The following is a 57,671-nucleotide window of genomic DNA, read 5'->3' as shown; positions in this document are numbered from 1 at the left end:
AAAAGACCTTTCCGGCCATTTACTTTGTCAGCCTGGGGCTGCCGCGCGAAGGCCTGGTGCCGATGCTGAAGGATGCTAACCGCCTGAACATTCCGGCCACCCTGCGCGGGCTTCGTAACAATGATTTTCGCCAGACCGCGGCGGCCATGTTTGAGCTGGCCAGAGAGGACAAGGACATCGGCGTCCAGATAGACCCGACGCTGTACAGCGACTATCACATCACCGCCGTGCCGGCGCTGGTCGTCACCTGTCCGGGGCATTACGACGTCATTCGCGGCAGTCTCCCGCTGCAGCAGGCCCTGGAGAAGGTGGCGTCTGACGGCGACTGTGCCGCCACGGCACGCCAGCTGCTGGAGGCCGCCCGATGAAACCGGTCATTTTTCTTCTGGCGCTGCTTTCCAGTGGCCTGGTCCGTGCGGATGCGAATCAGGATGCATGGAGTGCCGGGGCCGGCTTTGGTAAGGGACAGGCCTCACAGGGCACCTCGTCCCTGAAAAATCCCGGCACGGTGCAGGGCAGCATTCCGGGCTATACCGCCAGCCCGCCCGAAACGGGCTACTACGGCGGCGTGTCAGGCGGCGACGGTGGCCTGAACAGTAAAGGCCAGCAGGCGCTGCAGAACAGTGGGGCGGGGCAGGCCGTTATCGATGCCGGCACGAAAAACCCGCTGCCGGTGATTGACCCGAAAGCCCCCTTCATCACCGCCGGCAAGAATGCGGAAGGCGCTGCCGACAACATCGTCAACGGCACCGGTAATCCGCAGCAGTGTCAGCCTGGCACGGTCACGAAATCCGTGTTCGACAAATACACCTGCGAGCGGGATGTGTGGGTTAACCAGAGCTGCAAACGCAGCGCGACCGTTGAGGTGGATGGCAGCGGCACCACCTGGGAAACAAAAACGGTGGAGTACGAAATGAGTCAGCAGCCGGTGCAGGAGATCAACGGCATGAACATCGCCACTATTGTGCCGACCGTCAGTGGCGAGATTGTCCGCGCCACATACACCTGGTCAGACCGGTTAGGGAACAAGCCGCGCTTTTACATGACCATTTATGTCCTAGGGGCGGAAATCCCCTGGCACAACAAGGGCAGCGCGCAGGATGTGGCGTTCACCCCGGTTCCTGCCACGCTGACGGCCGGCGTGGCATTCACCTCAAAACATCAGCACAGCATTCACTCCGGGTCAGGCAGCCAGACCTTCAAGAACCGGCATGTGCAGCTCAAAATTTCCCTGGTCATCCGGGTGAAAAAAACCAGCAGCGTACCGAAAGTGGTCTGGCGTGAAACCTGCGGCTTCGACAAGAACGGTGCCGTGCCGGTTTCCAGCGTCTGCACCGTGCCCGGCGGTAACCGCCCCGTGGTAATCGACGGCGAGACGCAGCAGGTTTACAGCGACTGCTGGGAGTATGAAGACCAGTACCTGCAGAAAACCGGCTCGAACGGCACCTGCGCCTCACTGATGAATAACCCCGCCTGCACCGTTACCGGAACGCAGTGCCAGACCGGCACCGGCGCTTACTGTGAGCATGAGGTGGTGAACTACGAGTGCCAGCGCAACTTCTCCTCCACCGGGCTTATCTGCGGCGGGACGTATTTCTGCCAGTCCGGGAACTGCAGTGACACCGATGGCGCGGGTGACAGCGGGTTTGATACCGCCGTGGCGAAACTGGCCGGTCTCGCCTCAGCCGCCGCCGATGTGAAGGACGATCAGATAAATGTCAAAGCTTTCACCGGTAAGGCGATGAGCTGTCGTAAGGCGTTTGCGGGCTTCTCCAACTGCTGTAAGGACAGCGGCTGGGGACAGGATGCCGGGCTGTCCGCCTGTAATGACGATGAGCTGGCGCTGGGCAAAGCAAAAGCGAAGAAAATCACCGTCAGCGTGGGCGAACGCTGTGACCATGAAGTCCTCGGCCAGTGCGTGCAGAAAAGCAAAGTGTACTGCGTGTTTGACGGCAAGCTGGCGCGCATCATTCAGGAGCAGGGACGACGCGATCAGCTGGGTGTCGGTTTCGGCAGCGGCAGCAGCCCCAACTGCGGCGGCATCACCGTTCCCCAGCTGCAGGGCATCGATTTTGACCGTATCAACTTCGCTGACTTCTACGAGGACCTGATGGCTAACCAGAAAGTCCCCAACTCGTCGGTGATGGTGCAGCAGGTGAAAGACCGCATCGCCGCACAGGTGAAACAGACAGGAGGCACAAAATGATGCGCCGTTGTATTTCCCTGTTGCTGATGCTGATGGTACTCCCGGCATTCGCTGAGGAGATTGTCACGCCGGCAGCGCCGTTCACGGGCTGGTCCTGGTACAACGAGCCGAAAAAAGCCCCAGCGCCGCCGCCAGTTCAGCCTCAGCCTCAGAAGCCGCGCGTGCCGGACCTGAGCAAAATGACGGCGCAGGAGCAGGCGAAGGTGCTGCGTCAGTACACAATGGAGGCGCTTAACCGCGCCATCCTGTACCCGACGCGGGAGAACACGGCCACGTACCTCAAGTGGCAGAAGTTCTGGACCGACCGCAGCAGCATGTTCAGTCAGTCGTTTGCCGCCGCGCAGCTGACGCACCCGGAGCTGGACTACAACCTGGAGTACCCGCACTACAACAGCATGGCACCGCTGGTACAGTCCCGCGATCAGGAGCAGCGTCAGGAGGCGATTGCGAAGATGGGGCAGCAGTACGGGCTGTTTTACTTCTACCGGGGCAGTGACCCGATCGATGCCCAGATGGCCGGTGTGGTGGCCGATTTTGCGAAGATTAACCATCTGTCCCTTATTCCGGTCTCGGTTGACGGGCAGGTGGCACCGTCGCTCCCGGACAGTCGCCCGGACAACGGGCAGATACAGGCCATGCGTATCACGCACTTCCCGGCACTGTTTCTGGTTGACCCGCGCAGCCGCAACTTCCAGCCGCTGGTTTACGGCTTCATGACCCAGGATGACCTGGCGAAGCGCTTCCTGAATGTGTCCACCGGTTTTAAACCCAACTTCTGAAATTCAACTTTCAGCTGACACCGCTCTGCATGCACTGTGTGCCGGTCGGTGTGCTGTCTGTTTCTCCTGTTCAACACTCATTTCGTTACCTGCTAAACGAGGCATTTCATGAAACTTCCTCAATGGTTTTCCTGGATACTGGAAAATTCGCTCCTGTTTTTCTTCTTTTATCCTGCCGGACTGATGCTCAGTATCTGGCTGTCTGAATACGTTTCATATGCACTGACCGATACCGCCACTCTCTGGCAAGTGCGTGATGCCTACGCTGAGATGTGCCCTGTCAGCCATTCGGGATGCCTTGCTCCCGAAGTGGTTGTGCCCGTCACCGTGTCAGAAAATATCAGTGCCGTCCTCATTGCAGTGAAAGAACAACGCCTGTGGGTGCCGTTATGCGTCATTGAAACACTGCTGCTTGCCGGCGGCCTCATTCATCTTCTGATGGCAAAGAAGAATAAAAAAACGGCAGAGGTGAAATGATGAAAGCCCTGTCCCTGTCTGAGATTGTCGTCATTTTCTTTGCCGGCATCATGTTCAAGTGCCTCAGCGATATCACCGGGGCATACCCCTGGCTTACCCAGTTAATGTGCCTGTGGGGAGGCTATCTCCTGATGGCGCTCTCCGCGCTGCTTCTGGCCGGTAACCGTTGGTGGCACTGGCGACACCGCCATGATGTTATCCCGGAGGTGCAGGATGAAAAGTAACGCCCTGACCGCGCTTTTACTGCTGTTTCCCCTGCTGGCCAGCGCCGGTGTGCGGGATGAAATTGCCGCCCTCGATGCCGCGAAAATCACACAGCAGCAACCCGCGACGGAGACGCCGGCAAAACCTGCTGACCCGCAGAGCCTGATGCAACTGCCTGACGGTCGTCGCGTCAACATGGCGGATTACGCGGTGGTTGTCTTTATGCAGGCGCACTGCCAGTACAGCGCGAAGTTTGACCCTGACCTGAAGCACTGGGCTGACCAGCACAATATCCGGGTGTATCCCTACACGCTGGATGGCGGTGGCGATGCCTCGTTTCCGGTGCCGCTGATCCCCCGCAAGAGCGATCCGGCATCGCCCCTGGCGGACGAAATCATGACGTTCTTTGGTAACGGGCTGCCCATTGCCACGCCGACCGCGTTCATGGTTAACGTCCACACCCTGCGGGCCTACCCGCTGACGCAGGGGGTAATGGATATCACCTCGCTGGAAAGCCGCTACGCCAGCCTGATTCAGGCTGATATGGACCAGATTGATCCACAGTCACTTCCCCCGCTGCCGGCAAACGCGCAGGTAACACCTCAGTAATACACACGGAAAAAAGAATGACTACAACACCGTATGCTTCACCGCGTACCGGTTTCGCATGCCTGCAGGACAGCAGGGCGTTTCCGGTCGACGATCCACGCGATGCCCGATTTACGGATGCTCAGCAACTGAAGGAGTGCGCGTAATGAACAGGCTCAGAACAGGGTTAATTGCTGTTATGAAGATCATGATGAGCGACGAGCCGGGAAAAGCCGCCACAGAGAAAGCTTTCTGGCGACTGCTGAGTGCGGCGATTTTTCTGCTTGTCGTGCATGTCGTTTACCTGCGATGCACCGGCCTCACACTGGAAACGCTGATGTCACTGCGCCCGGATGTGACGCGCGGCGAGCAGTTTACGCTTTCCATTCTCATTCACTACCCGGACTACATGGTGCTGTCGTTTCTGGTCGGGGTTCTGGTGCTGCTCTGCCTCAGCGTCCTGGTGATGGTGGCCAGAGAATTCGCCGGCGTGCTTCACCGCCGTCTCACACGTCAGCCCGCTGTGCAGGAGAATATCCATGATTAAGCCTCTCCTGACGGCAGCAGCCGTCTTCCTGACCGGCATGGTCATCACACCTGCACAGGCTGACGTGAACGGCGATCTCAACGGTTTCTTTGGCAGTCTCGGCTACAGCGGCAACGTCACCCAGGCACAGGCGTGGCAGGGGCAGGCCGCAGGGTATTTCACCGGCGGGTCGGTTTACCTGCGTAACCCGGTCAAGAACGTCCAGCTTATCTCGATGCAGGTGCCCTCCCTGAACGCCGGCTGCGGCGGTATCGATGCCTATCTCGGCTCCTTCTCCATGATCAGCGGTGAAGAAATTCAGCGCTTCGTGAAGCAAATCATGAGTAACGCCCAGGGCTACGCCTTCGATCTCGCGCTGCAGACGATGGTGCCGGAGCTGAAGCAGGCGAAGGACTTTCTGCAGAAGCTGGCCAACGACGTCAACTCCATGAACATGAGTTCGTGTCAGGCCGCGCAGGGCATTATCGGCGGTCTGTGGCCGGTCACCCAGGTCTCCCAGCAGAAAATCTGTCAGGACATCGCCGGCGAAAGCAACATGTTCGCGGACTGGGCAGCCTCCCGTCAGGGATGCACTGTAGGCGGCAAGAGTGACAGTGTGACAAGCCGTGCCAGCGACAAGGACAAGGATCAGGTCCTGAAAAACAAAAACCTTATCTGGGATGCGCTCAGCCGCAACCGGCTTTTTGACAACAACCGCCAGCTGAAAGAACTGGTCATGAGCGCTGTCGGCTCCATCATCTTCAACAAGGAAGGGCAGGTGACCATCCTGACGCCGCTGGTTGATAACCGCGATCTGGTCAAGGTGTTGATGCGGGGCGGCACCGCGAAGGTGTATGGCTGCGACGAAGAGTCGGTATGCCTGACGCCGGTGGTGGTGAGCATCAACGTTCAGGAGCAGAACGGGCTGGTCACGCTGGTGAAAAACCTGATGCTCTCAATGCAGTCGAAACTGGTCAATGACACCCCGCTGTCGGATCAGGAAAAGGGGTTCGTGAACACCACCTCCGTGCCGGTGCTGAAGTATCTCACCAACGCCCAGAGTATGGGGCAGAGCGCGACGTATCTGCTGCAGGTCAGTGACTTCATTGCCCAGGACCTGATGATTCAGTACCTCCAGGAGCTGGTCAAGCAGGCCTCGCTCTCGATGGCCGGGAAAAACTGGCCGGAAGAAGCGGCCTCAAAACTGCGCGACAACGTCCTCCATGCTCAGGGACTGCTGGCTGACATGAAACTCCAGTCAGCGGCTGACCAGAATGCGCTGGACGGCATCGACCGCAACATGCAGTACCTGCAGCAGCAGGTCTCAACCATCGTTTCCGGCTCATACCAGAGCAACTACAAGTGGGGGAACCCCTGATGCTTGAAATCTATACAATCTACGGTGGCGGGATGTGGAAGTCGGCGTTTGACGCGGTCGTCGGCATCCTCGGCACCGGGACGTGGAGCACCCTGCTGCGTATCGCAGGCACTTTCTCGGTGCTCGGCGTACTGGCAACGTTCACCAAAAGCCGTAACCCGATGGTGTTCGTGCAGTGGCTGGCGATATTCATGCTGATCACCTCCGTGCTGCTTGTGCCGAAACGCTCGGTTCAGATTATTGATATCACCGATCCGGCGGCCGTGTGGGTGACGGATAATGTGCCGGTGGGGCTGGCCGGCATTGCCTCGGTGACAACCGGGATCGGGTATCGGGTTGCGCAGCTTTACGATTACATGATGGCGCGCCCGGACTCGGTGACCTACACCAAAACCGGCATGCTGTTCGGGTCCGGTATCGTGGCGGAAAGCAGTGATATCCAGACGCAGAACCCGGAGCTGGCGCAGATGCTGCCTGACTACGTGGAAAACTGTGTCATCGGCGATATCCTGCTGAACCACAAATACACCGTGAACCAGCTGCTGAACACCACTGACCCGCTGGGGCTTATCACCAGTAACCCCAGCCCGCTGCGGGGGATTTTCAAAACCACCTCCACGAACCGTGAGTTTCTGACCTGTCAGCAGGCCGCCTCGCAGATCCAGACGCTGGCAGGCCAGGACAGTCAGCTGACCAGCCCGACCTTCTCCATGCTCACGCAGCGCATCTTCGGAAACCGGATGAACGGGGCGGTGATGCTGGCCAACGCGATGAATGAAAGTTACGGCTTCTTCTACGCCGGCGGGATGAGTGCGGCGCAGATCATGAAAAACAACGTGACTAACTCTGCCATCCGTCAGGGCATCCGCGGCTTTGCGGCCCGCTCATCGGACACCGCGAACCTGCTGAATCTGGCCACCGAAAGTGCTGCCACCAAGCAGCGCCTCAGCTGGGCGGCAGGCAGCACACTGGCCACACGGCAGTTACCGTTCCTGCAGTCACTCATGATGCTGATCCTGGTCTGCCTGTTCCCGCTGGTCATCGCGCTGGCGGCAGCAAACCACAGTCTCTTCGGGCTGAACACCCTGAAGCTGTATATCGGCGGGTTTCTGTACTTCCAGATGTGGCCGGTGATGTTCGCCATCCTTAACTACGCCGCGACATTCTGGCTGCAGACAAAAACAGGGGGAACCCCCCTGGTGCTGTCCAACCGGGATGCGGTCGCGCTCCAGCACTCCGATGTCGCCAACCTTGCCGGGTACTGCGCGATGTCGATTCCGGTGCTGTCGTTTTTCCTGACCAAAGGGGCGGCGGCAATGGGATCGCAGCTGGCAGGCAGCGTGATGAGCTCGATGGCGTTTGGCTCTGCCGGCGTGGCCTCCACCACGGCAGACGGCAACTGGTCGTTCAATAACATGTCGATGGACAACCTGAACCAGAACAAGATGGACACCAATATGGTGCAGCGTCTGGGACAGCAGACCTGGCAGGCAGATAACGGCTCCAGCCACACCCTGACTTCCAGTGGACAGAATGTCATAGACGGCTCTGGTGCCATGTCCAACCTGCCGGTGAACATGCGTCTCAGCCAGCTGGCCAGCTCCGGCTTCCAGGAGCAGGCGCGCATGTCCCAGGTGCAGGCGCAGACGGCGCTCGACGGCTACAACCACAGCGTCACCAGTGGTTGGTCACAACTGGAGCAGGTGACTAAGCAGTCGGGCAGCACGGAAAGTCTCAGCAATGGCAGCGAAAACAGTCAGGCTGCGAATGTAACGCGTGGCGCGGGCATGATGATGTCAGCAGCGGAGAACTATGCGAAAGCTAAAAATATTTCAACTCAGCAAGCTTATAACGAGTTGATGGATATCAGTAATCAGGGAGTCGTTAATGCCGGTGCGAAAGCTTCAGCTAGCGCAGGATTTAACGTCGGCTTCGCAAAAGCAGGTGGAGAGGTTTACGGTGGGGGTGAATTACGGCACTCCACAGGTAGCTCAAGAGGAATTCAGGATAGCGGCCTGTCTTCTAGCGAACATCGCCATGATGAAAACAGCCAAGCTGTGCGTGACTTTAAGCAGGGCATGGATATGGTGGCCAGCAGCCGTGTTAACGAGTCTGCAAGCCATTCCGAAAGTGCCGGCACCAGTAACGTTCAGCAGCTTGCTGCCACGCTTAATGATGCGCAAAGTCAGTACCATCAGTTCACGACCAGTTCGACAAACAGCAACGAGTTCAGCCGCATGGCCACACTTGCTCAGAACGAGAGTGCATCGCTTGATACCAACTATACGCAGGAATTCGTGGACTGGGCATCGAACCGCTATGGAGACAAGGCGCAGTCCATGCTGACCAGCGCCCCGACTGCGCGAGAGGCCGCGATGGAATTTGTTAACGAACGCCTCAAGCCTGAAATTATGGGCGACTATGGACAGGGGCGCAGCGATCTGCAGAGCGGCAATGAGCACGCCGCTTTCAGCGGAGAGCATATCGTTCGCACTGTCGGTGAACCGCAGCCGCATAATGCCGCAATGTCTTCGCACGGTGGACAGTCTGAAGGCGGTACTTACAGCCCTGCATCCTCCGGCAATCAGCACTTTGCCAGCGAAAGCGGTAATCATTCTGTCAGCGGTAGTAATCATGCGGCAGGTAGCGAAACGGGTGGCCAGCCCCCACAGGGTGGCAGCCAGACCTATCGTAATGAAAGTGGGAGTGCTCCGTTAACAACCGGGTCGCAAACAGCAGGTAATGAAATCAGCGGTTACGGGAATACTGAGCATCGCAGTGTGTCAGGTGTTACCACACCGGGCAGCCATGCACGCGCGAATAGTTCTGAAGAGCCGGTTACGAACAATTCTTCAGGCAGATTCAGTGAGTCAGGCAGTAATGAGATACAACGTGGGGGCGGCAATAATACGCAGCATCATAATACTGAGCAGCAGACGGGTCACAGCCAGTTAGCGTCTCAGAAAACAGGGGGCAATCTTGAAAGCTCAGGCCATCAGGTACGCGGCAGCAAGGTGCCTGGTGAGGATATGCAGACAGCATTCCAGCAAAATCAGTCACGGCTTCAGGAGCAGGCAGGACAGGGATTTGCACCTCAAGAAGAGATGCACCGGCGTGTGGCAGAACAAAGATCTGCTAACGAGCAAAATATCAATAAATCTTCTGGGGAAATAGGCAAAAAACAATCCACTGTTCAGGCATCCAGTGATATGCTTAAAGATGAATCTCATAATGCTCAAGGAAAATTTAACCTCGAGCGGAAAGAGAAAGAATATGATCAATCAAGTAGCTTTAACCCCTTTAACGAACTTGAGCCAGATAAGTTAAAAGAACAAATAGAGACAATGAAGAAAACCGAGGGAAAGAGGTGACTAAATGAGAAAAACAGTTAATGCGGCTTATAGTTTGATACCGATGTTACTGTATTTAACATATATGTTATTTATGAGTTTCCGATTTGGCTTATCTTTTTTCTTTATGGCTTTAATCGTTTCCGTGCTTGCTTCGGCTTTCTATTTAATAGGATTCTATTCTTTAAAAAAGGAAGACGCTGACTGCTCGGTCTTTAAGTTGTTCGTTATGTCAGCAGTTCTTAGCTGTGCGTTAGTTAGTATTGCGCTGTTTGTAGATGATAAAGAAACAGCATTGATTGGCGGTACAGCAGCCCACACCGTGTTGGCCGCAGTATTTCTTTTTGCTTATGCCCTTACAAAGGCAAAAAGAAGGGTTATTTTTGATGAGACATCTGGGAAATATTACCAGATAACTGAAGGAAGGCGTTTCGAACTCACTGCTCAGCAAGTCAAAGACTTCAAGATAGGTGCCTTTGCGACTACCAACATGCATGATACGCATCACAGCTTTACCGATGGGTCATCGCTATCAGGTGGAAGTAGTAACACCGGCAGCGCCACAGAAGTAGGCCACAATTATATCAACCCGTCCTCCGGCCTCCCAATGCACGGTGGTATGTCGGGATTAGACGTTGCGGGAAATAGTTGGGGAACTAATTTTAATGACCCGACGAATCATCAACCTTATGATTCGACTCGTGGATACTAGACGAAGTAAAAGTTTATCCCGTTACACGTATTAGTCGCCCTCAAATTCATACTTTTCTCACTAAGCGCTAACCACTGCCCCGGTGGTTAGCGTTTCTTTTATAAAACACTTCAGGAATAAATATGAAACTGAATAAATTTGCAGTTTGCGGCCTCGCTTTGTCTGTTTTTGCCCTCAGCGGCTGCGGTGCCATGAGCACAGCGGTTAAAAAGCGCAATCTGGACGTCAGAACACAAATGAGTGAAACCATCTGGCTTGAACCTGCCTCTGAAAGAACGGTGTATATTCAGGTGCGAAATACGTCGGACAAAGATATGTCGGGGCTGCAGACAAAAATTGCCTCAGAACTCACCGCAAAAGGTTATCAGGTGTCAGCCTCTCCGGACGCCGCGTATTTCTGGGTACAGGCAAACGTACTCAAGGCCGACAAAATGGATTTACGCCAGTCGCAGGGCTTCCTCAGCTCCGGTTATGAAGGGGCAGTGACGGGCGCTGCCCTGGGTGCGGGCATTACGGGCTATAACACCGGCTCCGCTGGCGCAACACTCGGCGCGGGACTGGCGGCAGGCCTTGTCGGTATGGCGGCTGATGCGCTGGTCGAGGACATCAACTACACGATGGTGACCGATCTGCAAATCTCCGAGCGCAGCAAGGCTGTCGTCACCACAGACAATGTGGCGGCGCTGAAACAGGGCTCCTCCGGTGTGAAATTGCAGACCAGCACAGAGCAGGGCAACCGGGCGAAATACCAGACCCGCGTGGTCTCGAACGCCAACAAGGTTAACCTCAAATTTGACGAGGCAAAACCGGTGCTCGAGGCGCAGCTGGCCAAATCCATCGCCGGCATTATGTAACCCCGCATTCTTCTCCGGGCGTCCTGCCCGACTTCACTGTTAACAGCGCCTTTCCGGTTCCGCTTTCCTGTCGCGCGCAGCGCTGTCGGGTGCATTGCTGTATCCGGAAGGGCGCAACATGATGAGGTGCAATAGTGTCGGTATATATCCCGTATCGCAGGCCGGGTGGCTCAGAAGACCTTCTGGCGCTGATTGCGCTGGAAAGCGATCTGGTTCATGCCCTGGCCATTATCCGCCAGTCCGGAAGCGTTGAAGAGTATGAGCGGCTGGCGCTTGCGCCGTGGTGGGCCGGATACGTCATGACTCTGGAGGGCCTGGACGCCAGTTTGTGGGACTCTGAAGCCTGCGCGGATGTGGCGTTGTCTGTCAGACATCTGGCCACTGAAATGGATGAACAGGCGTGGCGGACCGGCATCAGGGACGCAACGTATGAACTCAAACAGCAGGAGGAAGAACGGGATTACCTTTAACTCACAGTAACCCCTTTCACCCTGTCTTTCAGCCCGGCGCGTATGTGCCTTTCTCACCCACAGTGGATATTTCGCTTCCTCACCGGACAAACGGCTGCGCCGGTGTCCGGATTGCGGCGAGCGCTGCGGGTTTTAACGTCAACTTCCTGGAGAATTCTCCGATGAATAAATCAGCCCTGAATAATGTTATCTCTGCCTGCTTTTTCCTCCTCCTGATTTCCGCATGGACTACGTGGCTCATGCTCCACTACGGCGCAGATGTGCTGCAGTGGATAATGGCAAACTCCACACTGTTCTCCCGCACCCTGGCGCTCAGCACGTCGCAACCCGACTGGGCATGGACAAGCCAGCTGAATCTGGTCTGCTGGCTGCTTATTTTCACGACCGGCGGTCTGCTGGCGTCATTGCTGACCAGTCTTGCGCTCCGCACCATCAGTGATGTGCTGACGCTTCTCGCCCGACCACTTGTGACCTGGTCCCGCAGGGTATAGCCCTGAAACGCCGGAGGATGTCCCGTCATGATTACAGAAAACCGACGACCTGACCTGCCCGGGTTAGAGAGCCTGGTCCATCTTGAAAGCGAGCTGCTGTTAACAGCCACCTGTCTGAATGTATTTGGTTCGCTTCCGGATGAGAAGGACAAAACCCACATTGCGTACTGGGCCGGCTACGCGTTCACCTTCTATGGTCTGGCACCCCGTGCGGGGCATTCACCCGGTTATGCCGATGTGGCCACCGCTGTCCGTTCTGCGGCGGTGAGCATTAACGAACAGGACTGGGAGGACGGATGCCATCAGGCAGAATTTGAGCTGAGCCAGCTGGCATAGAACGACTCTCCCCCGCAGTACCAGGTTAATCACACCTGCTTCAACTTTTCTTCCCTGATAACGCACATCACCACATCGGTGATGCGATAACGGCCGGACAAAATCTATGAGCTTTAAAGGAAAAAACCTCACACAGGGCGGGCAGATGACCGCCTACCGCTGGCGCATGTTTCTGCAGGTGAACAACTGGATCGGCTACTGGGTATTCCTGTTGTTTGGTGCCATCACGGCATGCCTGTTCTTCTGGCTGACGCCCCAGGAAATGCTGGATAACGGCAGCTGGTACTGGTTTGCACGGGTCAACGAAAGTTTCATCGACCTGATGCCGGCCGGTCAGGGGAAGTTTTATGAGATTCATTACTTCTACGCGCCGACCAGCACCACCATGACGCTCAAAATGACCCTCCAGCAGATGCTGAAAGACCCGTATATGCAGTTCATGGGTGACAGGCTGGCGGGGCATCTGCAGACCGCCGCAGCGATCGCCGGTGCTGTCAGCATGGCGGTCTTCGCCGGCGTCGCCTGGTACATCGCGCGGATTGGTAAACAGGAGAGTGAGGACGAATACCTCTCCGGTATGAAACTCACCGAGATCGCCTCGGAGGTCAATGCCCTGCTGCGTAAAAATGGCGAGCTGTCAGATTTGCGTGTCGGCGACCTGCACCTGGTTAAAAACGCCGAAGTGATGAATTTCCTCATACACGGCACCATCGGGGTGGGCAAGTCCACCGCAATCCGCTGGCTGCTGGATATCATCCGCCGGCGCGGCGATCGCGCCATCATTTACGATTCCGGCTGTACCTTCATCGAGACCCACTACAACCCGGACAAGGATTTCATCCTCAACCCGCATGATGAGCGCTGCGCCAACTGGCAGCTGTGGGAAGAGTGCGTGGATGTTATCGACTTTGAAAACTTTGCAACCAGCCTCATCCCCGTGGAGGGTGAGTCCGATCCGTTCTGGGTCTCCAGTTCCCGGACGATTGCCTCGGACCTTGCCATCCGCATGTCCGCAGATCCTGAGCGCAGTATCGAGAAATTCCTCAAAACGCTTCTGTCACTGAGCATGAAAAGCCTGCGTGAATATCTGGCCAACACGCCGGCGGCGAACCTGGTCGAAGAGAAAATCGAAAAAACGGCCATCTCCATCCGCTCGGTCGTCACCAACTACGCCAAGGCGCTGCGGTTTCTCCAGGGGCTGGATAACGGCACCCGGCCTTCATTCACTATCCGTAACTGGATGACCAGCGAGCAGTACAGTGACAGCTGGCTGTTTATCTCCACCCAGGCCCGTCACCGCAAAAGCGTGCGCCCGCTGATTTCGATGTGGATGTCGATGGCCACCCTCTACCTGCAGAGCATGGGGGAGAACGCCGACCGCCGGGTGTGGTTCATCATGGATGAAGCGCCAAGCCTTCAGCGCATCCCCCAGTTTGAGGAGACACTGGCGGAAGGGCGCAAGTTTGGTGGCTGTTTTGTCATCGGTATCCAGAACATGCCGCAGCTTATCAACTCGTATGGCCGGGAAGTGGCCAAAGCGATTTTTGACCTGCTCAACACGCGCATATATGGCCGCTCACCGAGTGCTGAGGTGGCGAAAATGGTCGAGGAGGAGCTGGGTAACCAACGACGCCGGGAGGCGCGCGAGCAGAACTCCTATGGCCTCGATCAGGTGCGTGACGGGATATCCATAGGCAAGGACAAGGTCAGCCAGCCCATCGTTGATTATGAAGAGGTCATGCAGCTGCGTAACCTGAAGTTTTATGTGCGGCTGCCTGGCGAATACCCGGTGGTGAAGCTGGCGCTGAAGTACCGTAAAACCAAAAAAAGAAATATCGGCCTGATTGAGCGCAATATCCGCGATGCCCTCAGCCCCGAGCTGGAAAAGGTCATCAGGGAGAACGAGCGCGATACGGCACTGGCCGGCCTGGTATTCCCGACCGGGGAAGAGCACCTGGAAAAAGCGGCTGCTCAGCAACAGGCACAGCCGTCAGGTCAGCCGGTCAGTCCGGCTCCTGCTGCCACGCCATCGCAGCGGGCACAGCCAGCCCGTAAGGAAGCCGTGCAGCCTCAGGCCTCTGAGCCTGTTGAGTCTGTGCCGGCACCGGCACCCCGCATTACCGCGCCTGAACCACACCGTGACAACGCAGAGACGCAGCGTGACGTTAGGAGTGTGCCGCCGGCACCCGTTTCTGAAACTCCCGTTCCCGTCCGGGTTACTGCCAGACCCACTCCTGAAACTTTGCCGGGCAATGCGCTCAGTGTGCTCGCGCGCGCAACCGGCAGGGAGCGTGATGCCGAGACACCGCCTGGTGGCGCACTTGACCTGCTTAACCGGGCACGCCGTAAGCCTGCAGCAACAGACGGAAATTCCGAAGAAAGCGGCGGTGAGGCACAGGAACTCAGGATGCAGGTCACGCAGCTGGAAAACGGCGGGCTGGAGCTGAAGACCGCCGGCCAGCCCGGAACCGCGTCCGGACACCACAACGAAGACGGGAATACCCGCCAGCGGATGGAGCGCGAGGAGGAAAACATCCTCGTTAACCGCCACCCCGAAGACCCCGGCTTTGATGAAGCCGATTTTGAACGCGATTATGACGGAGAACCCGAACGATGATGTCACCCGCCCCCATCGTGTCTGCCGGTGATGCGGCTGGCTACTACAGCAATAAAGACAACTACTATTTTCTCGGGCAGCTGGAGAGCGAATGGCTGGGTGAGGGGGCCAGCGCGCTGGGGCTGGAGGGGCCGGTGCGCAGCGACCAGCTGACGGCCGTGCTCGAGGGCCGCCTGCCTGACGGCTCACGGCTCGGTAAGGAGGTCAACGGTATCCACTCCCATCGCCCCGGCCATGACCTGACGTTTTCGGCACCGAAAAGTGTCTCCATCCTCGCCCTTGTGGGCGGGGACAAAGCCATGCTGGAAGCGCATCAGTACGCTGTGCGTGTGGCGGCAGGCTACGTTGAAAAACTGATCTCCGCGCGCGAAACCGTGGACGGCAAAACCTCCATCATCCCCACCGGGAAAATGGTGGCCGCGCTCTACACACACGACACGTCCCGTAACCTCGATCCGCAGCTGCACACACACATGCTGGTTGCCAACATGACGGAGCTGAACGGCAAATGGAAGGCGCTGGCCACGGACTACATCCACAACGCCGGTTTTATCGAGACGGTGATGAAAATGCAGGTCACGCTGGGTAAACTTTACCGTACCGCCCTGCGTGATCGCGTGGAAACCCTGGGGCATGAAATTGAGGAAGTCGGGCCACACGGGATGTGGGAAATTAAGGCCGTGCCGGAAGCGGTCCGGGAAGAGTATTCCTCGCGCGGCCGGGAAGTGCGCGGTGCCGTCGGTGCCGAGGCCACGCTGAAAAGCCTCGATATCGCCGCCAAGAACACCCGTAAAGCCAAAGTCGATCCCTCCCGTCTTCGTCTGATGGAGCGCTGGCAAACCCAGATGAAAGAGAAGGGCTGGGATATGAAAGCCTACCAGGACAGCGTGGTGCCGCGCGACGCGCCGGACGCCGGGGCGGTGGCCATCCCTGCGGCGCACCGGCAACCCGTTCGTGACGCCACGCAACCGGACGCAACCAAAGCGCCGTCGCCCGCAGAACAGCCTGCCCGTGATGAGCAGGTGACACGCAGTAACGGGCAGCGCGACGCGGAACAACCGGCACGGTCTGCAGAAGGGCGTGACCCGGCTGAGCCTGTACCGGCACGCAGTGTTCCGGCGCGGGACAGCGCACCGGCGAGCGCAGAGCGTGGCGGGAACGTTAAAACGGCAGATTCGCAGCAGCCCGACGTCCGTCAGGAGGTGACGGATGCCGTGCGCATGGCGGTCTCCCAGCTGAGCGACAGCAAAACCCGGTTCACCTGGGGTGAACTGCTGCTGAGCACCACCGAGTTCAGCGACAAAATACCCGATGTGAAAGAAATCAAACTGGCGCTGGATGAGGCGCTGAAGGAGGGGCTGATTGTGCCGCTTGATGCGGAGAAAGGGGTATTCACTTCCCGCCATCACCTCCTCGATGAGCTCTCCATTCAGGCCTTGGGAAAGGAGCACCTCAGCGAAACGCACGTTGTCAGCTTCACCCGTCCGGCACAGTACGCGCCGCCCGCCCTTGAGCCTGTTGAGAAGGATGCCCTGGTACTGATGAATGCCCCGAAGGGCGTGGCAGGCATCCGCGAACTGACGGAGCAGCTGGCCGGCATCTCTGCCGCGCATGGCCGCGAAGTGAAGGTGCTGGCCAGCTCGGCTGAACGTGCCATTTCACTGGCAAAATCAGACGTGCTGCGGGAACACATCACCGGGCGGCAGCAGCTGCTGAAGGGGGAACTGAGCCTGCGGCCACAGAGCACGCTCATTATTGAAGGCGCAGAGCGTCTGGGGCTGAAGGAAACGCTGATCCTGCTGGGTGAGGCGCGGGAAAAAGACGCCCAGCTGGTCTTCCTCGACAGCGCGGGTCGTCAGGCGAACGGGAATGCCATGTCAGTGCTGGAGTCTGCCGGCGTGAGGCGCAGCCGCCGCACGGAGCCGTCGCCGGGTCTTGAAGCAGAGGTTATCAGTATTGCTGACAAGCGCGATCGGTACAGTGCGCTGGCCACCCGCTTTGCGGAGCTGAATCCCGGCACGGAGCCGGTGACGGCGGTGGTAATCGGGCAGCGCGAGCAGAAGCAGCTGACAGGCCTTATCCGCGATGCCCTGCAGAACGCGGGGCAGCTTGAGCGTGACGGTGTCACCATTGAGGCGCGCACACCGGTGTGGCTGGACAGCAAAACCCGCCGGATGACCGGGTCTTACCGTGCCGGTCAGGTTCTGGAGGACCGCACGGAGCGTGAAGCCCGGCACTTTATTATCGACAGGGTGCATGAGGAGACCCGGATGCTGTCGCTTATCGACAGCGACGGGGTACTGGTCAGACAGAAAATCAGCGACCTGACCGCCGACTGGCGACTCTTCAACAGCGAGCAGCTGCACGTTGCCGGCGGCGACAAACTGATTGCGCTGGCCGCCGACCGCGGTGCAGGCCTGAAGGCAAAAGACAGACTGACCGTAACCGGCGTCAGCCCGCAGGGCATCGGGGTCATGCGGGACGGAAAGGCCGTCACGCTGCCGGCAGACAGGCCGCTGTATGTGACCCACGGCTACGTGGCCGGGCCGGGCAACCGTGACAACGACACCGGCGTGGTACTGGCCGCTCTTAATTCGCGGGATATCTCTGCCCAGACCGTGAACTCCCTGGCGCAGTCCGGGAGCCGCGCGGAGATATTTACGGCCGAGACGCAGGACCGGGCGGAGGCACGGCTGCAGCGAATGCGTGTCGACAATTCGCCGGTGCAGCTTGTGACGAAACTCAGCGGTGAGGCCGACATCAGCAGCGCCGTCCGGACACTTCAGGCCGGTGTGCTGAGTGACGCCGCGCTGGCGGTCCGGCGTGCCATTGCCGATCAGCAGTCCGTCACCCTCAACGAGCTGAAGCTGGCTGAGGCCGCGACGGCGTTTCATCCGGGTCTGACGGAAGTGACGCGTGAAATCAGTGCGATGATCAAAAACGGCGACCTTATCCGCGTCCCGAACAAAACAGAGCCCCTGCTGGTTGCCCGCGCGACCTGGGAGATGGAGAAAACCATCATCAGCGCCATTGTCGCGGGCAAGGACACGCAGGTGCCCCTGATGGAGCAGGTGGATAACGCCCTGCTCGACGGGCTGACGCAGGGACAAAAGGCAGCGGCGCAGCTGGTCCTCAACAGCCGTGACCAGTTTACCGGCATACAGGGGTATGCCGGGGTGGGTAAAACGACCCAGGTGCGCGCGGTGAAAACCGCACTCGACACCCTGCCGGCATCCGCCCGGCCCGCGCTGCATGGCCTTGCACCGACGCACCAGGCGGTGAAGGAGCTGCGGGCGGTGGGGATCGAGGCGCAGACGGTCAAATCCTTCCTCGTCGAATATGACCAGATGAAGGCCGCCGGCGAAAAGCCCGACTTCAGCAACCGCGTCTTCCTTATCGATGAATCCTCGATGCTGGGCAACCAGGACACTGCCGCCGCGTATCTGGCCATTCAGGCCGGCGGGGGGCGGGGCGTGTCGATGGGGGACATCGATCAGTTTGAATCCCCGGAATCAGGGGCACCGTTCAGGCTGGTTCAGGAGCGCAGCCCGATGGATGTGGCCATCATGAAACAGATTGTCCGCCAGAAGGAAGTCAACCTGCGTGACGCGGTACATGACGTCATTGATAACCGCATCGATGCCGCGCTTGAGCGGCTGAAGCATCAGCCTGCGGATCTCGTTGCCCGTCAGGAACCGGACTGGCAGCCCCCTGCTGAGGGACTGGCGGAGTCAGACAACCCGGTCAGTGACTTGGTGGCTGACTGGCTCAGCCGCACGCCGAAGGCACGGGATGAAACGCTCATTATTGCCCAGCTGAACGACGATCGCGCGGCCATTAACCGGGAGATTTTTGACGCACTGGACGCGCGGGAGGAGCTGGGCGAGAAAAAAATCAGCGTGCCGGTGCTGGAAAAAATTAAGCATACCCGGCATGAGTTCAACAAGCTGGCGGCCTGGGAGGCGGGGATGGTGCTGAAGCGCGGCGACACCTATCAGGATGTGGTGGCCGTCGATTATAACGGCTCGCTTGTTACCGTCCGGAACGAGAATGACCGGATCGCGATGGTTTCACCCCGCGAGCTGCTCACCGGCGACGTGGAGCTGTTTAAGCGCAGCGAGAAAATACTCGCAGCGGGTGCCGTGGTGCGCTTCACCGTCACCGACCGTAACCGGGGGCAGGCTGCCAACCAGAAATTTACCGTTGAGAAGGTGACCGACAGCGGGGACATCGTGCTGCAGGGCGCGGACGGCAGGAAAACCATCAATCCCGTGCAGGTCAGGGCCGAACAGCATCTGGATTATGCCTGGGCCATCACAGGCTATGGCGCACAGGGTGCCAGTGAGGGGGCGGTACTGGCGCTGGAAGGGACGGAGGGAAGCCGCCAGGCAATGGCCCACAAACGTGCCTTTTACATTTCGTTATCGCGTGCAAAACAGCATGTGCAGGTCTACACGGACGGGACGGAAAAGTGGGTCAGGAGCATCAAGCGAACCGAGTACGATCTGAAGACGGCGCACGATGCCCTCAGCCCGCAGACAGAGCGCAAACAGGCGAAGGTTATCTGGGCGATGGGACAGCCTGTCGGAAAAACCGCGATAGGGCGCGCGTGGTCGCGGCATGAGGCGATGGGAGAGCATAACCTCACCGCAAGAGTGATCCCGGCCACCCGGCGTTTCCCGGACCCGTCCCTGGCGCTGCCCCTGTATGACAACAACGGTCGCAGCGCCGGGCTGGCGCTCGTCTCACTGGTGGCAAGTGACACCGGTCGCCTGATGCGGGGTGACGTGCGTATGGTGGCCACCCAGGGCGCGACCGGAGCAGTCATGCAGCGCAGCCGCAGCGGAAACACCCATGTGGTACGCACGGCTGACGAGGCATTTAAGGCGGTGAGGGAGCACCCCGGGGACGGTGTGGTATGGCAGACAGGCGACGAGAAGCCTTCACCGTGGATGCTGAAAGTCAGCCAGGGCGCAGCCCTGTCGGAAGAGGCTGCCCGTGCACAGACGATCAGGCTTGCTGAGTCAGAGGCCGTGACGGTGCCGGCAGCCGCACCCGTGCGTGACGATGAATCTGTTCCTGCCCGTGCCATTGAGCAGGCCATTCAGGAACTGCGGGGAAGCGATGAATATGCAATTGCAGAGGCACAGCGTCAGCAGGAGATGCAGGCGTATGAAGAATACCAGAGCCGTATTGTGCTGCCTGAAGAAGAGCGTGTCGCGGATATCCGTCTCAGTTTGAAAGACGACACCACGCCAGAGCGCGTACCTGACGGGAAGGACATCGCGCGCATTGCCGGCGAGGAGCGGGAACTTCAGGCGGATAAAGACCGGCCCGGCCCGCTGCCGGCTCTGTCGCAGGATAAAGCCACCGGCGAGCGTGCCGTTGCCGGGCAGGTGGCCCGTGAGCTTGCTGAGCACCAGCGTGACATGCCGCTGCCGCGCGATATGCCTGAGCGCGGACGCGAGATAGAGCATCAGGAACACGCGCCCCCACGCACCATTCAGAAAGAACGTTAATCAGGAGAGCACACGTGAGCATAAAAAAGACAACACTGTCATTAGTTACAACAGTCATATTATCTGTTTTTACCCCCCTCCATGCAGCACCTGCGCCGGCATTCACGCCAGAGCAGGAAGCCCGCATAGGGGAAATAGCGGCTGACTATCTGCTGGCGCACCCGGACGTTCTGGTGCAGGTCAGCCAGAAGCTGCAGCAACAACAGCATGCGCGTGAGCAGCTGGCCATGAGCCTGAAGGTCATGGATAACCAGGCGGCCCTGCTCAGGGATGCTGACACACCGGTAAGCGGACCGGCCGGCGCGAAGGTCGCCGTGATTGAGTTCTTTGACTACCAGTGTGTGTTCTGCAGCAGACTGGCGCCGGGGATGGAGCAGGTGATGAAAACCCGCCCTGACGTGCGTTACATCTTTAAGGAATGGCCGATATTTGCACCGAAGTGGGAGACGTCGTCCCTGGCGGCGCAGTACGGTATCGGGGTCTGGAAAGCGAAAGGCGCAGCAGGCTACCTGACCTACCACAACGGGATATATCACACCGGGCACATCGAGGGTGACCTGACGACAGAGGATATTAAGGCGGTAGCTCACGCCGCCGGCGTGGATACGCTGAACGCCGTGGACCATGCCCCTGTTCTGGGAAAAAACGATGCGCTCGCGCAGGCGCTGGGGCTCACGGGTACGCCAGGACTGATTGTGATGCCGGTGGAGAACGCCTCACCCGGAACCATCACCGTCTTTGCCGGGCTGGCGTCACCGGAGCAGATTCTGGCGGCGATCGATAAAGCACAGCACTGACGCGCCTAGTTCCCGCCGGGCTTGTCCAACCCGGCAAAAGCATGATCCCCCCCTGCCTTTGCCGGGTTACCGGTTATCTATGATGTCGCTTTTAGGATAATCAGACAAACTGGCGTGGTGCGCTCTGTTTTAAGCGGGATTTATAAATAGTCTGAAATAAATATCAACAGTGTATCTATTTGTTATCTATATTATTTCATTTTTTAAATGCACTGTTGACAGTGAATATGATGGTCGCAATGTCTCGTTTTGGCGCCTCTGTCGAGACGGAGGTGACTTATAAAAAGACAAATAAACCACTGTGCTGAAAACCAGCACTAATTCAAAAATGAAAGAAGGCTTCAGCTAAAAGATTTTATGCTGTCAATAATTCTGTTTAAACAGGATGATGCTGTTAAAGCTCCGTTAAAACTCTGTTAAAACATATTTCTCAATGCTTGATTTTAATTTCACTAAAAACATCAAAATCTACTACGCTTAGGTTGTCCTTGGATAGCCAGCACCAGTAACTAGGGATAATCAGAAAATTGTTCGCTTGTTTCTCTTCCGGGTGGCTCCTGAGATTGATAAGCAGAGCTGTTAGTTGATCTAAACAAAGGCCACGCACATGTGTAGCCTTTTCAGAAGCATCAAATTACCAAACTACGCAGAGGTTATCTATGACAGATCATTCCAGTAACGTTGATTCATTAACAGAAAATAAAAACAGCATGATTCTACCTGTGCATAACAAAAAATCAGTTGCATCGGATGAAGAAAATCCATTTGACAGCATTGAACTTCCTTATCCTTCAGAAGATGAGGTTAAGAAATAAAACTGGTTACAAGATTGCTTAGCTGTTCATCACTCCAGTGAAAATGATAATGTCACAAAAGCTCCATTTTTTTTGATTTTCATTTGCATTTTATTATGATTAATCCCTCCGGCATTGATGAAATGTCGTTGTTAATAAAGATAAACTTTGATTACGAGATTGTTTTGGCAGAAAATCTACTGACTTTTGAAGCTGATTTTTTTAAGCGCCGATAGATGTAAATCAATTTCATCGACTGAACAACTGCTTTCATATTTCTCCAGGTATAAAGCTTTCAGGTAGTCTTCTAACATCTTCCTGCTGAATTTTTCACGCGCGTGTGTACTAAGAAGAGCAATGATGGCTTCGCCAATTATTGCATGTTCGTTTTTCATCATAACTCCTTGGTTAGAAACATTAATGTTTCGGACCTAAGGAGTAATGAATCTTAATCGGTAGGCTTCACAGTACATTAAGGCTAGCATGCCCTGATAAAAAATGAAAAAATTTAGATTCATATAAAGCGCGCATATTTATAGCAGCCCAGAATACGCGTGAACTGTATGCCTGAAACGCGTATTCATGAGGATGTCCTCATGTGGCTTGTGAAGACATTACTGATATCGCGGTGTGTTAATGAACGGGGAGCAGGTCAGGCACATAAGGGCAACGCTGTTATGTCTGGCGATGAACATTTTCGGGAAGATGTTACTGAGGAAGTGATGAGATTCGCATAGTACGGTGTAGGGCGATAAAACTCCGGTTGGCGTAATATGCATTTCGGTTATCAGCTTGTATAAAGTGAAAGTGGAGGTATTGCCACCATGAGAGTCATCAGACCTGAGTCAAAAAATGAAAAATTCGTGTAAGGCTGTAATCAAAACATACGCTGACAAGATATGCTGAATATTATCGTGTTCCACAGAATGATTTTGTTACTCTGTCTTCTCAGCAGTAAATTTTAGTCGCTGCCGCCGGCTTGGGAATATTTATTTATCGCAAAGCGTTACACTGGCGGCAGTCAGCCCTTTTTCTCCGCGCTGGATAGCGAATTCAACTTTTTGTCCTTCAAAAAGTGTCTTAAAGTTATCACCAAGAAGAGCAGAAAAATGTACGGGTATATCCTTCCCGCCATCGAGAGGAGAAATGAAACCAAAGCCTTTTTTTTCGTTAAACCACTTTACCAGGCCTTTACTTCGTGATGACATACTGACTCCTCGTAAATGATATAAAATTGATAGTAAACGAGTACCACTAACCTCAGGATTATCAAAAGATACCAGCAGTTGTCCTTAATAATGTTTGCTGCCCGCTGTTATGTTTGATACTTCGTCTCGATGGAGGTCATTAACACATGGCGCGTAATGATTAGCAATTTCTTTTTTTATAACATAGAAATGCTTGCAGGAATGAATTAAAGGTGGATTTAAGGTTTTTTTCAGCGTATGGTTGTTGCGAATTTAAAAAAAGGAATTAATTTGTCGCGTAAAATGACTGGAATTGTCAAAAGTTTTGATATTCTTAGTGGTAAAGGTCTCATCATCCCATCAGATGGCCGAAAAGATGTTTTGCTTCATGTTTCTGCTGTTAGTTGCGGCGAAACAAATCAGCTCATTCCCGGGCTCCGTATTGAGTTTTGTCGTATCAATTGCCTTAGTGGTCCTGTTGCAGCGAATATTTACTTAGCATGAATATCATACAATTAGAGGGTCTGATTGGTTTCATTCACCCTTTTTCCCCATAAAAGTCGTCTAAAAGTAGCTCCCCTTGTTTTCTCCCTTTTGTAGATTAAAACTGATGAATACAAATTAAGCGTTCAATTTTTAATCAGGCATGATAAGCTGAAGCTCCTTCATTGAAAGGTTAATCAGAATGTCTATTATTGATTACGCAATGAAATTCATCAGTGGTGCATCGATGACCCCTGTCATCTGCCCCGTCTGTGGCTTCCGGTCATCTCAATCTCTCGCGAAAGTTCGCCGTAAGCAAGCAATGCTGTGCCCGGGATGCAAGGCGCTGTTTGTCTCGTCGCCTTAATCCTTGCACTCATTCGACCATTAGCCCGGTGTTCCCGGACTTAAATCATATTCCCGCAGCTGTTGAATCCCTGATGCCTCACGCCCATCCTGAGAGAACGTTTCTGAACTGATTTCGCAACTGCTCCTGCGCGCTAACGTCGCATCAGAGCAACTCTATGAAAATGAATCCCCGGACGTGGTTTAACCGCTCCCAGCTTCCGGTACAGGTCGCCGGATACGTTACCTTTCCGGCGAACTATGCTGACGATGAATCCAGTCAGCGATCAGAGCTTTTTTCGAACGCTCAGATGGAACGCTATGGAAAAATACTGGCACACACACATAAATTATCGCCCGATAAACTTCCATATTACCTTCTGAAACGACTCGCGGACAACGAAGCTGTCATCACACAAAACTGCTACGAGCTTAATGCCGGGATAAAAACGAGCGTCATGCCTGCAGGGGAATGGCTGCTTGACAATTACTACCTGATTGAGGAGCAAATCCGTACTGTCCGCCAGCATTTGCCGAAAAGTTTTGGTAAAGGCCTTCCCTCGCTGATGTCACCCTTCAGTTGCCCACGAGTTTATAATATTGCCTCAGAGGCCATTGCTCACGGTGATGGTCGCTGGGACGTAGCCAGCCTGACCAGTTATCTCACGGCCTATCAGCAGGTGACCCCGTTGACATTAGGCGAGGTCTGGGCATTGCCGGGGATGCTACGACTTGCTTTGATCGAAAATGTTCGGCGTATCAGCATGGATGTGATAAAGGCTCAGCGTGAACGTAATCTTGCAGGTACATGGATTACTAAAATTTTCGAATGTGCCGAAAATAAGCCTGCTGATTTGATTACGGTAATTGCCGATATGGCGCGTTCCCGGCCACCAATGACCAGTGCATTCGTTGCAGAACTTGTGCGGCGCCTGCAGGGACATGGAAACGTGCTGTCCTTACCTCTGACCTGGGTTGACCAGTGCCTTGCGGAACAGGGGATAACAAGTGAGTCGCTCATACAAAGCTTCAGTCAACAACTTGCTGCCAGCCAATTGTCCATCAGTAACAGCATCGCAGGGCTGCGGTTACTGAGCGAAACGGACTGGGCCGATTTTGCGGAAACGATAAGCGTCGTCGAACAGGTACTGCGCAATGATCCTGCCCGTATCTATCCCGGGATGCATTTCGAAACCCGGGACCATTATCGCCATATTATTGAAATTCTTGCGAGACACAGCGACTTCAGTGAGCCTGAGGTCGCTACCATTGTGCTTGCGCTTTCAGCGGAAACAGCGCCGGAAACACTGGAGCATCACATTGGCTTTTTTCTGGCAGGTGAAGGCCGGCAGCAACTGGAACTTCATCTGTTGGCTGAGACCTCGAAGCTCATACGTATTCGGCACAGTTTTAACAGAATCACCCTCCTTTCATGGCTTGGAAGCTTGGCATTGTTAACTACCGCAACCGCAGCGGAAATTTTACACGCAACGTTCCTGCAGGGCGCAGACTGGCTATTGATCGCCATAATATTACCTCTGATTATCGCGCTGACCCAGTTAATGAGTGATTTGTTGAGTGATGCAACCACCCGTTTTCGCCTTCCTCGCCCATTACCCGCAATGGACTTTTCATCCGGTATTCCGGCTGACAGTGCAACCATGATCGTGATGCCATGCATGCTGACGAGTCAGGAAAGTATCACTACGCTCCTCACAAGCCTTGAAGTCTGCTGGCTGGGAAATCAAAACGAATACCTTCGTTTTGCTTTGCTGACCGATTTCGCTGATTCAGCAAATGAACCAACACCTGAAAGTAATGCTCTTCTCAGGCAGGCCATAGACGATACAGCGGCGCTTAACAGGCGTTATCCTTCCAGCCGCCCAAGATTTTATCTGCTACACCGACAGCCTGAATGGAATCCGGTTGAAGGAATATGGATGGGATATGAACGCAAACGGGGAAAACTGGCATTGCTTAACAGGTGGCTGCGCCGTCCCGGGACACAGTTCATCAGTGCCGCAGGCATGCCAGCCCATCTTTTACCAGGCCATATTAAATACGTCATCACACTGGACAGTGATACGGTATTGCCGCGCGATACCGCGCACAAACTGGTTGCCACAATGGCACATCCGCTCAATAAGCCAGAGTACGATCCGGTTCTCCAGAGGGTTGTCAGAGGTTTCGGCATTTTGCAACCCGGCCTCGCGGAAGAGATACCTCGTAACGGGCAGGGGCGTTATGCCGCGATGCGCAGCAGCGTACCTGGCAGTAATCCCTATTCAATGATGTCTTCAGATATTTATCAGGATCTCTTTGGAGAGGGATCGTTCGTGGGCAAGGGTATTTATGATGTCGATATCTTTGTTCAGGCCACCATTAACGCCTGTCCTGAAAATCTGGTTCTCAGTCATGATTTACTGGAAGGATGCTATGCACGCTCTGGACTATTGAGTGAAATCTTGCTTTACGAGCAGTACCCCAATAATTATCTTTCAGATGTCGCACGTCGCTCACGCTGGATACGGGGAGACTGGCAACTGCTTAACTGGCTGAGGCCACGCGTCAGAAAAGCAAATGGAAGCCATGATAAAAACCCGTTGTCCGCACTTTCTTACTGGAAACTTGTCGATAATTTGCGTCGCAGCCTGGTTACTCCTTCTTTACTGTTATTGCTATTTTTCGCCATGCTTTGGGCACCCAATCCGTTTTACTGGCTTGGTACACTATCGCTTATCTGGCTGCTGCCTGCCATGCTCGCCATCATGCATGACCTTCTGCATAAACCGCTTCGTCGCCACTTTAAAAAGCATTTTTTACTGGTAGGGGCAGGGGCATTCAGACGCCTTTCAGGGACAGGGCTCAATTTGGCGATATTACCGCATGAAGCCGGATATTCTTTAAAAGCAATTGTTGTGACCTTGTGGCGTCTGAGCATCAGCAAACGCAACCTGAGCCAGTGGGTTAGCCACAACCCAGATAACAATCAGGGCAGAGCCTCTGTTGCTCGTTTTTATCAGGCAATGTGGCTGAATGTTATATGTGCCCTTGCACTCACACTTCTGACCGCAAAATTTTCACCTCAGCTGCTGCCGGTTGCTTTCCTGATCACCCTTTTATGGTGCCTGGCCCCGCTGTTGATGTACTGGCTGAGCCGACAGCCAGTACATAAGGTATTTTCACCAAATGAAAAACAAAAAAAACTGTTGCGCCAGACGAGTCGTGAAATCTGGGCGTTTTTTGAGACTTTTGCCACTGAGAAAGAGAACTGGCTTCCACCTGACAATTACCAGGAAAAACCGCAACCGACTACTGCTCACCGCACTTCGCCTACCAATATAGGCCTTTCCCTGATGGCTAACCTCACGGCCTGGGACTTTGGTTATCTACCCGGGGGAGAGGTACTTCGGCGCGTATCGCTCACGCTCGATACGCTGGATAAACTGGAACACTACCGTGGCCATCTTTACAACTGGTATGACACCCTGACGCTGACCCCTCTCAGCCCACGTTATATTTCGAGCGTTGACAGCGGTAACATGGCGGGTCACTTGTTGACGCTGCGTGAAGGACTGTCCGCCATGCGTCATCAGCCTGTTTTAAATACCCAACAGATACTTGCCGGGCTGAACGATACACTGGATATTCTCGATAAACAGTGGAGCCAGAGTCCACCCTTGAGTCTTCCGTTGTTACGAAAACACTGCCTGATCGCCGAGTCGCTTCCCGCACATGTGTTTTTCAGCGAGCTGAAAAAGATGCGCATCCATTGCAAGAACCTGGTAACACAAAGTCACCAGGGAACTCCACTCCAGCAGCGCTGGGCAGGACATCTGGAACATCAACTGGTACAGTTTTGCCACGAATGGTCGTTTCTGCTCCGCTGGTTACCAGCCTCCTGGAACGATCAGACACTCCCTACTCTGGGCTGGCTCGCCAACGCGACCTTTAACGGTAAAGGAAGCCCCCCTGCATCAACGACGCTGCTGGCCCGGATGAGACTGAATATTATCACCGAGCTTGAACAGCGACTGGATGACCATTCGCGGATGGATTTCGCCTTTCTGTACAATGAAGCAACCAGCCTGCTCAGGGTCGGTTATAACTGTGATACGAATACACCCGACAAAAGTCATTACGATCTCCTGCCATCTGAAATTCGCCTGACCAGTTTTCTGTCCATCGCAACTAATCAGTTGCCGCTTAAAAGCTGGTACGCTCTGGGGCGGCTGTTTACCACGATTGATAATGAAACTGCCCTGATGTCATGGAGCGGTTCTATGTTTGAATACCTGATGCCAAATCTTGTAATGCCCTCCTGGCCTGGTAGCCTGCTCGATGAGATGAGTCGATCTGCAGTCATGCGCCAGGTTGACTGGGGAAAAGAACGCGGTGTGCCATGGGGCGTATCGGAGTCCGGCTATCATGCTTTTGATGTACAGCATAATTATCAGTACCAGGCATTTGGTGTGCCTGGCCTTGGTCTTCGCCGGGGTCTTGCCGATGATATGGTTGTCGCCCCTTACGCCACTCTGCTTGCATTAATGATCTCGCCTCAGGAAGCCTGTAGAAATTTGTTCAGGCTGGAAAAAAATGGAGCACGTGGCGAATATGGTTTTTATGAAGCACTGGACTATACCCCCTCACGTCTCACAAGCGGGCAATTGTATGCGGTAGTACAGTCATGGATGGCACATCACCAGGGTATGGCGTTTCTGGCACTGGCTAACGTGCTGCTTGACGCTCCCATGACTGAGAGATTTATGTCCAGTAAGGTATTCCGGTCTGCGAGCCTGCTTTTACAGGAGCGAGCACCGGATGCTATCGACCTCTACAGTCCCCGCCGTCATTTTGAATCTCATGAGGGCAGGATCAGCCCCGTTCGCCATGAGCCCCGGATTTTCAATGGTGTGGACTCGCTGGCCCCGGATATTCAGCTACTTTCCAACGGTCATTATCATCTGATGGTGACTGCGGGTGGGGGAGGCTACAGCCGCTGGAATGATATTGCTCTTACGCGCTGGCGCAGTGATACCACCCGCGACAACTGGGGGGCATTCTGTTTTATCCGTGATACGCAGACTGGCGACGTATGGAGCAATACCTGGCAACCCACGGGAAACACTCCAGAACAAATCGAAGAAGTGATATTTACTGACGCAGGCGCTGAATTCAGCCGCACTTTCAGCGGACTTGGTGTTAAAACTCAGATCGTGATTTCGCCGGAGGATGACATTGAACTGCGGCGACTAACACTGACTCATCGTGGCCGTCATCCCCGCACACTTGAGTTGACAACCTATGCTGAAGTAGTACTGGCACCCGATGCAAGCGATCTGGCGCACCCGGCTTTCAGCAACCTGTTTATTCAGACTGAGCTGGAGCCTGAGCGGGATGCCATCCTTTGCCACCGTCGCCCTCGCTCGCCGGATGAACCTATTCCCTGTCTGTTTCACATGATGGTGTTGCGTGGCGATAACCGTAAACCCGTCTCGTTCGAAACGGACAGGGCTAAATTCCTTGGCCGTGGCAGAACCCCTGCAGATGCCCTTGCCATTGAGGAAGGAGGGGAGCTCAGCAACACCTCAGGATCTGTATTGGATCCGGTACTGGCCATACGCCATGCCATTATTCTGCTGCCAGGCCAGCCGGTCACGATCGATATCATTTATGGCATCAGCGAAAGCCGCCAGAAAAGTCTGGCGTTGCTGGAAAAGTATCGTGATTACCATATTGCGGATCGTATGTTTGAGCTGGCCTGGTCTCATAGTCTGGCTGTCCTGCGCCAGATGAACGCCAGTGAAGATGATGCCACTTTGTTTAATCGTCTTGCGAGCGCAGTGCTTTACCCCAGTCCGGAATTGCGTGCCGAAAGCAAGGTCATCAGCCGTAACAGACGCGGTCAGTCCGGCCTGTGGGGCTGGGGAATTTCAGGTGATCTGCCTGTAGTGCTGCTCCGTATTACCAGCGAGGCTGGTATCGGCTCTGTTACCACACTGATTCAGGCACACCGGTACTGGAGACAGAAAGGGCTGAAAGTGGATTTGGTTATCATGAATGACAGTCCCGGGGGCTACCAGCAGGGCTTACAAAATCAGATTATGGATTTAATTTATGCCGGTTCCGAAGCCGGTCTGTTGGATAAAACGGGAGGACTTTTTGTCCGTAATGGTGAGCATCTCTCCGCTGAGGATAAGCAGCTTCTGTTGAGCGTTGCCTGCCTTTATCTTGATGACCGTGCGGGGGATATTAATGAGCAGCTAAACCAGCGTATACAGACCTCAAAACCCCGTACCAGAGCAATCATTCCGTATAGAGAACCGGGAAGTAATCAACACACTGACTGGACGCCAGAAACCCATCTGTTACGTCATTTCAACGGGTATGGTGGATTTTCTCAGGACGGTCGCGAGTATCAGATTGTCCTGCGGGAAAATAATATGACACCGGCGCCGTGGTCGAACGTACTGGCAAATTCTCGTTTTGGTACCGTCATTTCCGATGCCGGACAGGCTTACACCTGGTATGAAAATGCGCATGAATATCGGCTAACACCTTGGGAGAACGATTCGGTGAGCGATCGCAGCGGCGAAGCGTTTTACCTGCGCGATGAAGAGAGCGGTCAGTACTGGTCACCGACGGCGCTCCCTGTTCGCGGCCGCGGTGATTACCTGACCCGACATGGTTTTGGCTATAGTGTCTTTGCGCATAGAGAAAGTGGAATCGACAGTGAGCTGACTGTTCTGGTCGCCGAAGAGGCACCTGTTAAACTGGCACTTCTGACGCTCAGTAATAATTCAGGGCGAACACGTAAAATTTCCGTTACTGGCTATGTGGAGTGGACGCTCGGGGAATCCCGAACCCGCTCAGCTCTTCATGTTGTGACACATGCGCCCAGTATTCATGGGGGTTGCGCAGTGCTGGCTAACAACTTTTACGGTGATAATGGTGGCGAACGCACTGCATTTTTTGCCGTAAGCGGTAACCATTATTCTCTAACGGGTGACCGCCGCGAATTTATTGGTCGTAATGCTTCCCTGCAAAATCCCTCTGCTATGAAACTGCACAGACTTTCAGGTAAAACGGGAGCTGGCCTCGATCCGTGCGGAGCTGTACAGTCCGCCGTCACACTAATTGACGGGGATCAAAGGACGTTTATTTTTGTACTCGGTACAGCTGAGAATCATGCCAGCGCTCAGGAAACGCTTGTCCGTTACCTGAATGAGGATACGGTCCGCCAGGAGCTGAACCGGGTTCACACCCACTGGCATAACGTGCTAGATAAAATTGTGGTTAATACGCCCGACACCTCTGTGAACTTGCTTGTCAATGGCTGGCTGTTATACCAGACAGTAGCCTGCCGGCTTATGGCCCGCAGTGGTTACTATCAGTCAGGAGGTGCGTTTGGTTTTCGCGATCAGCTGCAGGATACGATGGCCCTGAGTCATGTCGATCCGAACCGTATGCGTGAACAGATAATACTTTGCGCATCACGGCAGTTTACTGAGGGAGATGTGCAGCACTGGTGGCACCCACCTCATGGCAATGGTGTACGTACGAGCTGTTCTGACGACTACCTGTGGCTTCCGCTTGCTGTCTGCCACTATGTGGAAACTACGGGGGATAAAGATATTCTGGAAATATGCATCCCTTATCTGGAGGGGCGGACACTACAGCCTGGTGAGGAGTCTGTTTATAACACGCCTGTCATCAGTGACACTGAAGATACGCTCTGGTTGCACTGCGTAAAAGCTGTGGAGCATGGGCTAAATTTTGGAGAGCATGGACTGCCGCTTATGGGGGCAGGCGACTGGAATGACGGGATGAACCGGGTTGGTATTGAAGGTAAAGGAGAAAGCGTCTGGCTGGGCTTCTTCCTGTATGACATCCTGACCCGGTTTTCGGCACTGGCGGAAAGCAGGCACGATGACAATATGGCCTCGATGTGTCGTTCGCAAGCCCTGCTCCTGCAAAACAACCTCGAAACCCATGCCTGGGATGGTGAATGGTACCGGCGCGGGTATTTTGACGATGGTACTCCCCTTGGCTCGAAAGCCTCGCAGGACTGCCGGATTGATGCGATTGCGCAGAGCTGGTCTGTACTGTCGCGGGCTTCAGGCAGGGTACGGCGCGTTCAGGCCATGCAGGCGCTGGATAAGCACCTTGTGGATAAAGAGGGTGGATTGATAAAACTTTTGGCACCCCCTTTCGATGGACACGGCCCTAACCCGGGTTATATTCAGGGGTATCTGCCCGGAGTTCGGGAAAACGGGGGACAGTATACACATGGCGCCATCTGGGCAGTGATGGCATTTGCCAGAATGGGGAATGCTGAACGGGCCTGGCAACTCTGGTCGATGCTCAACCCGATAAACCACACGTCGAATACAAAAGAGGTTGCGGTTTATAAGGCAGAACCTTATGTCATGAGCGCTGATGTTTACAGCGTTGCTCCGCATACTGGCCGGGCAGGATGGAGCTGGTATACCGGTTCCGCCGGCTGGGCCTGGCGTCTGCTTACCGAGGAATTACTGGGGATAAAACGCTTTGGCAATGCCTTTACTGTCCATGCCCTGCTCCCGGATGAGTGGACTTCTTTCTCTATGGCATATCAGTATGGCGAAAGTCATTATCAGATAAGCATCTTACGCGGTGAAGGAGAATACAGGGTTACGCTTAATGGCATTCTTCTGCCCGATGACAGAATACCACTACATGATGATGGGAAAAACCATACGGTGGAGATCATTCAGCACTGATAATGGTACCAGATGCGCATTAACGTCTGCCGTTAATGCGCTGATTATCTCTGAGAACATCAATCGCGGTCTGCATGGCGACTTTATCATCCCGCCTTTTCTGCTTGTCCTGCGTGACCTGAAGGTATTCGAGTAAGGTTCGGGTATTGATCGGTCGGCCCTGCTTACCCACTGCAAGCACAGCTTCACCAAGAATAATTTTTACTGGCGGAAGCTGTGCCGGGTACCAGTCAAGGGTGTCTTCTGATTTCATTATAAATTTCTCATGGAAGGGTATTGTATCATAAGTCATACCATTTGATTTTTAATGTCTGATGCAATGATTCAAAAAATATATTTAAAACTCAAAGCAGTTATTTTTCTGAATTTACTCCTGCAGAGTTGTCTAAACACTATGTCACGCTAAAGATAAAATGTTTCATGATTTTTTCCTTATGCGTAGAATTTTCATTTGCTTTAAGGGAATCCATGCTGCAACCCTTCACCAAGAAATTTCTCTATCCCCGCTACTGGCTTATCTGGACTGGCCTGGTCCTGCTCTGGCTTATCGTTCAGCTTCCTTATCCTGTGTTACATATTCTTGGCACTGGACTTGGAAAATTATCCAGGCCCTTTATGAAACGCCGGGAAAGTATTGCGGTCAGAAATATTGAACTCTGCTTTCCAGAAATGACACCATTTGCCCGAAGCCAGATGGTCACTAAAAACTTCGTTTCTCTCGGGATGGGGCTGATGGAAACAGGCATGGCCTGGTTCTGGAGTGATGCCAGAATCAAAAAATGGTTTGATGTAGAAGGAATAGAAAACCTGACCAATACAACACGAGGCGTAATGGTTGTTGGAGTTCATTTCATGTCTCTTGAATTGTGCGGAAGGGCTATGGGGTTATGTCATCCTATGATGGCTACGTATCGCCCACACAATAATGCTCTGATGGAATGGATCCAGACTAAAGGGCGTATGCGGTCGAATAAAGCTATGATAAACCGACGTAATTTATCCGGTTTTGTTCATGCACTCAGGGCAGGTGAGGCGGTATGGTTTGCACCTGATCAGGATTATGGTTCTAAAGGAAGTGTTTTCGCACCGTTTTTTTCGGTAAAAAAAGCAGCGACGACAAACGGAACATATGTGCTGTCAAAACTTGCCGGTGTTGATCTAATCACTCTTTGCTTGATTCGACGGAACGACAAAAAAGGATACAACATGTATATCAGCAGTGTGTTATCAGACTATCCTGAGGGGGATGAAATCGCTGCAGCCACGTATATAAACAAGATAATCGAAAGTGAAATCCTGCGTGCTCCTGAGCAATATCTGTGGATGCATCGTCGGTTTAAAACCCGCCCGAAAGACGGGGGGTCATTATACGAATGACTGTTCTCACATGCTGTTTCTCTTTCTGGCTATGACATTCAGGTGGTTCTGAAATCTATTGCCTGGCCGGGAGTAACGTCTCTCTGTCCGGTCCGGCAGGCTCATTTTTTTGTCTGTAAACACTAATGAACAACGGATTTGCTTGAGCACTGACCAGCGCACGTATCTTAAAAACTATTTTCGCTGATCTGCAATGTCCGCTTTTCGCTCAATGCGGACCTTCACCTCAGTGCCAGAAGCAGAAGTAGCATAAGAACTTGTATGTTAAATCCGACCGTATATGCTCCTGAAGTTAGAGATTTAGAAATCTCAAAGCGGCGTGTCAGACCGTTGTCAGGTTGCTGTCGGGTTATGATCGTGGTCGTGCAGGATTGTCTAGGCAACACTATGCGCTGACCACCATCCATTCGGAGACATAATATGAGTAATACCAATAAATTTAAGTCGCTGCGTCTTGCGCGAGCCTGGTCCCAGGAGCAGCTTGCCGAACTGTCCGGACTGAGTGTGCGCACGGTGCAGCGTATCGAGAATGGCGATCAGCCCAGTCTGGAAACACTGAGCGCCCTGGCAGCTGTATTTGAGGTGAGCGTTGCGGATCTTTCTGGTTCTAATGCGCCTATCGATGACGCGCTCGACCAGAGAATTGCCGAAGCGAAGAGCAACGTTGCTGCGGAAGGCCGTTTTTACCGGTCAGCTATTACAGCTATCGTTGTTTGTACGTTGCTGCTTGTTATTAACCACTTTACGGCCCCGGCCAGCGTATGGTCATTGTGGGTAGCGGGGGGCTGGTTTTCACTGCTGGTTATTCGTGGCATAAGGACGTTTGTTTTTCGCGGGCTGATCAGCCGCTGGCAACAGAAGCGGCTGCGGCAAATGCTGCGGCGGTAAACGCGATTCGCAACAGAGATGTTATGTTAAGAGCCTCTGGGAACAGAAGGAGGTATTTATGCGGGAAATAGCTGTAGTGCCATACGATGAAAAATGGCCTGAGATGTTCAACGCTGAAAGTTTTCTCATAAAGACGCTGTTGGGTGACGTGGCTAAAAATATTCATCACATTGGTAGTACGTCAGTACCTGGCCTCTCAGCAAAACCCGTGATTGATATCCTTCTGGAAGTTCACGATATCAACGAATTGGATAAATACATCCCTGCAATGGTTAACGCCGGATACATTGCTCGCGGTGAAAACGGTATTTCAGGGCGTCGGTACTTCATTAAGGGCGATGATCAGCGTAGCCATCAAGTACATGCGTTTTCAGTCGGAGATATACAGATACTAAGGCATCTTGCTTTCCGTGATTATCTGAGGAAAAACAGAAATATTGCAATGGCTTACGCTGAGATTAAGCGTGCAGCAGTATTGCTATATAAGAACGATGCATATCGTTATAGCGCATTCAAAACAAACTTTATAGAGCACCATCTGCAACTCGCACTCATTTATCTGGAACGATAGGTATTGAATTTGTCACTGCGATGTGTTGTTCAAAACAATGCAAATGCTCAATCCCGAGAAGTAAGCTGCCTGACAGGTCTGCCTCTATGCGTTATGAAACGTCCGCTTAGTGCCAGAAGCGGACATTACTGACAGAGCTTTATGCGTACCATCATAGATAGCCCGGCCTGACAATGGCGATCCAGACTCACTGTTATTGCACTCACCTAATCGACATGAAAGAAAATTTAGTGGAAAACCGTGAAGTTTCGTCAGCGCATGCCGATATTAATTTTTTTCTAGATAAGGATATAACGTGAGTAAACTTGTATACACAACCAGCATGATGCTGAGCATGGCATGCGCAGTAGCTTCTGCTCAGGCCAGCACATTGACGGAAAGTCTTTCACGTTGCGACGCGAGTTTTTTCCAGGAAATCTATCATCAGAAAAATAAACTTAACGTTTTGGCTCCTCTCACAATAGGCGAACATCATCTGGCATGGTTCAAAAGCCCGGCTAATGCTAATGACAGAATATGGTTCACCCAGCCTTTAGAAGAACTAAATCTGACAATTTCAGGCTATTATCTTCAAACCAGCGATCTCGAAGAGATCAATGACGGAAAATTTTATTACTGGGGCATGATTTTGCAAAATTCGCCTCAGGAAGTGATGAACGCACTCAACCATCTGAAGTGGGTGAAAGCAGGCGATGAGGCTATCACTCAGGCAATGATAAAAGAAGGACCTGACAGTGGCTGGAAAATCAATGATCAAGCCGTAAGTGGTATTGCCCCGGCCAAAGAAAGCACTGAAAAACTTTTGATGCTAAGCAAAGATAAGAATGGTTCGTTATTGCTTTGCTCGATTCAGGGATATGTCACGCCTGATATGCTTGCAGAATTCAGGCCTGATTTAAAGGGGAAAAATTAATATGAAATTTCCATTGTGGCTTATGTTTTTTTTACTCACAGGATGTGCTTTAAAAAATACGACATCACCTGATACACCGGCAAAAAAACCTGCAGGCTTGATTAAATTACTGTCAGATGACCATGCTATTAACTATGCGGATCTGCGGATGGTTTCAATGTATCAAGGCAACAGTCATTTGCGTAGATTTTATACGATCAATAATTATAAAGAAACGAAGCGTATCAGTTCGCAGCCTCCTGTTTACGTAAATAGTTCTAGAATGATCAATGTCATTAACTGTGATAAAAATCAACGTTCCGTTATGGGATGGACTCTGTTTACTAAACCTTATGCCGAAGGCGATATCATTTACGCAAAACCTGATATTGGCCAATGGGAGAGTTTTCCGCCCAAATCAATTATCGGCATGTTAGCTCAGCTAGTATGTAAAATACCTGCCGACAGGCTGAACCCGGAGCCTGGTCAGGATATACGTAAGCCTTTATTAGATAATTAGGCATAGTTAAAGTCGTGGATTGGCCTGCTTACTTTTGATCAATACGCGACTGCATGACAACTCTATCAAATAGAGAAAAACTCCCAATCTCTGCTTTTCGCTCATATCGAACATTGGCCTGCACAACGTCCGTTTTGTGCCAGAAGCGGACGTTGCTAACACTTGAATGTAATAATACACTGCGAACAGACCATAGGTTTGCGCATCTTTCAGAAACTTGCCCCCTTTGATCCTCGGGCTTTATGAGGTTATCGAGCTTCTCGATACGGACACAGTTACCTTCGCCCACGTAACATAATGCTATATTTATAGCTGGTTCGTTTAGCGGAGAATTTATGGATTCGGGCGAGGATGATAATGAAAAAATACTGGAACTCATTGGTAGCATTGCCCGCAAGCTACTCAGCCAGAAAGGCATAGCACGGAAGGATGATCTGATAAATGCACTGGAGTTTCTCAGCAAAAGCACCGCTGACCCGCGTGTGCGGGAAAATAGTATAAGGGCAATTCAGATGCTGAGTGACCGGATACATTGACTTAGTGAGGCAGAACGTACCCGGTGTAGTAAAGATGCAGGAAAACTACCAGTGACCGTCACTCTGCTGGCAAGGAAATTCGCGCGATAACGGTTTTATTTCAGCACCACAATTACCGGAACAAAGGGCTATGGCGAGAAGTCTGATGGCCTGCCGGATTGCTTCTTTAATAACTTCACGACGGGCAGCCTCTGTCTCCACCTCAAGCATCTGTTTCAGTTGTCGGGCCAGGGTGCGCGCGCTGACGTCATCATCGCCCTCAAGCAGTGTTAATATGGCTTCGCCAATAACGATATTGATTTCTTTTTCACTCCTGAACATATCAACCATCCTGTTGCCTGGCGGTAAAAGTCCGTCGCGGCGGACAAGCAGTATTGCTTTTGAGCGGTCATAGTCTGTGTCTGATTTTCAGTTGCAGCACGACCTGGCTGAAAATGTGAAATCATATCTGCCCTGAGTGTAACAGAGTGAGACCAGCCTGCCAGAATTTTAAACAGCACGGCCACGTCTTTCATTAAGGCTCTGTCGGGATGGTGATGATTCTTAAAGTATCGTGCGTATGTTTCTGATTAAGGATCTTTTGTGCCAGAAGTTGACGTTACTAAGCCTGCACTGCATTATTTGTGGGCGCAGGTTTGAGGGGAAAACATGCACCACTAGCAGTGGTTAAAACTGCCGAAACAATTTAATCGCAGATGCAAATCAACAGTTGCAGCATAACCACTATCATCTTGCCCTTTATCATGTGAAAACATTAAAACTCTATAGACTCAATTCACCGCCGCCTTACCTACACCAGAAAGGTAGCGGTTATTGGCGGATCAGAAAATATGAATCGCCCGGGGGGCTCCTGCGAATCAATATTCTGACTTCTGGCTTATACTAATCAAAAGCCACCCATTGTGGCCTTTTCTCAACTTCAGGGATGCCTATGAAAAATGTTATGGTGTTCTTCAATCGGCAGCAAGTAGTGGTTGTCAGGGTTGAAGATGGCACTACGACAATACTCCGTGAATACCCGAATGGTGAGGAAACTCATCTTAAGATCAGATATGCGGGAGTTCATTCGTTGACTGGCGATCATATTGAGTTTTGTGTAGCTGCAGACAGAGAAATTACATCAAATGAAATCGTCGAAGCTGCAAACAAACTGTTGAAATAGCTCGAGCTAGCTATTTTCTCAAATAAAAAAGCCTTCTGAACGAAGGCAAACTTGAGGTACAGCATTGGTTCTTGTTTTTAGTTCCCTCAATTCTCTCTGAAGGTGTGGCTCATCCATAAGCCATTCCCTGGGTCGGGTTGCGCACCATTCTGCTAAGTATGGTCTACAAACCATTTAAAACAAGCGTAAGCGGAAGATTAATTCAAAAATTTTTATTAACGGCAGAGGAAAGACTATTACGGCATTACAACAGGCATTCACTGTGTGTCTGTAATGCCAGGAAAAAATCGGGCAAGCCTCTGTTCCGGCTTGACACCAGATGTCCTGCGAACGAGGCGACGGCATCGGCAGTGTGCGCATTTCAACCAACTCCCGATTTACCAGTGGCGTGAGGGATTATTCCTGAGCGCACTCATGGAAGATAACCTATGATTTATAAAAGGTTGGGTGTGAAAAAGGAGTATATATGAAACCTGAAGAACTGGAGCGTAAAGCTGAGCAAGAAATTTCTGCTCTTATTACTAAAAAAATCACTGAGCTACGGAAAAAAACAGGCAAGGAAGTTGCTGAGATCGAGTTTATCCCGAGTGAGACCATGTCCGGTCTTGAGGGGTATAAAGTAAAAATAAAACTTATGTAGAACAAACAGGTCGCTTAGACGGCCTTTTTTATTGATCCCAGTTGACCGGTGCGCCCGGAACGCGCATACAGTTCACTGCATTTAAGGACTTTGAACCGCCGCAGACCTTCATTACCGCAAGTGTTTTGCCCTGCGAAGGACGAACTGCCCCTTCACTCAAGGGTATCCAGTTAATCTGCGCCATAACCCCGTGCCGTTCCGGAGAACTCCATCCCGTCACACCATCTGACCAGACCGGGCAGCTTGGTGACTTCAGGATGCGTGTCCGGCGCATCATCCGGCATGGGTAAACCGGAGGGGTTAAAGAGTTTTACCTCCGCGCCCATCGCCGTCAGCAGGCGACCAGCATCTTTCGCGGCAAAGTGGCTGCAGGAACGCTCTCTTACTGAGCCAGACAGGATCAGAATCCGTGGCGACTCCTGCATGTGAAGGCGTTCAGCGATGTGGTTATCACATCATTCCGGGCAGGAAATGGTTCCATTTTTCTCCTCCGGAGAGAGCAGATAATTTCAAAATTAACACATATGATTTACCATATGTATAATCTGAAGGGAACGGAGTGAAAAATGCTACAGCCTGCTCAGCTTTTCAAAATCCTGTCGGATGAAACACGGCTCGCCATCGTCATGCTTCTCCGGGAGTCAGGAGAACTGTGCGTCTGCGACATCTGCGCGGCCATTTCCGAATCGCAGCCCAAAATCTCGCGACATATGGCTATTCTTCGCGAGGCCGGACTGGTACTGGATCGTCGTGAAGGCAAATGGATCCACTATCGTCTGTCACCCCACATACCGGCATGGGCAGCTGAGACAATCACGACATCATGGCAGTGTATGCGGGAGGATTTGCGTAAATGGCTGGATAAATCAGCCTGCACCTCCTGCTGAGGAAGAAAAACACATTTATGTAATCATATATAACGGAGTCTGAGATGCTTTTGGCAGGTAGTATATTTTTACTGACGCTGATACTGGTGATCTGGCAGCCCAGAGGCCTGAGTATTGGATGGAGCGCGAGTATCGGGGCTGTGCTGGCGCTGGTAACCGGTGTCATCCATATCGCTGATATTCCCGTTGTCTGGAATATCATCTGGAACGCGACAGCGGCATTTATTGCGGTCATAATCATCAGCCTGCTGCTCGACGAGTGCGGCTTCTTCCAGTGGGCCGCACTGCACGTCTCACGCTGGGGTAACGGTCGTGGCCGCCTGTTGTTTACCTGGATAGTGTTGCTCGGTGCCGCTGTTGCTGCTTTGTTCGCTAATGACGGTGCCGCGCTGATCCTGACGCCAATTGTGATTGCGATGCTGCTTGCAATGGGATTCAGCAAGGGCACAACGCTGGCCTTTGTGATGGCCGCAGGATTTATAGCAGATACGGCCAGCCTGCCGCTCATTGTTTCTAACCTGGTGAATATCGTCTCGGCGGACTTTTTCGGTCTGAGCTTTACGGAGTATGCCTCGGTTATGATCCCCGTAGATGTGGCAGCGATTGCGGCCACGCTGGTCATGCTGCATCTCTTTTTCCGCAGGGACATTCCTGCGACGTATGACGTTTCGCTGCTGAAGAAGCCTGCCAGTGTGATAAAAGATCCGGCAACGTTCAGGGCGGGCTGGATTGTCCTGTTATTGCTGCTTGTGGGTTTCTTTGTTCTGGAGCCTCTGGGGATTCCGGTCAGTGCGATAGCGGCTGCTGGCGCAGCAGTGCTGTTTATAGTGGCGAAAAGAGGTCATGCCATCAACACGGGAAAAGTCCTGCGCGGTGCGCCATGGCAGATCGTTATTTTTTCGCTGGGCATGTACCTGGTTGTCTATGGCCTTCGCAACGCAGGGCTCACGGAGTATCTGTCTGGCGTGCTGAACCTGCTGGCAGAAAAGGGGTTATGGGCAGCAACGTTCGGCACCGGCTTCCTGACTGCGTTCCTTTCATCGGTGATGAACAATATGCCGACTGTGCTGATTGGCGCGCTGTCGATTGACGGGAGTACGGCGACTGGCGTCGTTAAAGAGGCAATGATTTATGCCAATGTGATTGGCTGCGATTTAGGCCCGAAAATCACCCCGATTGGCAGTCTGGCAACTCTACTCTGGCTGCATGTGCTTGCCCAGAAAAATATAACGATTACCTGGGGATATTACTTCCGCACCGGCATTATCATGACTCTGCCCGTGCTCTTTATCACTCTGGCGATGCTGGCGTGGCGACTATCTGTCACTTTGTAGTGAGAAACTGATATGAGCAACATTACTATCTATCACAACCCGGCCTGTGGCACCTCCCGCAACACACTGGAGATGATCCGTAACAGCGGCATCGAACCCACCATCGTTTATTATCTCGATACTCCACCGGCCCGTGATGAGCTTAAAAAACTCATTTCAGCTATGGGTATGCCGGTACGCGTATTGCTGCGCAAGAACGTAGAACCTTATGAACAGTTAGGGCTTGAAGAAGAAAAATTCTCTGATGAGCAGTTAATCGATTTGATGCTTCAGAATCCGATCCTGATCAACCGGCCGATAGTAGTGACCCCGCTTGGCACTCGTCTTTGCCGCCCTTCAGAAATAGTGCTGGATATTCTACCGGAAGGTCAGAAAGGAGCGTTTACCAAAGAGGATGGCGAGAAGGTCATTGACGAAACTGGGAAGCGGATTAATTAATCTGCCCACTTAAAAATTTCGGACGTCTGCTTTTCGCTCAAAGCTGTCCTACGCCCGCTTCGTGCCAGAAACAGACGGCAGCAGGATGATAAACCAGTAAAAACTTTTTACCTAATTAGCTATCAAACGCTGTTATCTGAACATTTTTAGGATCAACAATCTTACCGCCTGCGGTGACATAGGCGCTATACAGTACTTCTCCGCTTTCCTTATCCATTAAGGCGATATGCGGTGAATCGTGCAGTAAGTTTTTGTGACCCCACTCCATCATGGAGAAAAGAATTGGCGCAAGGCTGCGACTTTTGGCTGTGAGAACATATTCATACCGTTCACGTACCCCTTCTTCTTGATAGGGTATTCTGCAAAGTAGATCGAGTTCAGTCATTTTCTTTAATCGGTTTGCCAATGTCTGCTTCGTGATTTTTGTGTGAGCACGTATAGTTTCAAAGCGAGTGACCCCATAAAACACCTCCCTTAAAATCAACAAAACCCATTGATCTCCAAGTAGTTCTGCTGTCGCAGCAAGCCCGCAAAGCTCAGGTAACAAGTATGGTAATGATTTATCTTTTGACATGTATGCATTTGCCCCTTAACCTGAGTATGATTTTAATACCCAGCTATTTAAGGAGAATACAATGCCCTTCATAAAAGTGCAAACCATTAAAGGAATTATGAATTCGGAGCAAAAAAAAGAACTTCTACGTCGTATGACTGATCTTATTGTAGAAATTGAGGGGAAGGGCGATCCTGAATTCCAGCGGTCAGTATGGATTCTGATTGACGAGCAGGAACCGGAGCAGTGGAGTCTAGGGGGAATACAGCCCACATCTGAAATGATTGCTGCAAAATTTTCCTCAGCACAGCAGTCCTGATTTGTTTTTAGTAATGCACATTTAGTCCTGTGTAATCGGCGGACAGTATGAATGTCCGCTTTTCGCTCTAAGCGGACCTTCAGCTCAGTTAGCACGTCCGCTTCGTGCAGGAGCTGACGTCAGATCCGATTGATACAATCAGCGAAATGTCTTTTTGAAACAGATAGCCCTGTCCTACCTAAATATGCGCTGACCTGCCCCGGGTATCCCGCGTATTTTCAGGTGCGATCGATAAATAGGAGCCGGTGTGCCTCGCGGAACAATACGGCATTGTATTCTGGAAGTCTAAAGGCGCAGATGATACTGACATATCACAACGGAATAAAAACTACTGCGCGCATATCGAAGGTACCCGGTACGCCAGGACCGGGTATCATCCCGGGGCACAACCCTGTATCTAAAAGCATAACAGTCTTCGGGTCTGGCTTTACCTGAGCAGATACTGGCCGCGAACAATAAAGCACAGCGCTGACGCGTCCGGTACTGCCGGGCTTGTCCAACCCGGCTACAGGGCTACCGATTCTCAATATTATGCCTTTTGCATCCTCAACTGACGAGTGTCGCATCGGTTGGGGAACCGCTCTCACAAACGAATATCCGTCCATCCCCCAGAACTTTGGACGCAGATCTTACACAGTTTCTTTCAGTGCTGGTCAGCACTTGATTGAAACGACCTTTTGTACAATCAAAATCTTATAGACTTTGTTAGAATGCCTGTCTTGAGAACAGGGACGGGCGCATGACAACAGAATTTTTGTGCATGGAGTGGAGCAGATACTCATTCACCCACACGGCAAGTTTTGAGTCGAAAGGGCAAGAGTATGAATTAACTTTGCAAAAAGTATGTGAATTTAATCAGCAAGACTCTACTCTTTCGTTCCCGGCTAATTACCTATTCAGCAACAATGGGTGCTGGGAAATTTCGTTTGATTTGGTGGATAACATTACTAATCACAATGCGTTCGGCAGACCTGCTACAGGACTCGTGAATCCAGTGGCGGTAATGAGAACGGTTGAAAGAACAATTATTGACCACTATAATCAGTTCAAAGCTGGTATGTATATATTTCTGCCAGATAATCTGAAACTCGAAGCTGTGTACAGGCGCCTTCTTGAACGTAAATTAGGTAAGGGGTTTACCCTTGAAATGGGACTAGAACCAGACGGGAGGGGTTATGTCTTACGAACGCCGCGTTGCTACTGAGCGTACCCCGGCTATGCAGGCTGCGCTCGATAAACGAGCGGCTATGATGCTTCGGGCACATGAAGCCCGCACAGCAGGGAACGCTACGTCTGCATCTTACGAAGCCGATCAGGCAAGCAACAAGCTTGTGCAGGAAATGAATGCACTCGCAACGCATGCCATTCTTTCCCGACAGGAGAATAAAGAGCTCCATGCCCTGAATTTGGCTTCTTCTGACGTTAAGCGTGAAGAAAAACATGACGTGAAGACATCAAATCCTCATGTTGCTGCTTACGCAGCAATGCTTAACTCGAAGTGGAAGACAGACGCTTTCTGCTCATACTCATTGTCAAATTTGAATATGTCGACCGCTGCTCTACTTGCCAGCCATATGTTACGGGATGGCTATCCTAGCGAATACCTTAAATCCAGCCGTCAGTCAGTGATCGCTGATTACTACGACTCTTATTTAAAAAATTACTGTTTTGCATCACATCAAAACGATGAAGATAATGACGAGACGCCACACCCTCTATCAGCGTCAACATTCCCCCTGAGATACTTTCTTCAAACAAAGTCAGGTAGATAGGTCGCTTGTGCGACCTTCTTGAGTTCAAGGTTGTGTCAGTCGCTCAGTTTTACTCAAGTTAAATTAGGATTTTCCACGACATCACATACTGACATACCAGTTAGGTATGCTTAGAATTTAATCTCCAATGTCCAGCCTGTCCCGTGCTTTTCGCAGTTTTTCCTCACCGCGCCGGTCGTATTTCTGGGTAGTGTTGACACTGGCATGGCCCATTGCATCCTTAACCGTAATCAGGTCTTCCCCGTTATCCAGCAGCGCCGTGGCAAAGGTTCGCCGCAGATCATGCGGGGCACATCGGTTCAGGCCGGCCTCGCGCTGACGCACCTGCAGGATATGGTACACCGCCTGGTCGGTCAGCCTCTCCTCCGTGAGGCAGTCGTGCCGGCGGATGCGTGTGAACAAGGGGCCAGGTGCCTCGCCCCGTATCTGGTCCACCCACAGCTCCAGTCGCTGCCAGGCGCCGGCCGGGACATATGCCAGCCTTTCCTTGTTCCCCTTGCCCTGGACTTTCAGTGCATGCTCCCCGGCCAGGATATCCCCGTAACTCAGTGCCACAGCTTCAGAGCGACGCAGGCCGCATCCGAGAAGTACGCCCAGCAGCGCCGCATCCCGGACGCCTTTGCTGCTGCGGTCCGCCTCGCACACACCGAACAACTGACGGATTTCCTCCCGGCTAAGGGCACGACCCCGCGGCAGCGCGCTGCCGCGCACTGAACGCACGGCCCGGATGTGCTGGTAATCCTCGACGCTCATCAGCTTCAGCATCCAGGCCTCGAGCGCCACCCCGCGCAGGGCGGAGAGATAGGTGTTGATGGTGGCCACCGCCAGTCCTGTATCCCGCAGCATTTCGGTGAGGGCCAGCACATGGTGCCGGCGCAGCGCCGCCCAGCTGCAGTCAGTCAGATCCCGGGCACCGAGAATGCGGGCCACCGTGTTCAGGAACGAGGCCATTGTCTGCCGGCTGCGGAGTGAGTTCAGGGAAATGAGGTAGGCCCGGGCCGGATTGACGGGGGTGACAGTGTCACCCTTCAGGGCCGGTAACAGGTCGGCTTCAGCGCCGGGACGCACCGGAGCAGAGAGCGGTAGAAAGTTGTCTTCGTCAGGTAAGCTTGGCATCGTGCTCCGTAACCCCGTGAGTGAAAACTGGCGGCTGCCAGCGAAAAGCCACCGGTGCACAGCGTGAAATCTGGTACCAGATGGCCAGTCCAAGCGTATCAGCACATCTCTACTTTTTCAAAGGTACATTTTAATAAGTAGAGAATCAAACAAAATCCAAATCAAAACTGTGTAATTCATATCAAAAAAAATATTTAGAAACTACGTTAATGGACAGTTGTTAGAGTTAGCATTATCCTTATATTCAAAATCAAAGAAAGTCCCCCATAATCTTGGCAAAGCATTTTCTGGAGTATGAGATGATAACAACTGCTGCAGCATCAACAATAACAATATCCTTTCTTAGTGGTGTTTTTAAAAAAGCTGGTGAAACTTTCTTTGATAATGCTGTGCGCAAAGTTGGCAGCTCAGTCTTATCATCTAATATATTCAAACAAATTTCAAATGAGAAGAACAGTAAAAAATATATTGAAAATCTAGTTTCCTCAGTTTTCACATTTAGAACCATAACTAGTGGAGATAAAGATGTTTATTTAGATCAAATCTATTACCCCCTTCAGGTATCGAGTTATAAGTTCAAAAATATAAAAATTGATGATCACGAAAATTTAGAGAATGAAAAAAGAGTATGCTTAGTCGGTGTAGCTGGTCAAGGTAAGACAATGACACTAAAGAAAATGTTTCTCGAGGACCTGAATAAAAAACAATACTTTCCTATATTTATAAGCCTACGAAATATTGATTTTTCAAAAGAAGTGTATCTTCCTGAAATAATCGAAAAACATTTCAACAGTAATGGCATAGAGTGTACAAAGCAGGAGGTGTCTGACTTCGTAAAAAACACTTCAATTCGTATGTATTTTGATGGTTTTGATGAAGTTCCTGATTCTGACAGAAAAAATGTACTCATCTTGCTCAAAGAATGCGATTTGCAATGGAACTCGAGTGTAGTCTGTTCAACAAGGCCTGATACAGAGTTCTGTAAGTTTCCGGGCTATGTTACATATAATGTCGAGTTTCTTGAAAAACAAGACGTCCAAAATATAATTGACCGGAATATAAAAAACACCGATGTCAAACAGCAACTAAAAAAAATACTAGCTGATAAGGACTTCTTATATGATTCAATAGTTACACCGATACTTGTCGACATTTTTGTTGTTACCAGTTTTGGCTTGGGAAAAGATCCAGATAATATAGCATCTTATTACGATGCATTGTTCTCTTCATTGGCATATAAACATGATTATCATAAATTCTTTAGGAGAGAAAGAAAAAGTGAAATGAATGACGTACAACTCGAAGATTGCTTTACCTTTTTTTCATTTGTCACAAGTATGAACGGAAGAACTACTTTATCAGAAAATCATTGCCTAGAAATATTTAAGGATGCAATTGCATTTATAAGCAAAGAAAATCATAATGAATTTGATATTATGTCAGATATAATTAGCGTTACAAACCTTCTGGTAAAAGATGGATTCAACTCTTATTCTTTCATACATAAATCCATTCAAGATTATTATGCAGCGCGATTTGTTTCAAAAAGATCTGATGATGTGCAGAAAGAATTTTGGAATGATGGGAAGCATTTATACGATAAAAATTTCTGCTACATGAGTAAGTGTTTGTCTCCTAATAATTACTTTAATCAATATGTGAGTTATATCATATCTTATTCTGAAAAATTAACAATGCATGGTATTGTTAATTATTTTGATAAGTCTGAAGTTTTAAATCATCTTGCAAATACTATAGTAAGTTTCGAAACTAAGGATTTTGCTAATCCAAGATTAAAGACTATTGAGGTCGGCTTTCAAGTTACCCCAATCGATAGACTGCAAGAAGTATATAATAGAGTGGTTTTTGATAAGCAGTTTTTCCACCCCTATAGCTTCCTTTACAAATTTTGTATAGATAACAATGAGTTGATTAAAAACAAACTATCTGAAAGATCGTCTAAAAAATTTCTGAGTCGGTCAACAGTTTATTTCAGTGAGATAAGCTTCTCTAATTTACATATTATGTTCAGTGAGATGGAAGATCAAGTTAATGAATATGTTGTTATATTAAATGGTTATATTGACAACATATGGAACAATTATAACTCTTACAAAAGTCTTGGGCTTAACCAAGAAAATAATGCAAGAACCATCATTAATAGATTAATAAATAAACAATAACGTGCCCAAGAAATTAATTGAAGCGACAAGAATGTATATGAGTTTTTATAGTGAAATTGATCATCATGTTTTGCTAAAACTAGTACGTTTTTGAGTAGAAAACCGGAGAACAGTTAGGTAAAATCTAGCTGCTGTGAAAAGCCTGTGGTGAGACTTTTCACTTGATACACTCTGAATGTTGACTCTTCTCAACCCAGCTAACTGGCCTTATCTGAAGTCTTGTGGTGGGACTGATGATTAAGAGAGATGAGTTTTATTTATCCTTTCCGTCTGTACATGCGAGCGGACGTGAAGAACAAGGAATTCATGGATGGGCGTGTCCGAAAGACGCCCGGGAGCAGGTGACGGCAGTCTTACCGGAGCCTGAATGCAAAAACCCCCCGAAATCTGTTTAGCAACTTGGCGGAAGCAGCAGATATCAGGGGGTCCAAAAGCAGGCGCAGCGCCTGCGAAGGATTATAACGCATGCACCACATAAAACAACATACGGCCGCCATAAGAAAAGGCCGGCGTGAATGACAATTTAAAAGCACGCGACGACCGTCGCCACCGTGGTACCCATTCCACTGCCTGTAAATGCCTGGCACCACAGTATGTCCGCCCGGCACACTACAAAGCCCTCAGCAAAGAGCATGGCCGCGCCCTGCGCAACCTGATCGCCCGAAACAAAGCGACCGGGGAATGGGCTGTGCGCCGCCGGGTCTCTGCCGATCCTCTTTTCACCTTCCTGCGACCCCAGACCGGCCGCAAGCGGGCATTTTATCCTGAGCGCCGGAAACTGCTCGATGCGCTGTTCGTCCTTTTCATCAATAAGGTCGATCTGGCCACCGGCATCGTGACCATCAACATCACCAGGCTGGCGGAAGAACTGAGTCCAAAGGATGAACAGGGCAACGTTATTCCTGAGGAGGCGGTCACCGTCTGGCGTGTTTCACGCCTCATCACGGCTCTGGTGCCGTTCGGTGTCATCGAGGCACCGGAGTCTGAGTGGGATATCGTCAATAGCTGCCGTTTCCCGAAACACATTATTATCACCGACGCCGGCTGGCGCCTGACCGGTGTGGATATGGACAAACTCCGGGCCGAACAGGATGCACGCCTTGCCGCCATTCGGGACGGGCAGTTGGCACCAGGCGAAACCCTGAGCCTGAAAGTCGCACGCCGTCGCTGGTACGAACGCTGCCGGCACCAGACCATCCTGTCGCGCAGAACGCGCGCCCTCGAGGGCAAGCAACGCAAAAAACTCGCGGCGCTGCCCTTTGACGAGCGTAAGCGGCAGGTGTCCGAGGACCTGATGCGCAGCATGAAAGGCCAGACCGTCCACATGACGCATCAGCAGTTCGAGAAACTGGTCTGGTCGCAGCTGTATCAGCTGGAGCTGGTCAGCCTGGAGCCGCCGGGAACATCGCCCCCTCACTAGCCCCCTTTTTTAAACCTCCGCTTTGCTGCGGAGGCTTCCGCACGTCTGTCACAAATATCCGGTTAAATATTACGCAACACTCAGTCCTTTCCCATTGCCGGCATGCCCCGAAAGGGCGAGTTATGGCCATCACTTTCTTTTATCCACAGATTTTCGCAAACAGGATAAAGCCCTTTCCTGCAACCCTTGTCAGGATACGCGCAATATATTCAGGACTTCGTCCTTACTTATATTCATAAAAGATGCACCTTATTCACTGGATAAAAACGGTGGATAACGGGGAAAAGTCAAAGAGGCCTTCGCCTGCAGCAGCCTCACGGTTGCGCCGCTCAGAAATGAGCTTCCCCCCACCGCAGGCGGCGGGTCCCGTCAGCGCCAGAACCCGGCCACAATGCGTCCATTCAGCCCCTGAAAAGCCGCGCCGCCCCGGGCCGGAGCCCCGGAACAGTGCCGCTTTTAAAGGGGATGATGTAACTAAGGTTCTGAGTTGCTGCAGGTAGTGTTGCGGTAAGTGTGGAGTGACACGCTCGTAAGCGCCCTCACGGGACGCTAACGCGGAGATACGCCCCGTCTTGGGCAAAGCCTCGACGTGACCACTCCGACCGCGCACAGGACGTTCTGTATCGCTTTTAGCGGGTTATGGCTTAGCAGGGATGAGGGGGTTGATAGCCACAGGCTATTACGTTGCCGGCTTCGCCGGGCACTCCGGCGGACGCAGGTACGGAGTCATCTCCAGCCTGATTTCCGCCGGCATGTGCCGCAAGCGGCACATTCCAGGTCGCGCTGCGCACTGCTCGCGCTCCGGTTACAAAAATTAAATTAACATTTACCGGCGGCTTTAAGTAAGGCATTACACTGAGAGCCAGCCGGTAAACCAGAACCGTCTGTAGGAGAGCACAATGCATCGCTACTTATACCAGCAGAGGTATAATAGCACTGGTATACTTTACCCTTTGTAGTTGCATTGAATTTAACTGAGTCTATATCGGCTTTCCGGTTACTTATCGTTATTTTATCTGAAGTTGTGCCCAGAGCAAATGCAGCTTTTTCCTTGAGGCTTTCATCACCCCGAACAGCATTATCAACCATTCCGCAGCCAGATAGCCCAAGAGAAATAAGTAGAGTGCTTAAAATAGTTATGTTTTTCATTTAATACAGTTCCATATCAGGTGAAAGGTATACTCATTTTTTCATTACTGTGGCAGATGCAGTAATGAAAACAATATAATTAAATAATTTTATCATTAAAAGCAACCGGATACCGGCTTCCGGTAAGTTTCGTGGGTGAGGCCAGCTAAAGTAGCAAGGTCAAAAAAGCTCCTTAACGTACAATAATTTTCGATATCCAAACCGCCCCCTGTTACGTTGCCGGCCTCGCCGAGCGCTCCGGAGGAATGAGCAAAGGTATTATCTTTAGCGTGATTTCCGCCTGAAAGTGCCTGTCACTTATAGAGCCATTTCCCGGATCTGACTGAAGAGACCAGCATGTCGATGGTTAAAGGGATTTCCTGTCCGCGCCGGCGGGGATAATAAACACTGAGATCGACATCATCAGGATTCAGGCCGAATTCACTGAACAGCGTCACCAGTAGCTCGGCGGTGTCTTCCGGATCCATTTTCAGTGTTATGTTGAGAGAGGTTTCGCCAGTAAGCTCAGGTGCCCGGCGTGTCAGCCAGCTCCGCCCGCACCAGGGTTTTATTAATTCATAAATCCGCTGCTCGGTGGTATCTAACATAACTTGTCATCCCCGCGCGCTATCGCGTTATAAACCGTAATGGTGTTAAACATAATCTCTGACACATCCCTGGCCAGAATTATCCAGCCAACAACAGGAATGGCGCGTCCGACAAAGGTACCTATTTTACGGGTCATGTGCAGTCTGAGCGTGAACGGGGGGAGACCGACAAGGGTGGGCAGTTTTATACCTAGCGGGAATTTCCTGTTTCCAAACACTTTACGGGCGGCTTTCGAGGCCCGGGAGGTCCCTTCAAGCGCGTCAGCCGGTTTTGTTCGCGTGGTAATGTTGCGCCTTCCACTGAGCACAGCCACTATCGCCCCGAAGTCATCTACTTCCAGCTGCTCGGCGAACTGCTCACAAAAAATCATGAATAAAAGCCCACTGGCCGTCAGGTTTGATCTGCCCGCGTAAAAATACGTCCCATTTAACTCTTCAGTGGTGTCCATAAAGTGCGTCCATGAATGAATACGTTGTACGGTGTGCATTCAGTACACATTCATCATATCCCTGCGATTAAGGTCACCACATAACTTACAGATATTTTCAGATTTTTCCCTGCGAGCTAACATTCTCTATAACCAAACGACCCCATATTGATTTGGATTGTTTCTGGTTTGAGTACGACCGTCCAATCAGCTTAGGCGATGCCCTAGAGTACCTTGCCATCTATGGCCGCTTGAATGAGGGCTGCCAATATTTCGGCCCGAATTTTTTCGAGCTGGAGTCATAGCCAGTAGCTTTATCGGCTACTTAGTGTGCTAAATCAGTATGCGGTATTTGCTTAATTCTTTTACGGTTTGCGCCATACCTTGCTTTAGCAGGGCTTCTAGATAATCATCAACCGACACGGGCGGTTTCCGTAAACTACTGCGCTGCGTAGTTACGGCCGAAAGCACAAGTGCACTATTTAAATCGAATAAATCCATAACAAAATCGTCGGGATGCAACGCTTCGATACCAAAGGCATCAAGAGCAGGTGCCGGAAAATCTCTAAGATTCAACGTCACAATGATTTCAGCATTGCTACGGACAGCTGCTGCGGCAACATGCCGATCATCTACATCAGGTAAATCAATGCTATTAATCAGAGGCTCAAAGCCGGTGACCATCGCATCAGGAAAGGCTTTATTCATTAACGTGGCAGTGCGTTTAATTTGATCTTCAATTAGATCCGTTCTGTTTGCTAAAAGGTTACGTTGCCACTCATTTTCGATACTGGCTGACCATTTTGGTTGGTACAACCCGGTCAGCCCCAATCGAATCAGTAAATCCCGTAGAAATGACGGGTACAGTACGCAAGCATCTAAAAGTACGGGATAAGGCGTGTGGTTCATTAGTAAAGTCCAAGCTCTTGGCTTAGATCTGCCAACTCCTGCATAGCTTTATTGCTATCGCTATCTCGCTGACCTTTGTACTTCATCAAATCGGCGAAAAGCACGCGGCGATGGCGACCTGTTTTATGAAAAGGAAGCTTCCCATCTTCGAGCAGTTTCACCATATGAGGGCGTGAAACATTTAGAATATTGGCGGCTTCCTGCGTGGTCAATTCAGCATGCACAGGAACGACTTGCACCGCGTTACCAAGTGCTAGTTCACCCAAAATCGACATAAGCAATGTCAGTGAAGACGTCGGTAATTCGATTTGATGAGTTACGTTATCTGCATCCTGAATCGAAATTTTCTGTGTTTCCATTTTTGTGGAGAGGTAGACGGCAAGCTCCCTTTGTCCACGTACAGCTGCCTCAATCTCCCCTTTAGCCGGAAGGCTAAGGCTATCAAGAATTGAGTTTGTCATTGTTTAGTATTCCAATTGATTAGGTTTAGGTTTTACAGTTTCGGTTTACGGTACTGCTTTACGGTTTCAGTTCTACGGTTTGACTTTACGGTTTAGGTTCTACTGTTCGGCTTTACGGTTTCGGTTTTGATATGGCGACAACTGTTACAACTAAGGTATACGAAATAAACGAAAAACGCAACAAACGAAACAAACGAAAAGCCAGGTAAATCCTGCTGACTGCAAAGTTGTAGGTTGTTGGGTGGAGAGAAGATTGGATTTGGTTTTCGGGAGCAACGGAACAGTAAACGCTGTTAAGCGGTCATTTTAAATAGCCAAAAATTAACCAGCCAATTTACATCGCACATTGCCATTTTTGGCCACCTCTTTTAGGGGGCAGTTTGGTTATAAAGAATTATTTTACGTACGACTGTTTTTTGAACAGAATAACCTAAATGCGATACCGCAAGAGTGGCAACTTAAAAGCGATAGCCGCCGACGCAAAATCAATCCGTTACGCATCTCGATTGGTTAAATAATGCGCTTGACGTACTAAATTTTCCAATCTCCAAACTGATCTCTGACAGCCTGCTCCAGCTCTTCGCTGGTAGGCTTATGATGCGTTCCAGCACGGTGTCTTGTGTCTGCGTTTCCCCGTTACTGCTGTACTCATACTTTATTTTGTAGGTTGTCATCCAGGCTAACTCCCGCTTTTAAAATATGCCTGTCGTTCCGTTGATAACGGCTCTTCCGGACATGCAGTCCCGCGTCTAGAGCAAGCATAGCCGGGTTATCAGCACAAGAATAAAGAGATGACCGGCATAAGCCATGTAGAAGAACATCGCGGGCATGAATCGCCGTTCGTGGCCGTCTTTCAGTGTGCGGACCAGACCGACAGCGGCGGCCGGCAGAAAACACGTGGGCAGGATGGACAGCACCATCACCACTGCCGGTGCCTGTGTGACATGCTGACTGTTGATTGCCAGAAGCGCAATAATAGCCATCAGGGCTGCTACTCCGGACATTCGTCCCGGTGGTGAATGCAGAAACGTTACCAGCGAGAGAGCCAGAACGAGCCCGGACAGACCGTAACTGGCGAAGGACAGCGGCCAGACCATCAGACTGAGCAACACCAGACCGGCAATTAGACCGCGCATCCGGAAGCGGTGAGTCCACGCCAGCAGCTGCGTCGCGCCGGCGAACACGAACAGAATGTTGAGGGCATACCACGGGTCGTGGTCGGCAAAGGCGAGGGAAAAGAACGGCTGCGTGACAATTGCCCACAGCCACATCCTGTTTGACCGCGTCTGGAGCCGGTGCGGATTGTGAAACACGTTGCGCGCCCAGATGAGCACGAACAGGGGGAAGGCCGTGCGTCCCAGCGCGTAAAGTTCCGGCTGCAGGTGTGGCAGCAGCAGTGTGTTTGTGTGATCGACCAGCATGGCCAGCAGGGCGAGCACTTTCAGCCAGTCGGCCGCTGCGGGGCTTAAATTCAGTCCGGCCCTGACCTGTTCCGGTAATGCCTGTATTCTCGCACTCAGTGTGTGCATGGTATTTATCCCGTGATGAATCAGGCCGGCACGAACAGATAATATAATCCTGTGCCCACTGCCAGAATGCTTTGCCTTTATAAGACGGAACAGCTGCCCCGGATTTCTCCAGTATTTTACGGGCAACGGATTCTGGCTTATCCCGCATTATTAACATGGCCTTCATTTTATCTTTATTATCAACTGCCGCTCTCAGTAACCAGAAACTATTCATAATGCACTATATAGAAAATTAATAATAATTGTTTTCGGCATTTAAATTAAAAACTTTATTATTAATTACTACGTATACAGGGGTTGCGACAAATCAGGTAATATTCTTAACAACTTAAGTGTCGGGCTGCGAATAATTTTTAGTTCATCTGGGTTAATAAGTTTTCGTGCGTTCGTACTGACACTAAAATATTACACTACCGGATCGTTCACAGGTGAAATTAGTGCGCTACCTTGGTTATGTGGATTACCAATACCCGCTGCTCACGTATGAGCTGCTGCTCCTCGCAGATGAGGGCATTGAGGGTATCAATAAGGGACTCCATCTTTGCTTCTGTCAGTTTGATGCTTATTATCTTCTCTGCCCTGTAAAGGGTCGCAATGTGCCGGAGTGAGGCACCGGCGTCACAACGTAAAATTGACCGGAAACGGCGGGTTAACGGCTCCAGTCTTCAGGCTCGAGTCCGGGGACGCGGGCAAATTCCCGGGAGTTGTTGGTGACCAGAATGGCGCCGGCCGCGATGGCGTGCCCTGCAATCGCCGTGTCATTCGGCCCTATAGGTGTCCCGGCTGCGGCCAGTGCGACCTTAATTTCAGTCGTGGCATCCACTGCTGCACGATCCCAGGCGAGAACGCATCGACCATCGGCTTATTTCCTTATCAGGTTATATGTTTCGCGCTGGTGTTTCTGTGTGTAAATAAACTACAGAAAATTAGCAGGGAATCTCGGATCTGTTCAGCCTTTAAACCCGCGATAAACGTGTTCGGGCAGTCTCGGGAGGAAGTTAATTAAGCTGATAAATCTAATCTTCAGTAGTGCTTATCATTCTGCAACCATTGTAAGTCAGGATGTTTCACTGGGTATGTGGCGAGAAGGGAGGCAGGCGCTCATATTCGCCCGGCAGTATTTGTGGCAGTAATTTCTCATGATAATTTACCTTATAGGATAAATCTTAAACACAATCTAACAAAACGTTTCTGGGTGAACTATGCGCTGTGCCAGCTTTTTCAGGCGGACAACTGTCGGCCTGACCACCGCTTTTGTCATATTTTGTTCTGTGCCAGTCGCCTTCGCGCTGTCAAACGGCTGCGCCGCGGTAAATGCCCTCTCGGGCTCCTCCATCCTTGACTTCAGCACAAACCGCTACCCGGCTTCTGACTTTGCGACCGGTGATGCCCTGACGCTGAGCTTTACCGACAGCGGTGGGGCATACGGTGGAAGCGCGGCGATGGCTGACAGCGTCAGCATTGCGCGTTACAACCTCAGCAGTTTCCAGACCTACAATGCCGCCAGCTCTCCCAGTAGCTCGCCTCACACCGAGACTATCACCGTGCCCTCAGGCAGCCTTGAGGCAAACGGCGTCGCCCTACGCGCCAAGACGTCGAACGGTCAGATAAGCAATCTGGTGTTCAGCTGCACCAGCGCCTCCGTCATCTCCGCCGACGCCACGCTTTCCGATCTGAAGCTTTCGTCAGGCACGTTGTCACCATCCTTCAGCGTCGCAACCAGCAGTTACAGCGCCTCGGTCGCCAGCAGCGTGTCATCCGTCACTGTCACCCCCGTTGTTACCGAGAGCCACGCCACCGTGACAGTAGACGGCACCGCCGTCGCATCCGGCTCGGCGTCCCAGTCCGTCAGCCTGACATCCGGCAGCACAACCAGGCATTTCCGTCGTCGTCACGGCGCAGGACGGTACGACCCGGGGCGTATACGCTCAGCGTCACTCGCGCGGAAGCCGCCCCGGTTTCGTCAGGCAGCCGCCGCTACCGTAGCCGCTGACAGCACGAACAACGTCATACGCTCTCCCTGAGCGGCGGAACGGCGAGCTCAGTGACGCTGGTCTCCTCACCGGCGCACGGGCAGCGCGACGGTCAGCGGGACTCGGTGATTTACACGCCCGGAGCCGGCTATTCAGGCAGCGACAGCTTTATCTGGAATGCGTCTAACAGCGGCGGCACCTCTTCCGATGCCACCGTATCTCTGACGGTTACCCCTCCGGTACTAAAGGTGACGCCGGCATCAGGCGCGCTGACCGCTGCCATTGTGGGGAACGCGTGGTCACAGAATCTGACGGTTTCCGGCGGCACCTCTCCCTGGACCTGGTCCGCCACCGCACTGCCCGCCGGGATCACGCTCGACGCATCGGTCGGCACGCTGTCCGGAACGCCCTCTGCCGCAGGCAGCTACAGCCTCCAGGTCACCGCAACGGATGCGAACGGTGCGACCGGCAGCGCCAGCTATACGCTGGTCGTCAGCGCCGCCTCACCGGTGGCCAGCGACAGCACGGCAACCGTGGCCGCCAACAGCAGCAGCAATCCGGTCACGCTCAGTCTCTCCGGCGGAACGGCCAGCTCGCTCAGCATTGTGAGCCCGCCGGCTCACGGCAGCCTGGCCGTTTCGGGTCTGACGGTGTCCTATACGCCTGCCACAGGGTATGCGGGCAGCGACGGCTTTACCTATACTGCCTCCAACAGCAGCGGCACTTCCGCCAGCGCCCGCGTGTCGCTGACCGTGACGCCGGTGCTGCTGACGTTGTCACCGGCAGCGGCGCTCTGCCTCCGGCCACGTCGGGCAGCAGCTGGAGCCAGACGCTGACGGCTTCGGGCGGCAGCACACCCTATACTTTCAGCGCCACCACCCTGCCCGCCGGCGTCATGCTGAACGCGGGCAACGGGGGCGCTGGCCGGAACGCCGACCGCGTCCGGTACTTACCGCTTCCAGGTTACTGCCACTGACAGCCTGGGCAACAGCGGCACGGCCAGCTACTCGCTGGCGGTCAGTGCCGCCGTATCCGCGGCCCTGCAGCTTCAGCCCGCGGGCGGCCTGCCAGAGGGGAAAAGCCGGGCAGGCATACTCTCAGGCTCTCAGTGTCACGGGCGGCACCGCTCCCTATCGCTGGCAGCTGAGCGGC

Annotated in this window: 52 protein-coding genes and 2 pseudogenes (1 of these 54 running past the window's edge); 40 read left to right on the top strand and 14 right to left on the bottom strand. The window is 52.1% G+C overall.

Annotation, left to right across the window (positions count from 1 at the left end; all coding sequences use genetic code 11):
- From trbC to BWI95_RS23470, 19 genes are all read left to right on the top strand, one after another.
- Positions 1-368 carry the 3' portion of a type-F conjugative transfer system pilin assembly protein TrbC gene (gene trbC / locus BWI95_RS22255; RefSeq protein WP_054804360.1) on the top strand. 241 nt of this gene lie to the left of the window's left edge, so 368 of the gene's 609 nt are visible here — the last part of the coding sequence; its start codon lies beyond the left edge, outside the window; it ends in the stop codon at positions 366-368.
- The gene (gene traN, locus BWI95_RS22250; RefSeq protein ID WP_054804359.1) at positions 365-2,206 is read left to right on the top strand and encodes a type-F conjugative transfer system mating-pair stabilization protein TraN; all 1,842 of its coding nucleotides are present in this window, start codon (positions 365-367) and stop codon (positions 2,204-2,206) included. The genes trbC and traN overlap by 4 nt, the downstream gene beginning before the upstream one ends.
- Positions 2,203-2,985 carry a type-F conjugative transfer system pilin assembly protein TraF gene (gene traF, locus BWI95_RS22245; protein ID WP_076770379.1) on the top strand — a complete coding sequence of 261 codons (783 nt, stop codon included), beginning with the start codon at positions 2,203-2,205 and terminating at the stop codon, positions 2,983-2,985. Before traN ends, traF begins: the two co-directional genes overlap by 4 nt.
- A gap of 108 nt (positions 2,986-3,093) precedes the next feature.
- Positions 3,094-3,462 (top strand): hypothetical protein, encoded by a 369-nt coding sequence (locus tag BWI95_RS22240; protein WP_054804356.1) that lies wholly within the window; start codon positions 3,094-3,096, stop codon positions 3,460-3,462.
- Entirely contained in the window at positions 3,459-3,686 is a 228-nt protein-coding gene (locus BWI95_RS22235; RefSeq protein ID WP_225975686.1) for a hypothetical protein, read from the top strand. Before BWI95_RS22240 ends, BWI95_RS22235 begins: the two co-directional genes overlap by 4 nt.
- Entirely contained in the window at positions 3,676-4,275 is a 600-nt protein-coding gene (trbB, locus tag BWI95_RS22230; RefSeq protein ID WP_076770378.1) for an F-type conjugal transfer protein TrbB, read from the top strand. Before BWI95_RS22235 ends, trbB begins: the two co-directional genes overlap by 11 nt.
- A 17-nt stretch (positions 4,276-4,292) precedes the next feature.
- The gene (locus tag BWI95_RS23905) at positions 4,293-4,421 is read left to right on the top strand and encodes a hypothetical protein (RefSeq protein ID WP_269749970.1); all 129 of its coding nucleotides are present in this window, start codon (positions 4,293-4,295) and stop codon (positions 4,419-4,421) included.
- Entirely contained in the window at positions 4,421-4,801 is a 381-nt protein-coding gene (locus tag BWI95_RS22225; RefSeq protein WP_148285602.1) for a hypothetical protein, read from the top strand. The genes BWI95_RS23905 and BWI95_RS22225 overlap by 1 nt, the downstream gene beginning before the upstream one ends.
- Entirely contained in the window at positions 4,794-6,158 is a 1,365-nt protein-coding gene (gene traH / locus BWI95_RS22220; RefSeq protein WP_054804355.1) for a conjugal transfer pilus assembly protein TraH, read from the top strand. The genes BWI95_RS22225 and traH overlap by 8 nt, the downstream gene beginning before the upstream one ends.
- On the top strand, positions 6,158-9,529 hold the full coding sequence (gene traG / locus BWI95_RS22215; RefSeq protein WP_076770377.1) for a conjugal transfer mating-pair stabilization protein TraG: 3,372 nt from the start codon (positions 6,158-6,160) through the stop codon (positions 9,527-9,529). The genes traH and traG overlap by 1 nt, the downstream gene beginning before the upstream one ends.
- Positions 9,530-9,533: 4 nt before the next feature.
- The gene (locus BWI95_RS22210; RefSeq protein ID WP_076770376.1) at positions 9,534-10,220 is read left to right on the top strand and encodes a hypothetical protein; all 687 of its coding nucleotides are present in this window, start codon (positions 9,534-9,536) and stop codon (positions 10,218-10,220) included.
- A 122-nt stretch (positions 10,221-10,342) separates the two neighbouring features.
- On the top strand, positions 10,343-11,074 hold the full coding sequence (gene traT / locus BWI95_RS22205) for a complement resistance protein TraT (protein WP_076770375.1): 732 nt from the start codon (positions 10,343-10,345) through the stop codon (positions 11,072-11,074).
- Between the two features lie 134 nt (positions 11,075-11,208).
- On the top strand, positions 11,209-11,544 hold the full coding sequence (locus BWI95_RS22200; protein WP_083699509.1) for a hypothetical protein: 336 nt from the start codon (positions 11,209-11,211) through the stop codon (positions 11,542-11,544).
- Between the two features lie 275 nt (positions 11,545-11,819).
- Positions 11,820-12,035, top strand: coding sequence for a hypothetical protein (locus BWI95_RS22195; protein WP_232374501.1), 216 nt, complete (start codon positions 11,820-11,822; stop codon positions 12,033-12,035).
- Between the two features lie 27 nt (positions 12,036-12,062).
- The gene (locus BWI95_RS22190; RefSeq protein ID WP_054804351.1) at positions 12,063-12,371 is read left to right on the top strand and encodes a hypothetical protein; all 309 of its coding nucleotides are present in this window, start codon (positions 12,063-12,065) and stop codon (positions 12,369-12,371) included.
- Positions 12,372-12,477: 106 nt separating this feature from the next.
- On the top strand, positions 12,478-14,988 hold the full coding sequence (gene traD, locus BWI95_RS22185; protein ID WP_076770373.1) for a type IV conjugative transfer system coupling protein TraD: 2,511 nt from the start codon (positions 12,478-12,480) through the stop codon (positions 14,986-14,988).
- Complete coding sequence (mobF, locus tag BWI95_RS22180) at positions 14,985-20,507, top strand: MobF family relaxase (protein WP_076770372.1); 5,523 nt, start codon at positions 14,985-14,987, stop codon at positions 20,505-20,507. Before traD ends, mobF begins: the two co-directional genes overlap by 4 nt.
- A 14-nt stretch (positions 20,508-20,521) precedes the next feature.
- Complete coding sequence (locus tag BWI95_RS22175) at positions 20,522-21,304, top strand: DsbA family protein (RefSeq protein WP_076770371.1); 783 nt, start codon at positions 20,522-20,524, stop codon at positions 21,302-21,304.
- 659 nt (positions 21,305-21,963) lie between these two features.
- The gene (locus BWI95_RS23470; protein WP_156884960.1) at positions 21,964-22,119 is read left to right on the top strand and encodes a hypothetical protein; all 156 of its coding nucleotides are present in this window, start codon (positions 21,964-21,966) and stop codon (positions 22,117-22,119) included.
- Positions 22,120-22,295: 176 nt separating this feature from the next.
- Here BWI95_RS23470 and BWI95_RS22170 read toward each other — a convergent pair whose 3' ends face one another.
- Positions 22,296-22,496: a hypothetical protein gene (locus BWI95_RS22170; protein ID WP_156884959.1), complete on the bottom strand. Its 201-nt coding sequence runs from the start codon at positions 22,494-22,496 to the stop codon at positions 22,296-22,298.
- Between the two features lie 591 nt (positions 22,497-23,087).
- Positions 23,088-23,306 (bottom strand): cold shock domain-containing protein, encoded by a 219-nt coding sequence (locus BWI95_RS22165; RefSeq protein WP_054804613.1) that lies wholly within the window; start codon positions 23,304-23,306, stop codon positions 23,088-23,090.
- Between the two features lie 270 nt (positions 23,307-23,576).
- Between BWI95_RS22165 and cspF the strand changes: the two genes are divergently transcribed.
- From cspF to BWI95_RS22155, 3 genes are all read left to right on the top strand, one after another.
- Positions 23,577-23,789 (top strand): cold shock-like protein CspF, encoded by a 213-nt coding sequence (gene cspF, locus BWI95_RS22160; RefSeq protein WP_076770402.1) that lies wholly within the window; start codon positions 23,577-23,579, stop codon positions 23,787-23,789.
- 181 nt (positions 23,790-23,970) lie between these two features.
- Positions 23,971-24,135: a YnfU family zinc-binding protein gene (locus BWI95_RS23860; RefSeq protein WP_222837286.1), complete on the top strand. Its 165-nt coding sequence runs from the start codon at positions 23,971-23,973 to the stop codon at positions 24,133-24,135.
- A gap of 157 nt (positions 24,136-24,292) precedes the next feature.
- Positions 24,293-32,875 (top strand): GH36-type glycosyl hydrolase domain-containing protein, encoded by an 8,583-nt coding sequence (locus BWI95_RS22155; RefSeq protein ID WP_076770369.1) that lies wholly within the window; start codon positions 24,293-24,295, stop codon positions 32,873-32,875.
- Between the two features lie 19 nt (positions 32,876-32,894).
- On the opposite strand, the gene BWI95_RS22150 is transcribed toward BWI95_RS22155, so the two are convergent.
- A complete protein-coding gene (locus BWI95_RS22150) occupies positions 32,895-33,128 on the bottom strand; it encodes a hypothetical protein (RefSeq protein WP_054804618.1) in 234 nt (77 codons plus the stop codon).
- A 215-nt stretch (positions 33,129-33,343) separates the two neighbouring features.
- On the opposite strand from BWI95_RS22150, the gene lpxP reads away from it, so the two are divergent.
- From lpxP to BWI95_RS22120, 6 genes are all read left to right on the top strand, one after another.
- Positions 33,344-34,252 (top strand): kdo(2)-lipid IV(A) palmitoleoyltransferase, encoded by a 909-nt coding sequence (gene lpxP, locus BWI95_RS22145; protein WP_042717741.1) that lies wholly within the window; start codon positions 33,344-33,346, stop codon positions 34,250-34,252.
- A 420-nt stretch (positions 34,253-34,672) separates the two neighbouring features.
- A complete protein-coding gene (locus BWI95_RS22140; RefSeq protein WP_076770368.1) occupies positions 34,673-35,140 on the top strand; it encodes a helix-turn-helix domain-containing protein in 468 nt (155 codons plus the stop codon).
- A 58-nt stretch (positions 35,141-35,198) separates the two neighbouring features.
- Positions 35,199-35,711: a GrpB family protein gene (locus BWI95_RS22135; protein WP_054804617.1), complete on the top strand. Its 513-nt coding sequence runs from the start codon at positions 35,199-35,201 to the stop codon at positions 35,709-35,711.
- A 295-nt stretch (positions 35,712-36,006) separates the two neighbouring features.
- Entirely contained in the window at positions 36,007-36,624 is a 618-nt protein-coding gene (locus tag BWI95_RS22130; RefSeq protein ID WP_076770367.1) for a hypothetical protein, read from the top strand.
- A 1-nt stretch (position 36,625) separates the two neighbouring features.
- Positions 36,626-37,123, top strand: a complete 498-nt coding sequence (locus BWI95_RS22125; protein WP_076770366.1) for a surface-adhesin E family protein — start codon at positions 36,626-36,628, stop codon at positions 37,121-37,123.
- Positions 37,124-37,458: 335 nt separating this feature from the next.
- A complete protein-coding gene (locus BWI95_RS22120; RefSeq protein WP_054804615.1) occupies positions 37,459-37,659 on the top strand; it encodes a hypothetical protein in 201 nt (66 codons plus the stop codon).
- Positions 37,660-37,704: 45 nt separating this feature from the next.
- On the opposite strand, the gene BWI95_RS22115 is transcribed toward BWI95_RS22120, so the two are convergent.
- A complete protein-coding gene (locus tag BWI95_RS22115) occupies positions 37,705-37,989 on the bottom strand; it encodes a hypothetical protein (RefSeq protein ID WP_054804614.1) in 285 nt (94 codons plus the stop codon).
- 601 nt (positions 37,990-38,590) lie between these two features.
- Here BWI95_RS22115 and BWI95_RS22110 point away from each other — a divergent pair.
- Both BWI95_RS22110 and BWI95_RS22105 read left to right on the top strand, forming a co-directional pair.
- On the top strand, positions 38,591-38,821 hold the full coding sequence (locus BWI95_RS22110) for a hypothetical protein (protein WP_038886230.1): 231 nt from the start codon (positions 38,591-38,593) through the stop codon (positions 38,819-38,821).
- A gap of 466 nt (positions 38,822-39,287) precedes the next feature.
- A complete protein-coding gene (locus tag BWI95_RS22105; RefSeq protein WP_076770027.1) occupies positions 39,288-39,461 on the top strand; it encodes a GnsA/GnsB family addiction module toxin in 174 nt (57 codons plus the stop codon).
- A gap of 52 nt (positions 39,462-39,513) precedes the next feature.
- Here the strand turns inward: BWI95_RS22105 and BWI95_RS22100 are convergent.
- Positions 39,514-39,904: pseudogene (locus tag BWI95_RS22100) on the bottom strand (NADPH-dependent FMN reductase); the annotation flags it as partial.
- Between the two features lie 123 nt (positions 39,905-40,027).
- Between BWI95_RS22100 and BWI95_RS22095 the strand changes: the two are divergent.
- From BWI95_RS22095 to arsC, 3 genes are read left to right on the top strand one after another with little or no spacing between them, the layout of a single operon-like run.
- The gene (locus BWI95_RS22095) at positions 40,028-40,348 is read left to right on the top strand and encodes a transcriptional regulator (RefSeq protein WP_038886224.1); all 321 of its coding nucleotides are present in this window, start codon (positions 40,028-40,030) and stop codon (positions 40,346-40,348) included.
- A 44-nt stretch (positions 40,349-40,392) separates the two neighbouring features.
- Positions 40,393-41,682: an arsenic transporter gene (locus BWI95_RS22090; protein WP_038886222.1), complete on the top strand. Its 1,290-nt coding sequence runs from the start codon at positions 40,393-40,395 to the stop codon at positions 41,680-41,682.
- A gap of 12 nt (positions 41,683-41,694) precedes the next feature.
- Positions 41,695-42,120, top strand: coding sequence for a glutaredoxin-dependent arsenate reductase (arsC, locus tag BWI95_RS22085; protein WP_076770364.1), 426 nt, complete (start codon positions 41,695-41,697; stop codon positions 42,118-42,120).
- 115 nt (positions 42,121-42,235) lie between these two features.
- On the opposite strand, the gene BWI95_RS22080 is transcribed toward arsC, so the two are convergent.
- A complete protein-coding gene (locus tag BWI95_RS22080) occupies positions 42,236-42,694 on the bottom strand; it encodes a winged helix-turn-helix transcriptional regulator (RefSeq protein WP_054804307.1) in 459 nt (152 codons plus the stop codon).
- A gap of 61 nt (positions 42,695-42,755) precedes the next feature.
- On the opposite strand from BWI95_RS22080, the gene BWI95_RS22075 reads away from it, so the two are divergent.
- The 3 genes from BWI95_RS22075 (at position 42,756) to BWI95_RS22065 (ending at position 44,764) form a co-directional block, all read left to right on the top strand.
- Positions 42,756-42,992 carry a tautomerase family protein gene (locus tag BWI95_RS22075; protein WP_054804306.1) on the top strand — a complete coding sequence of 79 codons (237 nt, stop codon included), beginning with the start codon at positions 42,756-42,758 and terminating at the stop codon, positions 42,990-42,992.
- 739 nt (positions 42,993-43,731) lie between these two features.
- Positions 43,732-44,196 carry a hypothetical protein gene (locus BWI95_RS22070; RefSeq protein WP_042716052.1) on the top strand — a complete coding sequence of 155 codons (465 nt, stop codon included), beginning with the start codon at positions 43,732-43,734 and terminating at the stop codon, positions 44,194-44,196.
- The gene (locus BWI95_RS22065; RefSeq protein WP_042716050.1) at positions 44,168-44,764 is read left to right on the top strand and encodes a hypothetical protein; all 597 of its coding nucleotides are present in this window, start codon (positions 44,168-44,170) and stop codon (positions 44,762-44,764) included. The genes BWI95_RS22070 and BWI95_RS22065 overlap by 29 nt, the downstream gene beginning before the upstream one ends.
- Positions 44,765-44,881: 117 nt before the next feature.
- Here the strand turns inward: BWI95_RS22065 and BWI95_RS22060 are convergent, their stop codons facing one another.
- A complete protein-coding gene (locus BWI95_RS22060; protein WP_076770362.1) occupies positions 44,882-45,880 on the bottom strand; it encodes a tyrosine-type recombinase/integrase in 999 nt (332 codons plus the stop codon).
- Positions 45,881-46,179: 299 nt separating this feature from the next.
- Between BWI95_RS22060 and BWI95_RS22055 the strand changes: the two genes are divergently transcribed.
- Together BWI95_RS22055 and repA are read left to right on the top strand one after the other, a co-directional pair.
- Positions 46,180-48,063: an NACHT domain-containing protein gene (locus BWI95_RS22055; RefSeq protein WP_076770361.1), complete on the top strand. Its 1,884-nt coding sequence runs from the start codon at positions 46,180-46,182 to the stop codon at positions 48,061-48,063.
- 511 nt (positions 48,064-48,574) lie between these two features.
- Positions 48,575-49,483, top strand: a complete 909-nt coding sequence (repA, locus tag BWI95_RS22050; RefSeq protein ID WP_076770360.1) for a plasmid replication initiator RepA — start codon at positions 48,575-48,577, stop codon at positions 49,481-49,483.
- 819 nt (positions 49,484-50,302) lie between these two features.
- Here repA and BWI95_RS23465 read toward each other — a convergent pair.
- The 7 genes and pseudogenes from BWI95_RS23465 to BWI95_RS22015 all read right to left on the bottom strand — a co-directional run.
- Positions 50,303-50,632 carry a hypothetical protein gene (locus tag BWI95_RS23465; protein ID WP_076770359.1) on the bottom strand — a complete coding sequence of 110 codons (330 nt, stop codon included), beginning with the start codon at positions 50,630-50,632 and terminating at the stop codon, positions 50,303-50,305.
- Between the two features lie 293 nt (positions 50,633-50,925).
- Positions 50,926-51,219, bottom strand: coding sequence for a DUF1493 family protein (locus BWI95_RS22040; protein WP_076770358.1), 294 nt, complete (start codon positions 51,217-51,219; stop codon positions 50,926-50,928).
- The gene (locus tag BWI95_RS22035) at positions 51,213-51,668 is read right to left on the bottom strand and encodes an STM2901 family protein (protein WP_076770357.1); all 456 of its coding nucleotides are present in this window, start codon (positions 51,666-51,668) and stop codon (positions 51,213-51,215) included. The genes BWI95_RS22040 and BWI95_RS22035 overlap by 7 nt, the downstream gene beginning before the upstream one ends.
- 312 nt (positions 51,669-51,980) lie before the next feature.
- On the bottom strand, positions 51,981-52,556 hold the full coding sequence (locus BWI95_RS22030) for a PIN domain-containing protein (protein WP_054804302.1): 576 nt from the start codon (positions 52,554-52,556) through the stop codon (positions 51,981-51,983).
- A complete protein-coding gene (locus BWI95_RS22025; RefSeq protein WP_054804301.1) occupies positions 52,556-53,017 on the bottom strand; it encodes a helix-turn-helix domain-containing protein in 462 nt (153 codons plus the stop codon). Before BWI95_RS22025 ends, BWI95_RS22030 begins: the two co-directional genes overlap by 1 nt.
- Before the next feature lie 749 nt (positions 53,018-53,766).
- Positions 53,767-54,546 (bottom strand): TraX family protein, encoded by a 780-nt coding sequence (locus BWI95_RS22020; RefSeq protein ID WP_076770356.1) that lies wholly within the window; start codon positions 54,544-54,546, stop codon positions 53,767-53,769.
- Positions 54,547-55,195: 649 nt separating this feature from the next.
- Positions 55,196-55,393: pseudogene (locus BWI95_RS22015) on the bottom strand (PIN domain-containing protein); the annotation flags it as partial.
- Positions 55,394-55,748: 355 nt separating this feature from the next.
- On the opposite strand from BWI95_RS22015, the gene BWI95_RS24090 reads away from it, so the two are divergent.
- Positions 55,749-56,570: a cadherin-like beta sandwich domain-containing protein gene (locus BWI95_RS24090; protein ID WP_076770355.1), complete on the top strand. Its 822-nt coding sequence runs from the start codon at positions 55,749-55,751 to the stop codon at positions 56,568-56,570.
- A gap of 20 nt (positions 56,571-56,590) precedes the next feature.
- Positions 56,591-57,355, top strand: a complete 765-nt coding sequence (locus BWI95_RS22005; RefSeq protein WP_076770354.1) for an Ig-like domain-containing protein — start codon at positions 56,591-56,593, stop codon at positions 57,353-57,355.
- Positions 57,356-57,671 lie beyond the last annotated feature (316 nt).

The organism is Kosakonia cowanii JCM 10956 = DSM 18146, from assembly GCF_001975225.1.
GTDB classification, from domain to species: domain Bacteria; phylum Pseudomonadota; class Gammaproteobacteria; order Enterobacterales; family Enterobacteriaceae; genus Kosakonia; species Kosakonia cowanii.
Note: the sequence above shows the minus strand (reverse complement) of the source record. Positions and strands in the feature narration are given on the sequence as shown.

Bases quoted from the DNA above. Each gene is read 5' to 3' on its own strand.
- BWI95_RS23465 (WP_076770359.1), bottom strand. From the start codon at position 50,632: ATGAAAAACATAACTATTTTAAGCACTCTACTTATTTCTCTTGGGCTA.
- BWI95_RS22190 (WP_054804351.1), top strand. From the start codon at position 12,063: ATGATTACAGAAAACCGACGACCTGACCTGCCCGGGTTAGAGAGCCTG.
- BWI95_RS22025 (WP_054804301.1), bottom strand. From the start codon at position 53,017: ATGACAAACTCAATTCTTGATAGCCTTAGCCTTCCGGCTAAAGGGGAG.
- BWI95_RS22225 (WP_148285602.1), top strand. From the start codon at position 4,421: ATGAACAGGCTCAGAACAGGGTTAATTGCTGTTATGAAGATCATGATG.
- trbB (WP_076770378.1), top strand. From the start codon at position 3,676: ATGAAAAGTAACGCCCTGACCGCGCTTTTACTGCTGTTTCCCCTGCTG.
- BWI95_RS22140 (WP_076770368.1), top strand. From the start codon at position 34,673: ATGAGTAATACCAATAAATTTAAGTCGCTGCGTCTTGCGCGAGCCTGG.
- BWI95_RS22115 (WP_054804614.1), bottom strand. From the start codon at position 37,989: ATGGTTGATATGTTCAGGAGTGAAAAAGAAATCAATATCGTTATTGGC.
- BWI95_RS22135 (WP_054804617.1), top strand. From the start codon at position 35,199: ATGCGGGAAATAGCTGTAGTGCCATACGATGAAAAATGGCCTGAGATG.
- mobF (WP_076770372.1), top strand. From the start codon at position 14,985: ATGATGTCACCCGCCCCCATCGTGTCTGCCGGTGATGCGGCTGGCTAC.
- BWI95_RS22195 (WP_232374501.1), top strand. From the start codon at position 11,820: ATGGCAAACTCCACACTGTTCTCCCGCACCCTGGCGCTCAGCACGTCG.
- BWI95_RS22155 (WP_076770369.1), top strand. From the start codon at position 24,293: ATGAAAATGAATCCCCGGACGTGGTTTAACCGCTCCCAGCTTCCGGTA.
- BWI95_RS22210 (WP_076770376.1), top strand. From the start codon at position 9,534: ATGAGAAAAACAGTTAATGCGGCTTATAGTTTGATACCGATGTTACTG.
- BWI95_RS23905 (WP_269749970.1), top strand. From the start codon at position 4,293: ATGACTACAACACCGTATGCTTCACCGCGTACCGGTTTCGCATGCCTG.
- BWI95_RS22040 (WP_076770358.1), bottom strand. From the start codon at position 51,219: ATGTTAGATACCACCGAGCAGCGGATTTATGAATTAATAAAACCCTGG.
- BWI95_RS22235 (WP_225975686.1), top strand. From the start codon at position 3,459: ATGATGAAAGCCCTGTCCCTGTCTGAGATTGTCGTCATTTTCTTTGCC.
- BWI95_RS22030 (WP_054804302.1), bottom strand. From the start codon at position 52,556: ATGAACCACACGCCTTATCCCGTACTTTTAGATGCTTGCGTACTGTAC.
- BWI95_RS22095 (WP_038886224.1), top strand. From the start codon at position 40,028: ATGCTACAGCCTGCTCAGCTTTTCAAAATCCTGTCGGATGAAACACGG.
- BWI95_RS22065 (WP_042716050.1), top strand. From the start codon at position 44,168: ATGTCTTACGAACGCCGCGTTGCTACTGAGCGTACCCCGGCTATGCAG.
- BWI95_RS22110 (WP_038886230.1), top strand. From the start codon at position 38,591: ATGAAAAATGTTATGGTGTTCTTCAATCGGCAGCAAGTAGTGGTTGTC.
- BWI95_RS22240 (WP_054804356.1), top strand. From the start codon at position 3,094: ATGAAACTTCCTCAATGGTTTTCCTGGATACTGGAAAATTCGCTCCTG.
- BWI95_RS22070 (WP_042716052.1), top strand. From the start codon at position 43,732: ATGACAACAGAATTTTTGTGCATGGAGTGGAGCAGATACTCATTCACC.
- BWI95_RS24090 (WP_076770355.1), top strand. From the start codon at position 55,749: ATGCGCTGTGCCAGCTTTTTCAGGCGGACAACTGTCGGCCTGACCACC.
- BWI95_RS22150 (WP_054804618.1), bottom strand. From the start codon at position 33,128: ATGAAATCAGAAGACACCCTTGACTGGTACCCGGCACAGCTTCCGCCA.
- BWI95_RS23470 (WP_156884960.1), top strand. From the start codon at position 21,964: ATGACAGATCATTCCAGTAACGTTGATTCATTAACAGAAAATAAAAAC.
- traH (WP_054804355.1), top strand. From the start codon at position 4,794: ATGATTAAGCCTCTCCTGACGGCAGCAGCCGTCTTCCTGACCGGCATG.
- BWI95_RS22055 (WP_076770361.1), top strand. From the start codon at position 46,180: ATGATAACAACTGCTGCAGCATCAACAATAACAATATCCTTTCTTAGT.
- BWI95_RS22035 (WP_076770357.1), bottom strand. From the start codon at position 51,668: ATGGACACCACTGAAGAGTTAAATGGGACGTATTTTTACGCGGGCAGA.
- traT (WP_076770375.1), top strand. From the start codon at position 10,343: ATGAAACTGAATAAATTTGCAGTTTGCGGCCTCGCTTTGTCTGTTTTT.
- BWI95_RS22090 (WP_038886222.1), top strand. From the start codon at position 40,393: ATGCTTTTGGCAGGTAGTATATTTTTACTGACGCTGATACTGGTGATC.
- BWI95_RS22170 (WP_156884959.1), bottom strand. From the start codon at position 22,496: ATGATGAAAAACGAACATGCAATAATTGGCGAAGCCATCATTGCTCTT.
- traG (WP_076770377.1), top strand. From the start codon at position 6,158: ATGCTTGAAATCTATACAATCTACGGTGGCGGGATGTGGAAGTCGGCG.
- arsC (WP_076770364.1), top strand. From the start codon at position 41,695: ATGAGCAACATTACTATCTATCACAACCCGGCCTGTGGCACCTCCCGC.
- traN (WP_054804359.1), top strand. From the start codon at position 365: ATGAAACCGGTCATTTTTCTTCTGGCGCTGCTTTCCAGTGGCCTGGTC.
- BWI95_RS22075 (WP_054804306.1), top strand. From the start codon at position 42,756: ATGCCCTTCATAAAAGTGCAAACCATTAAAGGAATTATGAATTCGGAG.
- BWI95_RS22120 (WP_054804615.1), top strand. From the start codon at position 37,459: ATGGATTCGGGCGAGGATGATAATGAAAAAATACTGGAACTCATTGGT.
- BWI95_RS22080 (WP_054804307.1), bottom strand. From the start codon at position 42,694: ATGTCAAAAGATAAATCATTACCATACTTGTTACCTGAGCTTTGCGGG.
- BWI95_RS22020 (WP_076770356.1), bottom strand. From the start codon at position 54,546: ATGCACACACTGAGTGCGAGAATACAGGCATTACCGGAACAGGTCAGG.
- BWI95_RS22165 (WP_054804613.1), bottom strand. From the start codon at position 23,306: ATGTCATCACGAAGTAAAGGCCTGGTAAAGTGGTTTAACGAAAAAAAA.
- BWI95_RS22060 (WP_076770362.1), bottom strand. From the start codon at position 45,880: ATGCCAAGCTTACCTGACGAAGACAACTTTCTACCGCTCTCTGCTCCG.
- lpxP (WP_042717741.1), top strand. From the start codon at position 33,344: ATGCTGCAACCCTTCACCAAGAAATTTCTCTATCCCCGCTACTGGCTT.
- traD (WP_076770373.1), top strand. From the start codon at position 12,478: ATGAGCTTTAAAGGAAAAAACCTCACACAGGGCGGGCAGATGACCGCC.
- BWI95_RS22105 (WP_076770027.1), top strand. From the start codon at position 39,288: ATGAAACCTGAAGAACTGGAGCGTAAAGCTGAGCAAGAAATTTCTGCT.
- BWI95_RS22125 (WP_076770366.1), top strand. From the start codon at position 36,626: ATGAAATTTCCATTGTGGCTTATGTTTTTTTTACTCACAGGATGTGCT.
- traF (WP_076770379.1), top strand. From the start codon at position 2,203: ATGATGCGCCGTTGTATTTCCCTGTTGCTGATGCTGATGGTACTCCCG.
- BWI95_RS23860 (WP_222837286.1), top strand. From the start codon at position 23,971: ATGTCTATTATTGATTACGCAATGAAATTCATCAGTGGTGCATCGATG.